The following is a 57,671-nucleotide window of genomic DNA, read 5'->3' as shown; positions in this document are numbered from 1 at the left end:
TGTCGGGAGTTCCACCCTCGTGAGTGATGTCGACGTGACGGCCGCGGGCGATGCCGGTTCCCCGGCCGGAGATCCGCTGGGACTGGCCGACTTGTTCACCGGCGGCGGCGAGCCGTGGCTGCCGCTGATCAGACCGGTGATCGAGGCGCAGCCGGGAGCCGCCGACTTCATCGGCCCGAAGCGCAGCCCGGAGGTCGTTCCGGTGCGCGAGCTGACGTTCCAGGCGTTGAAGCCGCACCCGCCGGAGAAGTGGAAGGTGGTCGTCTTCGGACAGAACCCCTATCCACGGGCGGAGAGCGCGACCGGCATCGCGATGTTCGACAACACCTTCAACGACTGGAAGGACAGCCAGTTCGGCAGGGTCGTCAGCATCCGCTGCCTCATCAAAGCTGCCGCGATGTGGAAGTACGGCATCGTCAAGAAGACACCGATCGCCGACGTCCGTGCCCTGCTGAAGAGGGAGGACACGGTTCAGCCACCCGAGTGGTTCCAGGCGATGCTCACCCAGGGTGTGCTGCTGCTGAACGCGTCCCTCACGGCGAGCGCGGACGGGGCAATGGCCACCGATCGGCATACGTCGTTCTGGCGCCCCGTGGTCGAGCAGATCGTCGAGGAGATCCTCCGGGCCAAGCAGGATGCGGTGGAGGAGGACGACCGGGGGGTGGTGTTCGCCTGGTGGGGCGCGCACGCCCGCAGCCTGAAGAGGGTCGTCCAGCGGCTGGAGAAGAAGTACCCGGGGGTGCGGGTGCGTCACCTGGACCACGCCAATCCGGCCGCGCAGGGGGATCTGTTCTGCGAGGGCGACCACTTCGCCCAGGTGAACGACGCCCTGGCGGTGGTGGGGGCCGAGCCGGTCGACTGGCTGCCGCAGAAGGGCTGGGACCAGGGAGCGAACGGGGCCGACGGGCCCAAGGGCGATGGTGTCGCACAGCGGATGGGGGCGTTCATCGCCTCCACGATGGAGTTGCACCAGCTGTATCTGGAGCGGCTCACCAGCGTCAAGGACGAGGGCCTCGTTCTGCCGCCCGTCACCGGGGTGTTCGACACGCCTCTGGTGGACTTCCAGAAGGCCGTCGAGCCGGTCTCGCGGGTGCTCGCCCACCTGGATCGGCATATCGATCTTTCACGCCGTTTCGGGGAGACGAAGGCAGCGGAGGCGGCGTCCGCGGGTGCGGTGTCCGGGGAGGCCGCGGGCGCCATGTCGGCCGACGCGATCTCGGCCCTCTACCTGTACACGTGCGAGTCGGGTTTCTACCGCGAGATCAACGCCGTGCTGCGCTCGTCGGACCGCGAGCGCGTGGTGCCGTACCTGTCATACCTGCGGTTGCTGTTCTCGGCGATGGAGGCGTTGCCTGCGCAGACGCGGCCGTTGTGGCGTGGTGTGGCGCTGGATCTGCGGTCCCAGTACCCGCTGGGACGGACGGTGACGTGGTGGGGCGTGTCGTCGTGCACGTCCGAGCCGGGGGTGGCCCGCGCGTTCCTCGGCACGCGTGGTCGGCGGACGTTGTTCGAGGTGACGCCTGCGCGGGCGGTGGGGATCCGGCAGTTCTCCGCGTTCACGGGTGAGGAGGAGTACATCCTCGCGCCGGGGACGCAGTTGAAGGTGACGGAGGTGAAGGCCGAACGTGGGGGACTGTGCACCGTGCGGCTGACCGAGCTGGAGGGGGCCGGCCTGGTGTCATGACGTGCCCGGGCCCGGGCCCGCGTGGCAACGCGGCCCGGGTTCCAGTGGGGCCTCCCAGCCGATGGCCGTCGCCCAACCATGACACTCCTTGTCCTTCCCTGCCTGCTGTTGCTCTGGTGCCGGCTCAAGTACGGCCTGCTGCCGCTGCGGTGGCAGAACTCCTACCTCGCCGGCCCCGATGCCCCGTTGCAACGCGCGTGCAGGGGTGCCGCCCGGGGCCGCTGGGAGCCCGCGGCCCAGCTCTTCGAGGACGCCGGCCAGGACTGGGAGCGCCGCTCCCTGTACGCACAGCGGTTGGGGGACGTCGTTGCCAGGGGGAGCGACCGTTGGCTGAAGGGTCCAAAGGTGCCATGCCCGCCGCTGCGCGACCCGAACGTGTCCGAGGACGGCGACGAGGGGGTGAGTGAGCCGCCCCAGGCTTATCGCCAGGCCCGGGTCGGCGGCGCGCTCATTGCTGCCGTCAGGAACGTGATCGCCCAGTGCCGGGCGTCGGCACGGCGTGCAGCTCGCCGAGGAAGACAGCCCTGCCGTCAGGCGGGTGTCCGTACCGGTGGTCGAGCACCCGGACGGCGGGTGCGGCCTGACCGCCGTTCTCGTCCGTACCCATCAAGGTGACGCGGTGCTGGAGTCACTCGCCGGCCTCGAAGGCGACGTGCTGTTCCTGCCCGCCTGGGCGGCCGGAGCGGAGCCGCTGGGCGCGGCGATCGGCCGCGAGCGAGTGCTGCTGGGCTTCCCGCCACTGGGCGGCACGATGGACGGCGACATAATCCGCTACCGCGCGACCAACTTCATGACCAGCCGGGTCCCGATGCCGATCGGCGAACCCGACGGCGGAACCACCCCGCGCCTGGAGCGGATCGTCCGGGAGTTCCGCACCGCCGGGATCAAGGCCAAGGCCGAGCCGCGGATGGATGCCTGGCTCAGGACACACGCCGCGTTCACGATGCCCCTCGGGCAGGCTGTGCACGCGGCGGGTGGCCCGGTGGCGCTGGCTGACGATCCCGAGGCGGTCCGCGGCATGCTCCACCTCATGCGGCAGAACCTGGCCGCCCTGCCGACCCCGCCGGTCCCGCGCGCGTTCGCCGCACTGCAGACCCTCCCGGAAGGGCTGCTCGTGGCCATGCTGCGGCGCTTCCTGTGCAGCACAACGGCTGCGCACAGCGGGCTCGGCGACGTCTCCCCCGACGGCGGCCGAACTGGGGCGGCTGGCAGAACAGATGCGTGCTCATGCGAAGTTCCGGTAGGCCATGGGCGGCAGTGGCTGCTCGGCCGCATCGCAGCCGAGTGCGCCGGCGCCCACTCCTGGGTCCAGACGCCGGCGCGGCGGCCTTGACCAGTGTGCCGGTGTCGGCCTCGGGCGCGCCCCGGGAGCTTCGTGACTACTTCAACCGTGGGCGGATGCGTTGCCGTCCCCGGAGCGCCCAGAGCGTGGGCACGGTCGAGGGGCCGTGCATCGCGGCCGGCGGCTCAGGAACCAGCTACGTTGGTCGGCGCGGTCCAGCCGGAAGCTCGGATCCACTCGGCCAGGTCCAGGGTGGCCGGCTCGATCGAGCACACCACCGCGGAGTCCGTGGGGTATTCGGCCGCCTTCGCGAACTCGCGGAACATCACCCTGTCGAGGTCGGTGGGGAGCACGCTCAACGGGAGGACCTCGTACCGTGCCGGGAGCCCGGCGTGCGCGCCGAACGCCGCGGCGATCTGGGGGCCCGTCAGCTCGTCGCCGACGAGCTCGACGGCTCCGCCGGGAGCCTGCGCGGTGTCGAGCAGGAGCGCGGCGGCGACCCGGCCGATGTCCCTGACCGAGATCATCTTCAGGGGGACGTCGTTTGGCAGCGGCAGCCTCAGCACGATCTCCCCCTGCTCCAGGCTCGGTGCCATCACGTTCGTGAAGTTCTCCATGAAGGCGGTCGCGCGGACCATCGAGGCCCTGAGGCCGGACTTCCTCAGGTGCTGCTCGATAGCGTGCTTCGAGTCGTGGTGCGGCACACCCGACTCCCGGTCCGCTCCGAACACCGAGTTGAACACGACGTGGGGGACGCCCGCCTCGGCCGCCGCGTCGACGAGTGCGGTACCGATGCGGATCTCCGCCTCGACCTCTTCGAGGCTGTTCGCCTCCGGGGTCATGAAGTAGAACCCCTCGACCGCCGCCAGTGCGGTGGCCAGCGACGCCGGGTCGTCGGCCCGGACGGTCGCCAGTTCGACGCCGCGGGCGGCCAGCGTCCGAGCCCGGTCGGACTGCGGGTCGCGGACCAAAGCCCGCACCCGCGCCTTGTGGTCCAGCAGCGCGTCGACCACCGCCCCACCCTGCTGCCCCGTCGCGCCGAAGACTGCGATCGTGCCGGTCTTCTGAGTGCTCATCGCTGCCACCCTCCACTAGTTCATGTCGTGAACTAAATTAGTTCACGACATGAACTTCGTCAAGGCATGGGTGTATCGCGAACCTCACGGCCTGATGGGTCAGTTCGAGGTGGGCGGAGAGAGGTCCGAGGTGTCCACGACGGCGGTGGCCAGGCGCGCGAAGTCGCGCTGGTCGTCGGCGTCGAGGTTCCTCGCGATCTCGGGCAGGCGCTTGGCGATCTCGGCGTAAACGGCCTCGGCGAGCACCTTCCCCGTGGGCGTCGCACTGAGCATGACGACCCGTCGGTCCTGCGCCGAGCTTGTCCGGCCGACCAGCTCGCGCCGTGCGGTGCGATCGACCAGCTGGCTCAATGCGTTCTTGGTCATACCCAACGACGCAGCGAGGTAGGCCATCTGTCGCGGCTCGTTCCTGACTGCGCAGAGCAGCGTGGCCTGCGAAGGGGTCAGGTCGAACTCGGCGCAGATCTGTGCGTACTTGCGTTGAATCACCACCGCGAGCCAGAAGAGCTTGTCGCCATGGTCCACGCCGACCTCCCTGGTCCGATGTCGAACGATCAGCCTACTCGTCGCGGCCGGCAGTCTGCCGCAACGGTCCGATGCCGACGTACCTCAGCCGGCAATCCCATCAGGTGTACTGGAGCTCCCGTGCCTCGGCGGGACCCCGTTGTCCCCTCCCGCCTGCACCAGGCCCGTCTGGTATGCGATGACGACGAGCTGTGCCCGGTCGCGGGCGTTGAGTTTCGTCATCGCGCGGTGGATGTGCGTCCGTACCGTGAGCGGGCTGACCACCAGCAGCTCGGCGATCTCCGCGTTGGACTTGCCTTCGGCCGCCCGCGCCATCACTTCCCGTTCCCTTCCGGTGAGGTCGGCCAGCCGTTCCGGGGGCGCCAGGTAGGTGCCGGGGGCCGGGGAGGTGAGGAAGCGGGTGATCAGGGTGCGGGTGGCGCCGGGGGAGAGCAGCGCCTCCCCGGAGGCCACCGTGCGAATGCCGACCAGCAGGGCGTCCGCGGTGACGTCCTTGCCGAGGAAGCCGCTGGCCCCGGCCCGCAGCGCCTGAGCGACGTAGTCCTCGGTCTCGAAGGTGGTCAGGATCAGTACCCGGGTGCTCGCCAGCTCTGGATCGGCGCAGATCCCCGCGGTGCCGGACAGGCCGTCCGTCCCGGGCATGCGGATGTCCATGAGCACCACGTCCGGGTGGTGGGTTCGGGCCAGCTCCAGCGCTTCCGCCCCGTTGGACGCCTCTCCGACGACCTCCATGTCCGGGCAGGAGTCGATCAGGATGCGGAATGTGGCCCGCAGCAGGGCCTGGTCGTCGGCGAGCAGCACCTTCACGGTCATGGGGACTCTCCTTCGACGACGGCGGCGGCGGACGCTTGCAGCGGCAGCGCGGTGGTGACCTCGAAACCGCCCTCGGGGCGGGGCCCCGCGCACAGGTCGCCGCCGATGGACTGGGCGCGCTCCCGCATGCCCCGCAACCCGAAACCGCCGGACGTCCCGTTGACGGCGGTGACGGTGTCCGGGCCGTCATTGCTGACGGTGATGAGCAGCCGGGAGTCGGCGTAGGTGAAGCCGACATGGGCGGCGCGTTCGGGGGCATGCTTGGCGACGTTGGTGAGGGCTTCCTGCACGATCCGGTACGCGGTCAGATCCACGCCCGGCGTCAGCGGGCGGCGCACGCCCTCCTGGTGGACGACGACCTCCAGGCCCGCCGAGCGGTAGGAATCGATCAGCTCGGGAAGGCGGGCGAGTCCCGGCGCCGGGTCCAGGCCCTCGCCCTCGGGCCGGTCGTCCTGGCGCAGCAGGCCCAGGGTGGCCTTGAGCTCGCGCAGCGCCGCGGAGGTGGTGCCGGTGAGGTCGTCGAGGATCTTCCGGCTCTGCTCGGGGCTGCTGCGCGAGAGGTGGGCGGCGGTGCCGGCCTGGGCGTTGGCGAGGGCCAGGTGGTGGGCCACAACGTCGTGCAACTCGCGGGCGATGCGCATGCGTTCCTCGGTGACCCGCAGCCGGGCCTCCTCCTCCCGGGTGCGTTCGGCGTGCTCGGCCCGCGCCTTGACCGCTTCCAGGTAGTCGCCGCGCAGCCGGGCCAGGCTGCCGCCGACGAGCGGCAGGGCCATCCAGAACACCGGGCCGACCACGGTCAGGACCGGGGAAAGGTCGCGCATGCCGTCGGAGAACAGGTTCACCGTCAGCAGAGCCACCGTGACGACGAGCGCGTACAGGCGAACGGTCCGGCGGTCGCACAGGACGGCCAGCCAGTACATCGCGGCGAGCAGCGGGGCCAGCAGCATCGGGGTGAGCAGGTACCCCCGCGCGATCGCGGCGATGGTGACCCCGGCGACCACGACCACGACCGTGCGGGTGTGGGTGCGGTACTTCAGCAGGACGAAGCAGGACAGGCCGAGCAGGATCTCCAGCGACTTCCCCGTGTCCGGGCGGTCGACGCCGGGGAGGCTGAGCTGGGTGCCGAAGAAGGCGCAGCCGATGAGGGCCAGCACCATCGTCACTTCCAGGAAGCGGGGGAAGCGCGAGAAGCGCGACGCGTACTGCTCCACGCGCTCGGTGTAGCGCTCCAGACTGCTGTTCATGGTGGGCTCTCTCGGGTGAGGGGCTGGCATCCATGGTGGACGATGCGAAGCCGCCCGGATCGCGGGGGCGACCTCGGGCGGCTTCCGCGCATCCGGTCATGCGCGGGCGAGGTCTTTCTCGGCCGGTTCCGCCTCGGGCTCGGCCGGGCGGGTCAGGGCCTCGCCCTCCACGTCGACCCGGGGCAGGATCCGGTCCAGCCACTTCGGCAGCCACCAGGCCCGCTCGCCGAGCAGGGCGAGGACGGCCGGGACGATCGCCATCCGGACCACGAAGGCGTCGAGCAGGACGGCCGAGGCGAGGCCGAAGCCGATCATCTTGATCATGGCGTCGCTGTCCCCGATGAACCCCGAGAACACCGCGATCATGATCAGCGCGGCGGCCACGACGACCCGGGCGCTGTGCTGGAACCCGGAGGTCACGGCCTGGGCCGGCCGCTCACCGTGGACGTATGCCTCGCGCATCCGCGAGACCAGGAAGACCTCGTAGTCCATCGCGAGGCCGAAGACGATGCCCACCAGGAAGATCGGCATCAGGCTCATGATGGGGCCGGTGGTCTCTACCCCCAGCAGATCGGCGCCGTGGCCCTGCTGGAAGACCACGACCACCGCGCCGAGCGAGGCGAGCACCGAGAGCAGGAAGCCGGCGGCCGCCTTCAGCGGGACCAGGATCGAGCGGAAGACCACCAGCAGCAGGATCACGGCGAGCCCGACCACCACGAGCAGGTACGGCACCAGCGCGGACTGCACCTTCTCGGAGACGTCGATGTTCATCGCGGTGGTCCCGGTGACCTCGAAGGTCGCCCCGGCCTCGGACTCGATGCCGGGCCGGTCGCCGCGGATCGTGTTGACCAGGTCCTTGGTCTCCTGGCCGGTCGGCGCGGTGGCGGGGACGACGGAGAAGACGGCCGTGTCGCCGGATTCGTTGAACTGGGCCGGGGACACCGACACCACGCCCTCGGTGCCGCCGATCCGCTCGGAGACGGTCCCGGCCGCGGCCTTCGGGTCATCGGCGTCCTTGGCGTCCACGACCACGGTCAACGGTCCGTTGAAGCCGGGCCCGAAACCCTCGGCGAGCGCGTCGTAGGCCCGCCGCTGGGTGGTCTCCGTGGACTTGGCCTCGTCGCCGGGCATACCGAGCTGAAGGTCGGTCATCGGCAGCGCCAGGGCGCCGAGGCCCGCGACGGCCGCGAGCAGCACGGGCAGCGGGCGGCGCAGTACGAAGCCCGCCCAGCGGGTGCCGCCGTTGACCTTGCGCGTCTCCCGCGGCGTACCGCCCGCTCGGCGGGCCTTGCGGTCCTTGCGGGCCAGGACGGCATTGGGCCAGAAGCCGAGGAAGGCCGGGACCAGGGTGAGCGCGATGAGGACGCCGACGACGACCGCGCCCGCCGCGCCCAGGCCCATCTCCGTCAGCATCGGGATGCCGACGACGGAGAGACCGGCGAGCGCGATGACGACGGTGAGCCCGGCGAAGACCACGGCGGAGCCCGCGGTGCCGGTGGCGAGGGCGACGGCCTCCTGGGCGGTCCGCCCCTTGGCGCGCTCCTCGCGGTAGCGGGAGACGATGAACAGGGCGTAGTCGATGCCGACGGCCAGGCCCAGCATGACGGCCACGGTGCTGGTGGTGTCGGCCAGGCCCAGCGGACCGGCCAGGGCCGTGATGGCGAACAGGCTGATGCCGACGCCGATGAGCGCGGTGAGCAGCGGGAGTCCGGCGGCGGCCAGTGAGCCGAAGGTGATCAGCAGGACGACGGCGGCGACGGAGATGCCGATTGCCTCGGCGGTGCCGCTGGGTCCGCCCATGTCCTCCATGGCGTCGCCGCCCGCCTCGACGGTGAGCCCGGAGTCACGGGCGTGCTCGAGCGACTCTGCCAGGTGGCTGCGGCTGGCGTCGGTGAGGCCGGCGGCGTCGACCTTGTAGGTCACGGTCGTGTACGCGGTGAGGCCGTCCTCGCTGACCGCGCCGGACTCGTACGGGTCGACGGTGCTCTCGACCTGGGTGCCGTCCCCGAGTTCGGCTATCGCGGCCTCGACGGCCTTCTTGTTCTCGGTGGCGGTGACCTTCTCGCCGTTCGGCGAGACGAAGACGACGCGGGCGGTGGCGCCGTCGGCGGCGGCGCCGGGGAACCGCTCCTCCATCAGGTCGAAGGCTTCCTGCGACTCGATCCCCGGCATGGCGAAGGGTTCCTCCTCCGCCTCCGGCGCGGTCATGCCGGCAAGTCCTACGGCGGCCAGTACGGCGGCCCAGACAAGGGCAACGGTCCAGCGTCGCCTGAAGGCCAAGCGGCCCATTCGATACAGAAAAGCAGCCACGGGGAGGTCTCCGCATCCGGGTCTCGAAGGTGCCTCCAGACTGCTGAAGAGGGGAGTGTCCTGTCGTCGTCCCGCTGCCGACACTGCGGGGTACTGAATACGCAGTACTACGCCCTCGGCGGGTCCCACCCGGGGACGAGAGCGGGTCGGCCTCAGGTCGCGGGGCCAACACGGACTCGTGTCCGGAGCCCTGGCCCCTTTCTACTCGTCGATCACTTTCCACGACCTTGGGTGCGCAGGGCGAGAAGGGCAATGTCGTCCTCGTTGGCTGCGGGGCGGGCACGGGCGAGTAGCTTGTCTGTGAAGGTGTCCAGGGACTGGTGTGAGAGGGCAGCGGCGTGGCGGCTCAGCCTGTCGAGTCCGTCGTCGAGTGATGCGCCGGGCTCTTCGATGAGGCCGTCGGTATACAGCAGTAGTGTGGCCCCCGGTGGCAGGAGCAGCGATACGTCCGGGCGTGGCTCCCGCAGTCCTGTCCCGAGGAGTATCCCGTGTGCGCCGAGGGATGCGACGTGCGTGAGCCTGGCCAGGACGAGGGTGGCCATGGCGGGCCCGGACATTTGCATGGTGGCTTGGTCCAGCCATTCGACGATCTTGCTGGGGGGTTTTCTGCTGGGAGAAGGCGTAGGCGCGCAGCATTTTCGCAGTTGGGCCATGTCGGCCGCTGCGTCAAGATCATGTCCGGCCACGTCTCCGATGACCAATGCGGTTGCGCCGTCGGGCAGGACGAACGCGTCGCACCAGTCGCCGCCGACCTGGGAAGCGTCCGGTGCCGGCATGCAGCGGGCTGTCATCTGTAGTTCGGGCACACGTGGCAGGTGCCGGAACCCTCGTCGGGATCTCGTTGACATGTCTCACGATGCCGCAGCAGGGGAGCATGGTCGATTACGCCAGCGGTAATGGCCGGGTGGAGGGCTTCCACGTGCGTCGTCAAGCCCGAGTTGGTCATGCGACGGGAAGGTGGTGCACATGGACTACGGCGACCACTTCCTCAGCTGTGAAGGCTTCAGGGGATGAAGAGGACGATCACCGGCGTGCCGCAGGGCCGCGTCCGACCCGTTCGCGTACCCGGCGCACCAGCTCATCCGCGGCCTGCGGCCACTGTGTGTACTGAAAGTCGAAGCCTGCCTGGTCCAATCTGCCTGGGACGACACGGCGGCTCTTCAGCAGCAGTTCGGTGTCGGTACGCAGAGCGAACGCGCCGACCTCGGCCATCCACTTGGTCGCGGGGAGACCCACCGGTACACCCCACGCGGAGCGCAGGGTGCGCATGAACGCGCGCTGTGGCAGGGGATGGGGAGCCGCCAGGTGCACCGGTCCCGCGATGTCTCCCCGGTCGATCAGAAACTCCACCGCGCGCACGAAGTCGTGTTCGTGGATCCACGACACGTACTGTGCGCCACCGGCGACCGGGCCGCCGAGACCCAGGCGGGCCAGTCCCAGCAGGACGGCGAAGACCCCGCCGGGGTCGGGGCTCATCACCATGGCCGAGCGCAGAGCGACCTTGCGCGTGGCCGGCGTCTCGGCCTGCCGCTGAGCCTGCTCCCAGGCTTTGGCGATCTCGACGCTGTACGCCCAGTAGTCCGGCACGCCCGGTTCGGTACCGCCGGTCACACCGGTGGCCTCGTCGTTGGGGGCGTCGAAGCGGTGCGCGTACACCGTCGCGGTGCTCATCTGCAGCCAGACGCGGGGCGGCCGGGCAGCACCCGCGATCGCGGCGCCCACGACCCGGGCGGAGTCGACCCGGGAGTCCATCATTTCCTGCAGATTGGCCGCCGTGTACCGGCAACTCACGGAGCGTCCGGCCAGATTGATGACGACATCGCTGCCGTCCACCGCAGCCGTCCACGGCCCCAGGGTCCGACCGTCCCACTGGACCTCGCCCTCGCGCTTGGGCTGTCTGGTCAGGATCACGACCTCGTGGCCGGCGCCGCCCAGTGCGCGCTTCAGGACAGCGCCGACCTGTCCGGTGCCGCCTGGAATCACAATCTTCATCGGCTCCCCTCCTTCGTCTCGGGTGAGCTTAGACCAAAGAGTTGAACACGTTCAAAACTGGTGGGTGGTCCACCCCCTCGGGCGGCCCCGCCGTGGGTCAGGGCACTGGACGTCAACTGGGGGCGTTGTCTGTCGGGTCCCGTGATGTCGAGGCAGGGCATGGCGGACGGCCTCTCGTTCGCCCCCCGAAACCCCCTCTACGTCGCCGCGCTCCACCACGGCATCGGGCTGGTCCCGGCGTTCGACCGAAACGGGCCCCTGGGCCGTGCCGGTTCAGCGCGAGGGCGTGAGGTAGCGCAGCAGCAGGGTGTCGTCCTCGGCGAGTGCAGTGGCAAGGCGCAGGCCGGTGGGCGGGGTGGGTGGCCCGGTGGCGATCCGGCCGGCCGGGCCCGCGGTCAGCAACGGGGAGACGGTCAGACGGAGTTCGTCGACCAGTCCGGCCGCGGTCAGTGCTCCGAACAGGTGGGGCCCGCCTTCGCAGTAGATGCGCCGCAGCCCCCGCCGGTTGAGTGCGGTGACCGCCGCGGCCAGGTCGACTGTGTCCTCGCCCGCGACGACGACGTCCGCCCCGGCCTCCTGCCAGGCCCGACGCGTGGGCTCGGGTACCGAAGCGCAGGTGAGGACGGTGGTCGGGACGCGCGCCCGGGTGATGACCGGGGCGTCGGGGGGCAGTGATCGGCCCGTGCTCACCACGGCCGTCGGCGGAACGTCGGCCAGGCCGTGGCGGCGCCGGCGGTCGAGAGTCCGCCGGTCGGGATGGACACCGCGGAAGCCCTCGACCATGGCCGTGGTGGCACCGATCAGCAGGACGTCGGCGAGGTCGCTGCCGAGCCGCAGCACCTTGCGGTCGGACGGGGTCGACAGGGGCCTGGCCAGGCCGCCGACTTCCACGGCCCCGTCGGCGCTGGCGACGAAGTTGACGGCGAGCCAGCGCTCACGGTCCGGGTAGGTGTAGAGGCGTTCCAGTTCGTCGTCGTCGATGGGCCGGGCGTGTTCGGCGGGCCAGATCAGGTGCATCAGGCGATCCAGGTACTCGTACGGGCGGGAGGACGGCTGCCGTTGATGCCCGCGGCCATCTCGACGACGTGCCGGGTGGGCCGGACCTGGTGGGCCCGGAAGACGGCGGCGCCGTCCCTGGCGGCGATGGCGGTCGCCGCGAGGGTGCCGGTCAGCCGGTCCTCCAGTTCCACGTCCAGCATCTCGCCCACGAACGACTTGTTGGACAGCGCCATCAGGACCGGCCACCCGGTCCGGGTGAACTCGCGGAGGTTGCGGAGCAGGAGGAGGTGGTCGGCGGTGTTCTTGCCGTAGCCGGTGGCGTCGATGAGGATGCCGCCGCGGGGCACGCCGGCGGCTTCGGCCCGCTCCGCCAGGTCGATGACGGAGGTGCGGACGGCTGCCACCACGTCGGGGTAGTCGGGCCGGAAGGGGCCGGCGCGGGGCGTGCGGCCGCCGGTGTGCGTGCACACGTAGCCGGCCCCGTGGTCGGCGGCCACCTCGATGAGCTTCGGGTCCGCGGCGGCCCAGGCGTCGTTGAGGATGTCCGCTCCGGCCCGGCAGGCCGCGTCGCCGACTTCGTGGCGCCAGGTGTCGATACTGATCAGCAGGTCGGGGTAGCGGTCGCGGGCCCATTCCACCAGCGGAACGACGCGGGCGACTTCTTCGGCGGCCGTAACCTCCGCTCCCGGACTGGCCGTGACGCCGCCGAGGTCGATGATGTCGGCGCCCTCGGCGACGGCCCGGGCGATGGCGGACCGGGCCGCCTCGGCGGCGAAGGTGGCACCCCGGTCGTAGAAGGAGTCCGGTGTGCGATTGACGATCGCCATCACCAGGGGCCGGTCGCCGACTACGCGGCGGCCGCGGAACTCCAGGTCGACTGCTGTGGTGGGCATGGTGTGTGCGGCTCCTGTCGTCGGCCGGTCGAGGGCGCTCATGGCCGGGGCGGTGCGTCGCCGGTGGCGAGCGCGTCGAGGTCCGCCTCGGTGAGCTGCTGGGCGGAGACCCGTGCGCGGGTGCCGACCAGGGCGGTGAGTGTGTCGCCGTGGTCCCAGGAGTTGACGTTGAGGGCGGCGGTGATCCGTCCGTCGCGCAGCCAGAAGGCGAGGAACTCGCGGGTGGCCGGGTCGCCGCGCAGGACCAGTTCGTCGCGGGCGGGGTCGGCGAGGCCGCGGTACTCGCAGCCGAGGTCGTACTGGTCGGAGAAGAAGTACGGGTCGACGTCGTAGGCGTCGTGGCCGCCGAGGAGGTTGCCCGCCACGTGGGCGCCCTGCTCCTTGGCGTTGGACCAGTGCTCGACGCGTACGCGCCCCTCGTGGCGCGGGTGGTCGTGGGCGGCGATGTCGCCGGCCGCGTAGACGTCGGGGGCGGAGGTGCGCAGCGCGGCGTCGGTGGCGACCGCGCCCGCCGCGAGGTCCAGACCGGCGGCTTCGGCGATTTCGGTGCGGGGCACGGCGCCGACGCCGACGACCACCACGTCGGCGGGCAGTTCGCTGCCGTCGTCCAGCAGGACCGTCCGGCCGTCGGGGCGGACCTCGGCGCCGGTCGCCCCGACGCCCAGGCGCAAAACGACGCCGTGGTCGGCGTGCAGGTCGCGGAAGACCGCTCCGAGCTGGTCGCCGAGGACGTGCCGCAGCGGCAGCGGCACGGGGTCGACCATGGTCACCCGGGCGCCGCGGGCGCGGGCCGCCGAAGCGACCTCGCAGCCGATCCATCCGGCGCCGACGATCACCACGCGGGCTCCGTCGGTCAGCTTCTCGCGCAGGGCCAGGGCGTCGTCGAGGGTGCGCAGCGTGTGCACCCCGGGAGCCTCGAAGCCGGGCGGGACACGGGGGCGGGACCCGGTCGCCAGCAGCAGCCGGTCGTATCCGTGGGCCGTGCCGTCGGCGTCGACGATCTCGTGGTCGGCCGGTTCGAGCGCGGTGACGGCGGTGTCACGGCGCAGGGTGATGCCGTGGTCGTCCCAGTAGCCCGCCCCGCGGACCCAGTCAGGTTCGTCCCGCCGGCCCAGCAGGACATCCTTGGACAGCGGCGGAAGTTCGTACGGGTCGTGGGACTGCTCTCCGAACACCGTGATGTCACCGTCGAACCCCTGCTCGCGCAGGGCGGCGGCGGCCGACGCGCCGGCCAGCCCGGCGCCCACGATCAGGATCCGCCGGGGCGGGTGCTGCGATGTGCTCATGACTGCCTCCCAATGGCCTGGTGCGTTGCTCCGCTACCGCTGGACGCCGGTGAGGGCGAGGAACTCCTGGCGGGACGCCGCGTCGTCGCGCAGCGTTCCGAGCAGGGTGGAGGTGACGGTTCTCGATCCGGTGGCCCGCACTCCGCGCAGGCTCATGCAGGTGTGCTCGGCTTCGACGACGACCCCGACGCCCCGGGGCTGCAACTGCTCGGCGAGGTGGTCGGCGACCTGCTTGGTCAGCCGTTCCTGCACCTGGGGCCGGCAGGCGTAGTGCTCCACCACCCGGGCCAGCTTCGACAGCCCGAGGATCCGCGCGCCGGGCAGGTAGCCGACGTGTGCCACCCCCACGAAGGGCAGCATGTGGTGCTGGCAGACCGACCGCAGGGGGATGTCGCGGGCCAGGACGAGCTCGTCGTAGCCCTCGTCGTTGGGGAACGTGGTCATCCGGAAGGGGCGCGCGCTGAGCAGTTCGGCGTAGCCGCGGGCCATCCGGCCGGGCGTGTCCCGAGTCCCCTCGCTGTCCACCACGACCCCGAGCGCCTGCAGGAACTCCCGGGCGGCCCGCTCGGCGGCCTCCAGGTCGGGGCCGGTGACCTCTTCGGGCCCGGTGACGTCCTCGATCACCTGCAGTGCGGCTGTGGCAGTCATCTCCACGGACCCTCCTGTGACATGTGCACGGCCCTCTGTGTATCGCCAACTTCTGTTGTTTTTACAGGCTGGCCACCGCGCCAGAGATTTGTCAAATCTCATTGGTGTTACATTGGGAATGTGGGTACGAACGAGGACCGTGACAGGGACGCCATCGGCGGACTGAGCAGCCTGGACGATCCGGTGCGGCGTCGGCTGTACGACTACGTGCGGACCTGCGACGAGGCTGTCAGCCGGGAGGACGCCGCGAAGGCGGCTGGGATCAGCCGCACGCTCGCGGCCTATCACCTGGACAAGCTGGCCGAGGCGGGCCTGCTGACCGTCGGCTACGCGCGGGCCGCCGGGCGCGGCGGCCCGGGAGCCGGCCGCCCGGCCAAGCGCTACACGCGGACGGACCAGGAGCTGTCGGTCAGCGTGCCGCCCCGCGACTACGGTCTGCTCGCCGGGGTGCTGGCCGAGGCCGTCGCCGCGGACGACTCCGGAGCGGTGCGGGAGGCCGTGGCCGCCGCCGCGCACGCGGCGGGCAGGTCGGCCGGTGGCGAGGACCTGACGGCGGCGCTGCGCGGCTGCGGCTACGAGCCCGCGACGACGGCCGGGGGCAGCATCGACCTGCGCAACTGCCCCTTCCACCGGCTCGCTCGCGAGCACACGGAACTGGTGTGCTGGCTGAACCTGCACCTGGTACGGGGCGTGCTCGAGGCCGGCGGACACCAGCCCGGCCGTGCGGTGCTCGCCCCCCGCCCCGGCCGCTGCTGCGTGATCGTCGACCCGCCCGAGCAGGAGCCCGAAGCCACGGCCGCCCGACGACCGCACCGGGGCGGCCCGTAGCCCTGGCGACGGGTGATCGCCCCCGGCAAGAGCGCCACTTTCACGGCGCCGTCCACGGCGGGCGGCTTCCCCTGCACCTGCACGATCCACCCGTTCATGAAGGGCACGCTCACCGTCGAGTGACCCCGGCCTGTGGCCGCCGGCCCCGAGAACGGAGACCTGCCGTGTCGTCACAGTCCAGCGCTCCGCCCCCCGCGCCGAGGCGGCGCCGGCCGCGTCGTACGGGGTGCCGTGCGAGTGCTCGCCGCGGCCGGTCTCGCCGTGGACGCGTATCTGCACGCGCACCTCGCCGACCGGTACGACGCCATCGCGTCGAGCGTCGTCGGCCAGGGCACCCTCTTCCGCCTCGAGGCGGCCCTCGCGGCCCTGGCCGCCCTGCTCGTCCTCGTCTGGCGCCGCCTCCCCGAGGACCTCTTCGCCGCGTTGGTGGCGGTCGGCGGACTCGCGCTGCTGCTCGTGTACTGCTATGTGGACGTCGGCGAACTGGGGCCGATCCCGGACATGTACGAGCCGGTCTGGTACGGCGAGAAGGAAGCCACCGCGGTCGCCCAGGCCGTCGCCGCGCTCGCCACGCTTTCTCTGCTGCTTGTCCGGCCCCGGGGCGGTCGCGGCCACTGAGGCGCGGCCGCAGTTCTCGGCGGCATGTGCGTGCTCAGGAGCGGTATGTGCGGCCTGGTACGTCGATTCCATCGCGTATACATCTGAAGTACTCGGCCTGCCCGTCGCCCCTTGAGTACTGGGCGGGCGCACTCCGCTCATGGACCGGTGGTGGTGTCGCGGGCCGCGAACGCGGCTGGCGTGAGACCGGTGCGGTCGCGGAAGAAGCGGCCGAAGTTCGCGGGATCGGAGAAACCGAGATGAGCGGCCACAGCCCGGGCCTCCCACCGGGCATGTCCCAGCAGGCGCCGGGCTTCGAGTAGCCGCCGCTCGTCGATGAGGTGACGCACCCCTTTGCCGGTCGCGTCCCGGGCGGCGCGGCTGAGGGTGCGAACCGAGCAGCCGAGCAGCTCGGCGTAGTCTGCGGCCCGGTGGAGTTCGCGGAAGTGCAGCTCCAGGGCGTCCGCGAAGCCGCCGTAGGTGTCACCACAGCCTGGGCCGGCCGTCGCCGTGCCCGTGGGCGTGATGCCGGGGGCGTTGGCCAGGCGCAGCAGCAGCGCTTCGAGCAGGCTGCGGCGCAGGGCGTGGTGGACATCGAGGGGGCGGCGCCCGAGCGCGCGGTGTTCGTCGAGAAGCTGAAGTGCCGTCTGCCGGAGCCAGACGGCGTCGTCGGGGTGCGGGCTCAGCACGGCGGAGGCATCGTGCGCGGTGAGCGGCGCCAGCAGGCGGGCGGTGCCAGGTGCCAGGACGCCCGGTTCGAACAGGATGAACGGGCCCCGGGCGGTGCCGGGCGGATGCCAGCACTGGGTGTGTCCGGGCCGCACCCACAGCCACTGGCCGGGGGCGACGGTCCGCGTGAGGTGGTCGACGTCGTGGAGCAGCTCACCCTCGGTGACCCCGATGAGGTAGTGGAAGGTCGCGCGGCCCGGACGGGGCGGGCTCCACGGCCAGTCGTCGTGCTGGGCGAAGAAGTCCTCCACGGTGTTCACCTCCAGCCCGAAGGGCGTGCCGACCGGGGGCTGGAAACCGTACAAGGGGACCTCGGCCGGTCCGGCGTGGCCATGGAGAGCCGGATGTCGTTTGTCGACCATCATGTGTCCGCAGCTTACCGTCCGTTTTCGGCGGTTTCCGGGCAAGGATGGACTGTGCCGCCGCACCTGCGGGAGCGCACACTCTGCGGTCTTCAGCGCCGAAGCCCGCCACCACTTCAAGGAGGACAACGCCCCATGACTCTGCACAAGACCGCCGCCGACTGCGCCCAGGAGCTCCCCGGCGCCGAGCTGGGGCACCCCTTCGGGGACGACTGGGAGGTCTTCAAGGTACGCGGCAAGGTGTTCATGCTCATGACCGACGTCCCCGGACGCCCAGTCGTGATCCTCAAGTCGGACCCCGGCGAGGCGCTCGCCCTGCGAGAACACAACAGCCACATCACCCCCGGCTACCACATGAACAAGAAGCACTGGATCACCCTGGAGGACGGGGACGGCGTGGACGAATCCCTCGTCCAAGAGCTCGTCACAGAGTCCTACCGGCTCGTCGTCGCCCACCTGCCCAGAGCCAGGCAGCCCGTCGACCCGCACACCTACGCCGGCGGCACGCGGGCATCCCGGTGAGCGCGGCCGGCGACCGGCTCCAGGACGCCGCGCGTACGGCAGCCCTCGCCCTGCCCGAGGTCAGCCACTCACGCCCCTTCACCCCCCAGCTCGACGTGTACAAGGTCGCGGGCAAGGTGTTCCTGATCGTCACCGACGACCCGGACGAGCAGATCATCACGGTCAAGTGCGAACCCGAACACGCCCATGCCTTCGTGCACGCCCACGCCGCGATCACACCGGGCCGCTACCTCGACAAACGCCACTGGATCACGCTCGGGCCGGGACCCGGTATCACCAAGCGCCTCATCACCGACGTGGTCGAGGACTCCTACGACCTGGTCGTCGAAGGATTGCCACGACGCGATCGCCCGAGTCCCCGATGAGCACCCCCAGCGCGCCCATCAGCGGCTGATCCGACACCTGCCAACGCCCCGTACAGAGCTTCACACGCTCGCCACCGACCGAGAGATCCATGGAACCGACCCTGCCGCTCTTCGACGAGGAGCCCGCCCGGCCGCTCGCCGACCGCCTGCGCCCCACCCGGCTGGACGAGGTCATCGGGCAGGACCACCTCCTGGCCCCGGACGGCCCGCTGGGCCGCATGGTCGCCCAGCAGCGCCTCAGCTCCGCCATCCTGTGGGGCCCGCCCGGCGTCGGGAAGACCACCATCGCCCGGCTCCTCGCCCACGCCGGCAACCTGGCCTTCGAACCGGTGTCGGCCACCTTCTCCGGCGTGGCCGACCTGCGCAAGGTCTTCGCGGCCGCGCAACGCCGGCGCGGCATCGGCCAGGGCACCCTGCTGTTCGTCGACGAGATCCACCGCTTCAACCGCGCCCAGCAGGACAGCTTCCTCCCCTACGTCGAGGACGGCACCATCACCCTGATCGGCGCCACCACGGAGAACCCGAGCTTCGAACTCAACGGCTCCCTCCTCTCCCGCGCCCAGGTCCTCGTCCTCAAGCGCCTCGACGAAGCCGCCCTGTCCACCCTCCTCGACCGCGCCGAACACCTCACCGGCCACCGCCTGCCCCTGGACGACGCCGCCCGACGCTCCCTGATCGCCATGGCCGACGGCGACGGCCGCTACCTCCTCAACATGGCCGAACAGCTCCAAGCCCTCCCCGACACCGGGACCGCCCTGGACCCCGCCGCGCTCGCCCACCACATCCAGCAGCGCGCCCCGCTGTACGACAAGGCGCAGGAGGGCCACTACAACCTGATCTCCGCGCTCCACAAGTCGATGCGCGGCTCCGACCCGGACGCGGCCCTGTACTGGCTCGCCCGCATGCTCGACGGCGGCGAGGACCCCCTGTTCGTCGCCCGCCGGCTGGTTCGGTTCGCGAACGAGGACATCGGCATCGCCGACCCGCACGCCGTTCAGCAGGCGCTCGCCGCCTGGGACGTGTACGAGCGGCTCGGCACCCCCGAAGGCGAGCTGGCGATCGCCCAGGCAGTCGTCTACCTCGCCACCGCCCCCAAGTCCATCGCCGTCCATCGCGGCTTCAACGCCGCCGACCGAGCCGCCCGGCGCACCGGCTCACTCCTGCCGCCCGCCCACATCCTCAACGCCCCGACCCGGCTGATGAAGGACCTCGGCTACGGCAAGGACTACCAGTACGACCCCGACACCACCGACGGCTTCTCCGGCGCCGACTACTTCCCCGACGGCATGGACCGCGAGACGTACTACGAGCCCACCCGCAACGGCTACGAAGCCCAGATCACCGAACGCCTACGCCACTGGGCCGCCCTGCGCGCTCGCAGACAACGCGAATGACCGAAGGCCAGTCGCCACCGTCTACCGCATCCTCGCCGAGGACGAAGCGGAGAGCTGAACAGCCATCAGAGCTCCGACCCCCGAGGACCGAGCAGATCACCGCACGGGCGGGGGCCCCGACACCACCCGCATCCCCAGCCCCCGTACCCGGTAGATGCACGTGTCGTCCCCCCACAGCGTCGCGTCCGCGACGGCATAGGGCCCGCGTGCGTCCGTACCGGTCTCCACGATGTCCATGTCCACCCGGATCAGCCGGTTGGCGGGGGTGATCTGGCCCCGGTACGTCCACACCGTCTCCCGGCCGGGCAGCACCGGTTCGAATCGGGGGTGGACGATCCCGTCCGCCGCGCCGCCCTCGATCAGGTGGTACTGGAGCAGCTGGCACATGGCCTCGACCCCCAATGAGCCGGGCTGCACCGGGTCTTGGAAGAAGTGGGCCCGGAAGAACCAGGCATCCGGGCGCACGTCCTTCTCCGACCGCAGCCGGCCGAGCCCCGCGCTTCCGCCCTCCGGCCAGGAGCCCGTGACCCGGTCCAGCATCAGCAGCATGCGGCCCGGCAGGTGCGGCTCCCCGGCGCAGTAGCGGGCGGGCCTGGCGGTCAGGTCGACCACTCGGTCGCAGGGCTCGTCGAGACGGGCGCGCTCCTCGGCCGGGACCGGCAGCCCTTGCTGGTCCTCGAACGCCGACCGGGGGAAGTAGCCGAAGACCGTGGTGAGTTCGGCGAGGGGCGCGTCGTCGGCCGTGCACACCACCCGGAACGACTCGATGATCATGTCCCCGCTGCGCGAGACACGGGTCAGTTCGGACCGGGTGCGGATCGTGCGCGTCCCGGCGGTGACCTCGCCGGTGACCGTCTTCACTCCGTCCAGATTGCGGAACAGCAGGTCCTGCTCGCTGGTCGTCGCGCTGCCGACGTACGAGGCCAGCCACCCGCAGGGCTGCAGCGCGACCTCCATGAGGACCGAGAGCGGCATGCACCGGGACGGGTTCTGCTCGAAGTACCACGCCCGTTCCGGTACGTCGTACTCGGCGACGACGACGCTGCCCTCCCGCATGCCGCCCTGGACGCCGTCCACCGAGACGATCCGGCTCATGAAGTGGTAAGGCGGCCCGGGGAGCCTGGCGACCCTGCGGGTGCCGTCGAAGCGCTCGTACATGGTGCCGAACGCCTCGCTGGGCCTGCCCCAGGCGCATGCCAGCAACGACGCGTAGTCGAAGCGGAACCCGTCGGCAGCGACGGCCACCGCCTTTTCCTCCCGGTGCCCGGACAGTCCGCCGAGCCGTGACGGCGGCACCGGCGCTCCGTCCTCCTGCACGGCGGGCGGGCCCGTGACCCGCCACTGCGACAACGGCCAGTCGGGCACCAGCCGGAGTGCCATGCCGCGCCCCAGGAACGCCTTTCTGCCGTCCACCGACCCGAGGACATCGGCGTGGAGCGTCGGCACCGGCCCGGCCGAGACGCCCCGGACGAACACCTCGTAGACGATCCTCCGGGACTCCGGGGTCGCCTGGCCCCGGCACTTGGCCCGGGACGGCTGGGTGTCGACCGGTTCGAAACGCCAGCCGTCCCGGTCGACGGTGTGGCCCGAGGCCGTCAGATAGAAGGCCATGGCCTGAAGACCACCCTGGAGCATCAGGGTGCCAGGCATACAGGGGTCGTTCTTGAAGTGGCCGGTGAAGAACCAGTCGTCCGGGGACACCGCCGTCTCGGCCCGCAGATACCCCCGGCCCCACGGCCCGCCGACCGGGTCGAACACGGTGACCTCGTCCAGCAGGCGCAGCCGCTCCCCGTCGAGCAGGGGCGTCCGCACATGGGCTGCCGTCGCCTCCCAGCCCTGCCCGAAGCACTCCGCGGGCGACCCCTGCGCCAGGGCCCGCACCCGGTCCGTGCCGAAGCTGGTCCGCTCGCAGCGTACGGCAGGAGGGTCGCACGGAAGGTCGTCGTCGGGAGCGTGCTCGGCCGGGTCCCAGCGCACCCCGCCGCCGGCGGCCAGTTCGGCGGGGGTGAAGAAGCCGGCTTGGCCCTCGCGGACGCTGAGCCGCAACTCACCGTCCACGTAGCAGTCGTAGTGGAAGAAGGCCAGCCGGACCCCGCCCGCCTCCGCGTGGCCGTCCACATGGATCTCGAAGCACAGGGTGTCGCCGGGGCGGGGCGGGCCGCCGTGGAACGTCACCTCGCAGCCGAGCAGGCGGTAGGCGCGCTCGCCCCGGTTGAGCAGGTCCGCCCCCAGCCAGCTGAGCAGCAGCAGATCGGCCTGTCCCGCCTCGATCAGCACGCCGGCCGGCATGCATCCCGTCGCGTCCAGGTACCAGCTGTCGGCCAGGACGTCGGTCTCCGTCCAGATCCGCCCGTCCGTGCGGACCGGCCCCGGCAGGACGAGCGCCGCGGGCACCGCGTCGATGGCGGTGACCCGGTCGGCGAAGAGCATGGGCGGTCCGGGCATCCGGGTCTGCACCGCGTACCGGTCCTGCTCGGCGAAGCGCGGACCGAACAGCGCGGAGATCTCCCCGGAGGCGAGGTACTCCAACTGGGCCCGGTCGAACACCGGCTTCGCCCCCGGGACAGGGACCGGAGCCCTGCCGGGGCGCGGGGCTGATACCGGGCCCCGCGGCCGCACCGGGACGGGCGGGGCGCACGGCGCTGGTACGGGGAGGGCGGCGGACGGCGGTGCGGAGGCAACGTCTCCCGCGGGCAGGGAAACCGCCGCGCGTCCGGCGTCCGTCCTGCCGCCCGCCGTCAGCGCCGTGACGGCCAGCGCGGACACGTCCAGGAACCGCCGGTGGGCCTCCGCGTGCGCGGCCATGATCTCCTCGTGCACCAGGGCGGCCCGCCGGCTCTGCCGGACGACCGTGCCTGCGACCTCCGGCGACCCCGACGCCGGGGACGCCGGGTCGGACAACCGGGCCACCGGCCCCACCGCGGCGGCGGATACGGCAGCAACCGGGGCGCCCGGCCGTTCCGCGGGAGCGGCCCGCTCCGCCGGCACCGGCGCCAGCTCGGGGGCCCGGGGCAGAACGGTCACGACGCGCTCCAGGGGCGGCAGGCAGGGCGTGGGGGGTACGGCAACGGTGACGGTGGGGCCGGGGGCTGGGAGATCGGTAGCGGCCTCGGCGAGCCGTGCGGTCAACGCGTCGGCCCGCACCGGCACCCCGGCCACCACGAGTTCGCCGACGGCCAGGCACAGATTCCGCAGCCCGGTGTCCTCCGGGGTGTCCAGCGCGACGGCCACATGCTCCCGGTCCCCGAGGACCCGCTTGATCCAGCCGGTGCACAGCTTCCGGGGCCCGTGCTCCACGAAGACGCGGACACCGTCCGCCCACGCCCGCTCGATCGTCGCCGCGAAGTCGATCGTGCCCAGTCCCTGAGCGGTGAGCGCTTCGGCGGCCCGCTCGGTCGTCGGACGGTACGCCCGGCCGGTGGCCGCGCTGTAGAACCGGACCCCCGGCACATCGACCGTGGGGCGACGGTGGGCCTCGCGCCACACCTCGCGGACCTCCGCCAACTCCGGGGCGTGGGCGGCCATGTCGTAGTCCAGTTCGATCGCCCGGTCCACGCCGAGCCGGGTGACCACGGCCGCGCATGCCTTGGACTCGCCGCCGACGACGCAGACCCCCGGCGCGTTCACCGCCATCAGATGGACCGCCCGCTCCCCGGCGAGCTCCGCGCGGACAGCCTCCAGCGGCGCGGCGACCAGATAGCTCGACCAGCGGTCGCCGTCGATGCCGCGCTGCCGCCAGTAGCGCCGCACCGCCCGCAGCTCACCCGTGAGCTCCGTGGTGAACAGCCCGCTCTCCCGCGTCGCCTCGTACAGCCCCGAGGCGTCCGGCCACGCGCCCAGCGCGACCAGTGCCGTCGACTCGCCCGAGGAGTAGCCGATCGCGGCGTCCGGCCGCAGGCCCAGCACCTCACGGCTGAACACGGTGTGGAAGACCGCCAGTTCGGCGACGGACCAGATCTGGTCGAGCACGCCGGGCCCCCTCCCGGAGCGCAGCCGCGTCCCGATCGCCCGGTGCCCCGCACGGACGCTCTCGCCCAGCGACGGGTACGCCAGCGTCAGCGCGTGGCCCATCCCGGGGTACGCGGCCGAGCCGTTGGTGTACACGAAGGCGGTCTCGCCGCCGATCGGCGCGTCCCGGTACAGGACATCCGCCGGGCGGGCCCCGCCCTGAGCCAGCCAGCGACGGGCCGCTTCGCGGCGCTCCGCCCAGGCGGTGCCGCCGTCCGCCACGAGAGCCAGCCGTGCCGGGCCCGCCGAGGACTCGGTCCCGGCCTCCAGTGCGGCCAGCACCTGAGCGCGGTCCGCCCCGGAGAAGACGCGCAGGCGCGGGGCGGGCCCCGGCAGCCACGGCCGGGGGTCCCCGGCGCGCAGCCGGACGCTCGTGGCCGGCCCCTCCGCCGGTACGGCGACGACCCGCGCGGTGTGGGCGACGGCCGCCGTGTCGGCGGGCGCGTCGGGGCGGGGGACCGCGCGGTGCTGGAGCGAGAGCGCCGCGACGGCGACGGACACCAGCCCGGAGGCCGCATGGGCGCGACCGAAGGCGGACGCCGGATCGAATCCCGCGTCCGGGCCGTCGCCGATGACCATGTCGGGTTCGTCGTCGGCTTCCTCGTCCAGTACGGCGACGACGGTGTCCCCGTCCCGGCGGGCGGCGTCCAGCAGCTTGAGGACCAGGACGACCGCCGCGTCACCGGGCTCCACGCCGGGAGCGGATTCCCGCACGGCGGCCCGGTGGACCGCTTCGCAGGACAGGTCGGTGGCGCCGACGAGCGCGGCGTCGGCCTCCCCCGACCGCAGGGCGCGGGCGGCAGCCTCCAGCGCCACCAGCCCGGACGCCTCCTCGGCGGACACCGTGAAACTCGGTCCCGCCAGGTCCAGTTGGGTGCTGATGCGGTTCGCCGCCAGGTTCGGCATGCTGCCCACCACCCCCTCCGCCGTCATGGGTTGGGCGAAGGCGTCCCGGGCGAGGTCCGCCCACGCCGCCGTGACGGGCACACCCGACTCCTCCAGCCAATGGGGAATCCGCCAGCGCGCGCCCGCCCGGGCCACCTCCGGGTCCACGCCGGTACCGATGACCACCATGGTCCGCTCCCGGGGCAGGCCCACCGTCCGGGCGGCCTCCCGGGCGGCCTCCAGCACCAGGAGTTGATGGCGTACGGTCCGCTCCAGGGCGAGCGGGGGGAAGCACAGGCCCGTCAGCTGCACGGCGATCTCCGCGACCGGGCCGCGCCGTCCACCGCCCAGCACCGCCCGGCGGAGGTCCTCGACCGACGTTCCCTCCCCGACCCGCGCCCCGATGGCGACGATCGCCACGGGTACCGCGCATGCCCCGGCCGTACGGTCGCCCGGCGCCCCGCTGTCGGCTGCCGCGGCCGGGGTTTCCGGCGCGTCGGGTCCCGGCACCGGGTCCTGCGGTGCCCGCTCCGCCGGTGCGGCCCGGCGCGCGGTGGACCGCGGTCCGTACACCGGCCGGGGCACGGAGGGCGGGGGAGCGTCGTCCGGGTCGTCGAGGAGCAGGTGGGCGTTGGTCCCGCCGAACCCGAACGCGCTGACCGCCGCCCTGCGGGGTCCTGCCCACTGCTCCGCCGTGTCCAGCACGCGCAACGGCGTGCCCGACAGGGCGTCCAGCGGCCGACGCGCGCCGAGTGTCGCCGGGCGCACCCCGGAGCGCATCGCACCCAGCACCTTCAGCAGCCCCACCACGCCCGCCGAGGCCAGCAGATGCCCGACGTTCGACTTCGCCGAACCGATCGGCACGTCGTCGGCGGCCCCGAAGACCCGGGCCATGCCCCGTGCCTCCACCGCGTCGCCGACCGGGGTTCCCGTCGCATGGCACTCGACGAGCGAAACCGACTCGGGAGCGACGCCCGCCACCTCGTATGCCAGGCTCATCGCCCGCACCTGGCCCTCCTCGGACGGGCTGATCAGACCGGACCCCCGCCCGTCGTTGGACAGCCCCACCCCGCGGATCACGCCGAACACGGGGAGCCCGGCCGCGCGGGCGTCGGAGAGCCGCGCCAGGGCGACGAACCCGGCGCCCTCACCGTGCACCAGTCCGTCGGCGTCCCGGTCGAAGGGGCGGCTGCGCCCCGTACGGCTCGTCGCGGACAGCCCGCAGAACCCCACGTGCAGGTAGAGAGGGTCGGGCCGGCTGACCGCACCGGCCACCATCAGGTCGGCCGTGCCGTCGTGCAGGCGGTCGCACGCCAGCTTGATCGCGTACAGCGAGGAGGCGCAGGCCGCGTCGAGGGACCACGCCCCGGCCCCGAGCCCGAGCGCGCGGGCCGCGAGCAGGGCCGGGAGACCGGAGGAGAAGCGGTTGCGGGCATCGGGGCGGGGGCGGCGACCACCCGTCAGCAGCGCGTCGCGGAGCTCCGGGCGCTGCGCCGACAGCCAGACGTGTTCGGCGAAGGCCGCGCCGGTGGAGGTGGGGTACGACAGGTTGCCCAGGATCAGCCCGCCGCGCCCCAGCGGCGCGGTGCGGCCCGCCTCCATGAGCGCCTGCCGCACCCCGTGGAGCACCCAGTGGAAGAGCGGGTCCAGCGTCGCGATCCGCTCCGGGGGGACGAGAAAGCCTTCCGGGTCGAAGACGGATTCGAACCCCTCGACGTACCCTCCGATATCGGTCCAGGTGCGGTCGAGGTGGTCGTCCACCGTGCCCATGACCCGGTGGCGCGGCAGCCGCCACCGGCCTTCCGGGGCCGCCGTCAGACTCGTACGCCCGGCGGCGACGTTCTCCCAGAACCCGTCCGGGTCCAGTGCGCCGGGCAGGACACAGCCCCGGCCGACGATGGCGATCGGTTCGAAACGCATGCGGGTCTCACTTCACGGCGGGTGCGGACAGGAGGGAAGGCGCCCGGTCAGGAGGGGCTGCTGACGAGTTCGACGCCGGTCAGCTCCAGCAGGACGGACCCGTCGGGGCCGATCAGCGCGGCGTCGCAGCGTGCCCCGGTGTCGTGGACCTTGCGTCCCCGCACCACACAGCGCACGGCGTCGTCCACCGGGCCCCGCCGGTACACCCTGCACTCCGCGACGGCCATCGGCAGGGTCGCCGACCCGAGCACCTTCTCGCCCCAGAGCAGCGCGAGTTGCAGCGCGCCGTCCACGGCGGCCGGATCCAGCGGACCGTGCCCGCCCGGCCAGCCCAGGGACCGCAGGCCCGCGACCGTCGCCTCCGCCCCGTGCTCCGACACACCGCGCACTTCGCGCAGGGCGTGGAACCGGGGGCCGTGGAAGAGGACGCCCCCGTGGTACGGCGCGGCCACGTCGAGCGGCTTCAGGTCCGCCGGGGCGTCCCAGGAGGACCGGTCGGGCGCACCGTCGCCCGTGTCCACGACGGCACGGAAATGCGCCGGGCCCTCCTCGCCCCGCAGCTCCGTCTCCAGCCCGGCCGGGGAGCCGGGCGCGCCCCGGCTGCCGAGCACGGTGAGCCGGTGGCCCACGCCTTCCAGCTCCGGCAGGTCGTACTTCCGGTACACCCGCAGATCACGCAGGACGAGCGGCCCCTCGGTCGGCAGCCAGGCCGCCGCGGCGCCCGCGAACCAGTTCAGGACCAGCGCCACGGGCAGCACCGGGACACCGGCGGGCGCGTGGTCGGCCAGCTGCGGCAGGGTGCCCGAGCTGACCAGCACCTGTGCGCGCAACCGCTCGTCCGCGGCAGCCGGCCCGTCGCCCGCCGTCAGCACCACACGGGCCTCGTCGGCCGCACCGTCCAGTTCGGCGGTGCAGGCCGCGGCCCCCTGGGCCGGGGGGATGAGCGGCACCCCGGCCCGGCCGAAGTGCGCGGCCAGGGCCGGGGTGACCATGCCGCCCTGCCAGGGGCCCCAGGCCACGCAGCGCACCAGGCAGTCGGGGCGGCGAGCCTGCTCCGCCGACGCGACCTGCTGGAGGACCTCGTTGGCCATGGCGTAGTCGCTCTGGCCCGCGTTGCCGAACACGGCGGCCACCGAGGAGAACAGCAGAATCGTGTCCAGGGGATCGTCCGCCGTCGCCGTCAGCAGCGCCCGCAGCCCGTCCACCTTCGTGGCCATGACCGGCTCGGCCTGCTCGTCGGTCTTGTCCGCGATCCGCTTGTCGGCGAGCACGCCCGCCCCGTGCACGATGCCGGTCACCGGCCCCCACGTCGCGCGCACCTCGCGCAGCGCCGCGGTGAGAGCGTCGGCATCCCGGACATCCACCCTGACGTACCGGGCGGGCGAACCGGCGGCCTCCAACCCGGCCAGCGTCGCCCGTACTTCGCGGGCGGCGAGAATCCCCCGGGCCTCCTCCGCGATCCGGGCGGGCGAGGACCCCTCCGTATCCCCGGCCCGCTCCGCGAGGAGTCGGGTGAGGGCCCGTTCGTCGGTGGCCGATGCCAGTCCGGCGGGCTCGGCGGCGGCCTCCGTCCGTCCGAGCAGGACGATCCGCGGCCGGTGGGTCCTGGCCAGGTCGAGCAGCGCGGCGGCGGTCACCCCGCGGGCACCGCCGGTGGCCACGATCACGGAGTTCTCGCCGATGCGCGGGGCGCCGCCGGGTGTGAGCGGGGCGGGCACCATCCGCAGCAGGGCGCGGGTGCCGTCCGCACGAAGGCCGACCTCCGTGTCGGCTCCGCCGTCGAGCAGTTCGCACACGATCGCGTCGGCGACCTCTTCGTCGTCCCGCCCGCCCCGCTCGCAGTCGAGGACCCTCACCTGGACGTCCGGCCACTCCTTCGCGGCGGTCCTCGCCAGTCCGGCCGTCCCGCCCAGCCACGCACGGCCGGGCGCGTGTCCGCCGAGCCCGAAGTCGCCGCCGGTGTCCTGGACGGTGACGAACAGGCCGCCGCCCTCGGGCTCCCGCCGTGCCAGCGCGCGCGCCGCGCGGAGCGCCGAGCGATGGACCTCCCGGGCCTCGTCCGGTGTGCCGTCCGCGGAGAGGCCGCCCAGGTGGATGACGCCGCGCGCCCCTTCTGGCACCTCCGTCACGGCGGTGGCGTCCACGCCGCGCTCCGCCAGCTTCCGGGCCACGAGGCCGACGACCGGGCACCCCGTCACGTCCTCGCCGCTCACCACGACCGGCCCGTCCAGCAGCCCCGCCGTGGCCAGCCCGGACGCCGGAGACTCCACCATGCGCGGCACCAGCCGGGTCAAGGGTGTCCACCCGTCCGCCCCCGCGTCATCGGCGGACCGCCCGGATCCGTCGCCGCGTACGGCCGGGACATCGACGGTCGTGGAGAGCGGGGCGGCCTCGCGAGTCTTTGCCGGGGAGGGCTCGAACGCGTCCGCGCGGGGCGCGGGCACCCCAGGGACGTCCGGCTCCGACGCCGACCCGGCGGGTGGGGCGCCGGAGGCGAGTGCCGCGGTGATCTCGCGCAGGGTACGGAGCTTGCCGAGCCGTCCGGCGTCCCCGACCGCCACGTCGCCCACCCGGCGGCGCACGGCCGACAGAATCTCGACACGCTTGATGGAGTCGACGCCCAGGTCCGCCTCCAGATCCATGTCCACGTGCAGCATGGCGGTCGGATAGCCGGTGAGGTCGGCCACCACCGACAGGAGCAACTCCTCCAGCTCGGAGGAAGACAGCTCGGAGGAAGACAGCTCCGAGGGAGCAGGCTCCGACACCGATCGGTCCGGCGCCGACGCGTCCCGTGCCGGTGCTTCGGTCGGTGCCGGCTCCGATACCGAGGGGCGCACCGCGTCGCTCGCCGGAGGAGCGCTCGCCTCCGGCACGGGATACGGCGTCGCGCCCCCGACCACCGCCACGGGAGCCGGCGCCGCCACCGGGGGCGCCACGGCGGCCGGTACGTCGAGCGGGCCGACGGAGCGCGGGAGCGGCAGCGGAGCGGGTGCTGTCATGTCCGGGACCGCGCCCGGGACCGGCGCACCGAGCAGCGCGGCCAGGCTCGTTTCGGTCATCCTCAGGAAGGCCATATGGCTGTCCGTCAGCAGACGTTGACAGGCGAGGTGGGTCTCGGCCGTCTGCCGGTGGATGCTCTCGACGGCCAGCTGCCGATCGTCGCCGATGACCGGGCGGGCGTCAGCCGGCGCCTCCGCCGGGTGCGACGGCCCGAACCGCTGCTGCGAAGACGCGGCAGCCGGCACGGATACCGGCGGCAGCGGCACGTCGCCGGGGGGCTGCGAGGGCAGAGCGACCGCCGGTGCGGGGACGGCGACAGCCGGTACGGCGTCGGCGCGCGGCCCGTATTCCGCAGCATGCGTCGGTTCGACGTGTGGGGTTCCGGAGGGCGGGAGCTGACCGTAGTTGGCTCCACTGATCTTCACGGTCATTCGGGGCTCGCGCTCCTTCGCTGGTGTTCCGGGCGATGCGTAGGGGGTCCAGAGGGGGACGAGGTCGAGGGGAACGCCCCGTACGGCGAGTTCACCGAGCGCGGCGTGGAAGGTGTCGGCGCCCGCCCCGGCCGGCCGGTCGAGGGGCACGGCCGCATGCTCACGGTCGCCGAGGATCTGCCCGACCAGGCCCGTGAGCGTGGCGCCCGCGCCGACCTCCACGAAGGTCCGCACCCCCGCGGCGTACATCGCCTCGATCTGGTCCTGGAAGAGGACCGGCGAGGCGAGATGACCGGCGACCCGGCGGCGCACTGCATCCGGGCACGAGGGGTAGGGCGCCGCGTCCGTGTTGCCGTAGACCTCGATCTGAGGTTCTGAGAACGTCACCGTGCGCAGATGGGCGGCGAGCGGCTCGACGGCAGGGGCGACCAGCGGGCTGTGGAAGGCGGTCGACGCGGACAGTCCGCGGGAGGCGATCCCCGCGGCCGAGAAGGCGCTCCTCGCCCTTTCGACCGCCGCCGCCGAACCTGAGAGCACCGTCTGACGGGGCGAGTTGTGGTTGGCCGGCCAGATGTCTTCGAAGCCACCGCCGGCCAGTACCTCCGCCACGCGTTCGCGGTCCGCCGCCACCGCCAGCATCGCGCCCGGGGTGGCCGCCGCCTCCCGCATCAGCTCGCCGCGGCGACGCGCCAGCCCGACCAGCGACTCCGCGTCCAGGGCGCCCGCGCAGTGCAGTGCCACCAGTTCGCCGAAACTGTGGCCGGCCACGCAGTCCGGCCGCAGCCCCAGTTCCCGCACCACCGCCAGCAGCGCGAGCGCGTGCACCGCCAGCGCCGGCTGAGCCCACTCGGTGGCGTTCAGCAGGGCCGCTCGGGCGGCGCGCTCCTCCTCGGTGAAGGCGGGCGGCGGGAACACGGCCCGGTGCAGCGGCCTTCCGTCGAAGCGGGTGGAGCCCAGCCGGTCCCACACGGCCTGCGCGGCCGGGGCCAGCATCGCGAGCCCGGCCCCCATCCCGACGTACTGGGAGCCCTGCCCGGGGAACAGGAAGCCGATGCGGCCGGGCGCGGGCTCGCCGTACGCGTACCGGATTCCGGAAGGGGCCGAGAACGACGCCTCGGGGCGCCGCCGGACGTGCACGAGCGCCTGCGCGTACTTCCTCCGCAGGTCATCGGTGTCGGTGGCAACGACGGCCAGCCGCACCCGGGCGGTGGGCGAGAACGCGGCGTGGCTCTCCCTCGCCAGCTCGGTCAGCGGCCGCCCGTCCTTGGGCAGTTGTTCCTCCAGGGCGGACGGCGAGGCGACGGCGAACAGGACCAGCTCGCTCGACGCCGTGCGGTGGCGCAGGGCAGGGCGGCCCGTGTTCTTCGGCGCCGGGCGCGCAGGGGTGTCCGCCTGCGTGCCCGACGAAGGGGTGGGCACGGTCGGCGGCGTGTATTCCTCCAGGGTGACGTGGAAGTTGCTGCCGCCGAAGCCGAAACTCGACACCGCCGCCCGGCGCGGATGACCGGCCGGCCGCACCCACGGCCGGGCCTGAGTGTTCACGTAGAACGGGCCGTCAGGGGCGGCGGCCGCCGGGTTCGGCCGTTCGACCTTGACTGTGGGCGGAAGCACCTTGTGCTGGAGGGCCATCACTGCCTTGAGCAGCCCCGCCGCACCCGCCGCGCACTTGGTGTGCCCGATCTGCGACTTCACCGAGCCGATCGCGCACCACTGGCCGTCAGGACGTCCCGAGGCGCCGAACACCGCGTTGAGCGCGGCCAGTTCCGCGGTGTCCCCGGCCTTCGTGCCGGTGCCGTGCGCCTCGACCAGCTCCACGGTCTCCGGCGGGTAGCCGGCCTCGTCGTACGCGCGTCGCAGGGCCCGTTCCTGGCCCTCGGGCAGCGGGGCGTAGATCGCTGTGCTCCGGCCGTCCGACGAGGTGCCGATGCCCCTGATCACGGCGTGGATCCGGTCGCCGTCGCGCTCTGCGTCGGACAAACGTTTCAGGGCGTACATCACGACCGCCTCACCGAGCATCGTGCCGTCCGCCGCCTCCGCGAACGGGCGGCAGTCGCCGCTGGGGGAGAGCGCGGGCGTCTTGGAGAAGCACAGGAACATGCCGATGTCGTTCCCGGTGTCCACACCGCCGCTGATGACCAGGTCCGCCCGGCGCAGGGACAATTCTCCGACCGCCGTCGACAGGGCGGCCAGCGAACTGGCACAGGCGGCGTCGGTGGTGTGGTTGACGCCGTGCAGATCGAACCGGTTGGCGATCCGTCCCGCCACGACGTTGCCCAGCAGCCCCGGGAAGGTCGACTCGCGCCACGGCTCGAAGCGGGCGGCGATGCGGTCGCACACAGCCTGCGCCTCGGCCTCGTCAAGCCCGCTCTCCCGCAGCCCCGCCAGCCACGTGGGGCGCTGGGAACGCCCGTACATGTGCGGCAGCAGTTCGAGGGCGGCCGCCCCGAGGACAACGCCGGTCCGGTCCCGGTCGATCCCGGACGTCCCGCCGGCGTCACTCAGCACCTGGTCGGCGACCATGAGGGCGAGCAGCTGGGAGGTGTCCGTGGCCGGCAGATTGGCGGGAGGCACCCCGTAGGCCATCGGGTCGAAGTCCACCTCGGGAAGGAAAGCGCCCCGGCGGGCGTACGTCTTGTCGGAGGCGGCCGGGTCCGGATCGTAGTGGTCCTCCACCCGCCAGCGGGAGGCGGGAACCTCGGTGATCAGGTCGCGGCCGCCGGTCACGACCCGCCAGTAGCCGGCCGCGTCCGTGGCGCCCGGAACCAGTGCCCCGACGCCGACCACGGCGATGGGGACCTGGCGGGGGGTGGAGCCGGACATGGTCTCTCCTCGGGGTCGGGCGGCGGCGGACGGTGCTGCGTCGGCGGGGCCGCTCATGCCAGCTCACGCGGCGTGTAGGTGAACGCCTCGGAAGGCAACGGAACGCCGTACGTGCGCAGTTGATGGGCGCGGGTGAGTGTCGCGGCCCCTTCCAGCAGGTTGAGGGCGATCTGCGTCACGGACCGGTGGGGCGGTTCTGCCAGGAAGGTGCCGGCCGCCCACCGGTTGAACGCGCCCATCGCCGGTCCGCACCAGATCTGGTAGTCGGCCCGCCGCGCGCTCTCCCCGGTGATCGCCCACCGGCTGGAACTGCCCAGGTACCAGCGGAACACCAGGGCCATGCGGTGCCGGGGGTCGGCCTCCGCACGGACGGTTTCCGCCGGATCGCGCTCCTCCCAGAAGGCACGCGTGCGCTGCCAGACCTCTTCGAACGGGGCGCCCAGCACGTCGCGTTCGATGGCGGTACGAAGCGCCTGCGGGATCTCCTCCAGCGAGCCGTGGTCACGGTAGGCCGTGTACAGGCGGCCGGCCCGCCGGGCGAACATCGTGCCCCGTGACAGCACTTGCAGCTTCACGCCCAGCTCGAACATGTCGGCCGACGGCGCCATGGCGACATCGGCGACGTCCGCGTCGCACAGCATCGCCTTGGCCTCGTCGGACAGACCGGCCTCGACCGCCGTCTGGTTCACCGAACCGGTGACGACGTAGGACGCGCCGAGAGCGAAGGCGGCGGCCACCGCGTCCGGGGTGCCGAGACCCCCGGCCGCGCCGAGGCGGACCGGCCGCCGGTACCCGAACCGCCGGCAGACCGTGTCGCGCAGGGCGGCGATCCGCGGCAGCAGGACCGACAACGGCCGGTTGTCGGTGTGCCCGCCGCTGTCCGCCTCGACGGTGATGTCCTCGGCCACCGGCACCAGAGCCGCCAGAGCCGCCTCCTCGCGGGTCAGGCTGCCCCGCGCGACAAGAAGGTCCAGCAGAGCGGTCGGGGCGGGGGAGAGGAACCTCTCGGCCACCTCGGGACGGGAGAGCTTCGCGAGCAGCCGCGTACGCCGGACGACGCCGCCGTCCGCACCCCGGCGCAGGCCCCGCGCCGAGCTCAGGACGACCGCAGGGGTCAGCTCCATGAACGCCGACACCGAGATCCGGGGGACACCGCACCGCAGCAGAAGCTCCGCGACCCGCCACTCCAGCTCCGGTTCGGCCGGTGAGTGGATGAGGTTGACTCCCCAGTTAGTGCGGGACCCCAGTTCGTGCGCCAGGGAGTGCACAGCCCGCTCCACCTCCGGGAGGGGCAGGCCGCCCGCACCGAAGAAGCCGATCATCTCCGCTCGCGCCATCGCCGCGACCATGCCGGTGGTCGCGATGCCGTTCGCCATCTCCCCCGCCACATAGGGGAAGCGGACGCCGTGCGCCTCGCAGAAAGTCCGGCCGCCGAGCCACTCGGGGTACAGCGGCGGCAGCGTGCCGAGCACCGGACCGTCGGGCGGCGCCCCGGTCGCGAGGCCCAGCTCCCGGCCGTCCGGCCCGCTGACGACGTGCACGGGTTCCCGGATCAGCCGGACACGGTCGGCGATCCCCTCGGGGGAGAAGACCGGCGGACGCACGGCAAGGGCGCGGGGAGCGGCGAGAACGGACACGGAACTCCAACGGGACGGGACACGGTTGCTGCTGGTCGGTCGTACGCCGTCTGCGACGTACGGGAAGCTCAGGCGCACGGTGCGGGCGCAGGCGCGGGCGGGATGTCCGGGGGCCGGGAGAGCGCCGCGCTCCTCGGGGCCAGTCCGGACCACAGCTGATCGAGACCGACCGGAGCGCAGACCGCCGCCGGACCGAGCAGGGTCCTCACCCGGGTGTCGTCGAACCGCCGCCGGTGGGTGAGGTAGGCCGTGATGCCCGGGTAGAAGTCGATCATGGTCTCCAGCGCCGAAGGGTCCTCCGGCTTGGCGTCGACCAGGTCGATCGAGAGGGGGACGAGCCGTTCCAGCAGGGCGACGAGGGTGGGCACGGGGACATCGCGGTCATGGACGACGTGGTACGTGTCGACCCCATGTGAGGACGGCAGTTCGGACAGGCGGACCATGACATCGGCCGCGTGCTCCACAGGCAGCAGGTTCAGCCGCCCGTGCGGGTGCCCCACCGCCCGTACCCGGGGCCGAGCCCCGGGGCCCGACGACCCGGCAGCGTCGCGGGAAGGACCGCCCGGAGCCCCGGTGGGAGGGCCCGGGGCGGTCGGTGGTGCGGCGACGGTCGTGCGTCGCGCGTCGCGCAGGAGGCGCTCGACGACCTGCAGGGGGTGCGAAGGCAGCTCCGGGTGCGGGGGCACGTCCGTGACGAGGATGCTGGGCCGCAGCACCAAGGCCGGTCGCCCGTGCTCGCGGGACCAGGCGTGAACCAGCAGCTCCGCCTCGTACTTGGACTGTTCGTAGGCGTTCTCGAAACCGGCGCCGTCGTCCAGTTCGTCCTCGTACGCCACCCCGGTGCGCCGCGCGCCGGCCACGAACGCGGTGCTCACATGGCGCACCACCGGTTCCGCGCGCCCGGCGGCCGCCAATTCCAGGACGTGGCGGGTGCCTTCGACATTGGTCCGTCGCAGCTCGGGAAGGTCCCCTTCCAGATGGATGCTTCCCGCGCTGTGCCAGATCGCGTCGAGGCTGTCGGCCAGCTCTCGGAACGCCCGTGCGGACAGGCCCAGCCGGGGCAGCGCCAGATCGGTCTCCACCACCCTCAGCCGCTTTGGCAGTCGTGCGAGGAACGCGTTCGGCGCACCCGTCAGTTCGAGGGAACGGGTGATGCGGTGCAGCGCGTCGCCCGAACCGGCGTGGGCCAGGACCGTCACCCACGCGTGCGTGTCGAGCAGGCGACGTAACAGGCGCAGTCCGAGGAATCCGGTGGCGCCGGTGAGTGCGACGTGCACGAGCGTGGCTCCCAGAGCGGTGAGAAGGGCGGTCCCCTGCCATGCGGGGCGTGCGGAGGCGGAGCACCGGCGGTGCGGCGGACCGGAAGCGGATAGGAGCGGCACGGCGTCGACCGTCCCGCGGCGCGAGTCGTCGGCGATCGCGCCGTGCACGGTCCGGATCGTCCAGCCGATCCGTGCTGGCGCTGCCCCCGGCTCTCCCGACGCCCGTCCCGGACGGCGCTCACCAGGGCCTTCGAACCCCGGTGATCTCCGGCGCCTTCCACACAATGGCAGACGGCGGACGGAACACACCCATCGATCCGCCCTGGCCACCCGAACGGAGGATGTCGCTCGCCCCTGGGTGGCGCCGGCGCACGCCGCTCGGTCCGGTCCCTCTTTCGGGGGAACTCGTCGCGGTACCCCAGGATGACACCCTCGCGGGCCCGCGACCGGGGACACGGCCGCGCTCGCCGGGCGCCGGGACCCCGCCGCGGCACGGGAAAACGAGGCCACGAGGTGCGGATAGCGGGTGGGCGGCGACCGTCGCGGAACCGTCCGGTACCCGCCCGCGGAGCCGGGACGGGCCGCCGCAACTGGCCGACGCTGTCCCGGTTGCCGGTCATCCTGGTGAGCCGCCGGTCCCGGCAGCGCGACCGGCTCGGACGGATGGGGCGCCCGGCCGCCGGAGTCCCCGCCCTTCGCGCGCCGCCGTACCTCTGTCACGCCACCGGTGGTCATCGCGACCGCCTCGGCCCGAACGGGAGCCCGCACCCGCATGCCCGATTCCGAGCAGTCCACCGTGTCCGCCCCGCCCACCGCGCCGGCGGCCCCCTCTGCGGGGTCCGACCGGCCGAAGCGTTCCGTCCCCCCGCCCCGTCATCCCACCCACGCGGTCGACCGCGCGTTCCTCGACCTGGAGCGCCGCCGCCCCGACGTCCGCTGGGACGCGGGCGGCGTCGCGTACCTCAGCGGCCCGCCCCCGAGCCTGGCCGATCTGCGTGCCTACGTGGCGTTCCGGCTCGGTGAACTGCCGCTGCTCACCAGCCGGGTGACGGGAGGCAGACGGCCCGGGTGGCAGCCGTCCGAGGACTTTCCCGTCGACCGGCACGTGTACGAGGTGGTGGCCGACGGACCCGCCGACTGGGACACCGCCCTGCACAGCGCGCTCAACGCCCCGTTCGCGCCCGGCGCCTACTGGGGGGTCTGGCTGATCCACGGCCACGAACCCGACGCGTACGCCCTCTGCTACCGCTTCCTCCACGCCTGCCAGGACGGCTCGGCCGCCGCCATGACGTTCCGCGCGATGCTGGGCGACGGGGAGCCATCAGCGCGTCCACTGCCGGGCGGGAGCGGCGTGGTCGGCGTGCCCCGGCGGTTCGGCACGGCCGCCGCGCTGGCAACGAGGTTCCTGGCGCGCACCTTCGCCGTACGCGGACACCGCCCGGACCCGGCCTTCGCCCCTACCGGTGAACGGCGGCTGTGGCGGGGACGCGTCCCCATGGACACCCTGCGGCTGATCGGCGCCGGACGCGGTGGCTCGGCCCACGACGCCCATCTCGCCGCGCTGGCCGGGGCGTTGTCGGTGTGGGCGGCCCGCTCCGGCGTGCCACTGCCCCGGGTGACGGCCGTGCTGCCCGTCGACGCCCGGCGGGCGGAGGAGGAGCAGACCTGGGGCAACCGCTGCTTCGCCCTTCCGGTCGACCTGCCGGTTGGCCCCACCCCGGAGCGCCCGGACGGCTCCCCGGACGAGGAGGCGCCGCTGCGACGGCTCGACCAGATCATGGCAGTGACCCGGAAGCTGCGGGGCCACACCTGGCGACAGGCCGTTCAGGACCTGGTCCGCCACATGCCGGACCGTCCCACCGCGTGGTACCTGCGCAGGATGCTGTCCCCCCGCGTCACCAACGTCATGGCCACCTCCATGCCGCTCGCCGAAAAGGGGAGCCTGGGGGAGACCCGGGTGACGGGGACGGCCCTGCTGCCACTCCTCGTGCCGGGACACCTCTGCGGAGTGGGGCTGTCGTTCTTCGGCGACTGGGCGGAGGTGTCCTTCCTCGCCGACCGCGCCCTGCCGCTGGGCGAGCTGCTGCCGGAGCTGTGGGAGCAGGCCGTGCGGGAGCTGGAGGAGAGCGTACGGCGGGGATGAGCGGGTGTACGGGCCAGGGCGCGGCCCCTGCCGCCCCGTGCCCGTACGTGGTCGGCCCCGCCCCCTGCCGGCACGGGAGAGCTGGTCACGCTGGGTCGGACACCGGAGCGGGCCAAGGCGCGCCGGGGCGGCGAGCGGTTGCCCGGCGCGCTCGGCGCCTGCCCGCCCACAGCTCCCGACGAAGGGCCCGCCGGTAGGCGCGGATGTCGATCTCGATCCCGTGCCGGTAGGTCGGCGCGTAGACCTTCTCGTGCCGTTCCCGCGCACGGGCGATCGACCGGGTCATCTCCGCGGGCGTCGGCAGCAGGACCTCCCCTTCGATCAGGTCGGCGATCCATGCGGCCTGCGGTTCGAGCAACGGGAAGGCCGCTCCCGCAGGTTGTGCGAGCCCCATGAAGAAGAGCCCGGGAAGCCGGGGCGGCACCGTGCGCAGATACAGCTCGGTGCGGCCGTCCGGCGCAGCGAAGACGGCGGGGTCCAGGAACGGGAAGGACAGCGAGTACCCGGTGGCGTACACCACCGCGTCCACGGTCTCGCGGCTGCCGTCCGTGAAGAACGCCGAGTCCCTGCCGAAAGAACGGATTCCGGGCTTCACCGTGACCGCGCCCCGGGCCAGCTGGACGAGGAGTTCGTCCGACGTGGAGGGGTGGGCGGCGAGCGGCCGCCGTACCGGTTCGGGGAGCCCGTAGAGCGCGGGGGCCCCACGGGCCAGCCGCAGCAGAAGTGCCATCGCCGGGTCCTTGAGGAAGCGGGGCAGAGCGGCCGCCCGGCTCACCGCCCAGTGGTCCGCGGGCCGCCCGAGCAGCATCTTCGGGAACACGTGCGGCACGGCGCGGGCGGAGAGATACGTCCGGGCCGCCGAACGCGAGATCTCCGCCGCGATCTCGCACCCGGAGTTGCCCGTCCCGACGACGAGCACCCGCCGCCCGGCGTACGGCTCGGGGGAGCGGTAGGCGTGCGCGTGCACGGCGGAGCCTTCGAACACCCCGGCCCCGGGCACGGCGGGGTCCGGAAGACGCGGGTCCCAGTGGTGCCCGTTGGCCACCACCACCTCGGTGTACCGATCGGTCTCCGCCTCCGCCGCTCCTCGGCTCCGGCGGGTGACCTCCCAGCCGCCGCCCTCCAGAGGACGTACGGAGGTGACCTCCGTACGCAGCCCGATGCGACCGTGCAGTCTGAAGGTCTCCGCGTAGCTCTCCAGGTAGGCGAGGACCTGGGTGTGGTGCGGAAAGACCGGGTAGTGCTCCGGCATCGGCAGTGAGGAAAAGGACATGCTCTCCTTGGAGATGTTCGCGTGCAGCGACGCGTACACCCCCGACATGCCGTTGTCGTTGCCGTAGCGCCAGAGCCCGCCGATGCCCGAGCCCGCCTCAAAGCAGTCGAACGGGATGCCGCGCGCGGCGAGGACTCTGCTCGCGGCCAGGCCGGACGGGCCGGCTCCGATCACGCACGTTCTCCGCATGGCTGACCGGCCTTTCACGTCAGATGGGTACGACCGCTCCGAGCCCGGTCACGGTAGCCGCCGCCCCGGCAGCCGAGGCGGTCCCGGGCAGGCTTCCCGCCGCACGCGTGACGGGCGGGCGCCAGGTTGACACCGCACGGGGGCCGCTCTGACGGCTGCCGTTTCCCCCGCCCGGCCGGCTCGTTGGGCACGCGCGGAACGGATCCGCGGTCCGCAGGCCAGGTATGACGGAGCGAAGCGATGGACGTCCACGATGTGCACCACTCCTACCGGCAGCACGCCGTGCTGCGGGGCGTCGACCTCCGGCTGAAGCCCGGCACCCTGGCCGGGATCGTCGGCGAGAACGGTGCGGGCAAGACGACCCTGCTGAAGATCCTCTCCGGTGAACTCCGTCCGGACCGGGGGGCCGTGCACCACAGCGGCAGGTTCGGCTACTGTCCGCAGACCGTGGTGCTGGACGACTCCTTCACCGTCCGCCAGCATCTCGACTTCTTCAAAAGCGCGTTCGGCCTCGCCGGGCTCGAACGGGCCGAGGAGGTGATGGAGACACTCGCCTTCACCGAGTACCTCGACCAGCGCGCGGGCCGGCTCAGCGGCGGCTCGCGACAGAAGCTCAACCTGACCCTGGCGCTCATGCACGACCCGGACGTACTCCTGCTGGATGAGCCTTACCAGGGCTTCGACTGGGAGACCTACCTGCGCTTCTGGGAACTGGCGGCCGGGCTGCGCGACGCCGGGCGTTCGGTCCTGGTCGTCTCGCACCTGGCGTACGACATCGACCGGCTGGACCGGCTCTGGCGACTGGAGGACGGGCGCCTGCACACCCAGGAACGGCCTACGGAGGTCGCGGCGTGAGAGGGCACCTGTCCCTGTTCGTCACGGCATCGCGCTACGCGCTGATCGGACACGCCCGCAACCGGTTCGCGATGCTGCTGGTGGTCGTGTACATCCCGGTGTGGATCGCCCTCGCCTATGTGACGATCCCTGATCGGCCCGCCCCCTTCCGGCTCCGGGCGACCGGCGAGGTGCTCTCCCCGCCCGGCAACCACCTCACCCAGATCACCGGCGCACTGAACGCGGTCACCCTCATCGCGGGGTTCATGATGTTCGCGGCCACGTTCACCGGGGGAGCCTTCGACCGCCGGCTGGCGATGGCGGGCTATCCCCGGTACCACCTCGTCCTCGCCAAGCTGTCCGCGCTCACGCTGGTCTGCGTCGCGATCTCCGTGTACGCCACCGCCGCCGCCGGTTTCGCCTGGACACCGCGACAGCCCCTGCTGCTCACCGCCGCGCTGTTCGGCGCCGCCCTCACCTACGGCGCGCTCGGCGTGATCTTCGGGTCGGTGCTCCGGCGCGAGGTCGAAGGGATGTTCGCCATCCTGATGATCAGCGTCCTGGACGTCGCTCTGCAGAACCCCCTCTCCAGCTCCGGGTCCGACAGTGCTGTCGTGCGCTTCCTCCCGACCTACGGAGCGGTTCAGGCCAGCATGTCCGCCGCCTTCTCCGACGCGCCGGGCGGCCGGGCGCTCCTGACCCAGTGCCTCTGGCTCACCGGCGCGTCGGCGGCGGGATTCCTGGTCTTCCGCCGACGTACCCGGAACGCGCTCGTGGGGTACACGAAGCCACCGCTTCCCGCGCAGCACGGCGCCGGAGCGACCGGGGACCCTGGTGTTCACCGGCCTTTGGCGGAGTCCGGCCCGGCGCCGGAAACGGTGGGGTCCGCCTGACCGCCTGACCGCCTGACCGCCTGACCGCCTGACCGCCCGGCTGCCCCGGGGCCGCCCGGGGGGGGGCTCCGTCCGTCGCACGGACGGCCGTCGACTCCGTGTGCGCCTCCTGTCCCGCCGATGCGCCCGTGACCTGGGTGGGCGGTGATCGTTCAGTAGCCGTCGGGCGCTGGATCGGTGCCCGGAACGACCCGTTCACCAGTGCAAGGAGCACCGCCCCATGTCTTCTCTCTCGCGTACCGCCCGGCACGCCGTCCTCACCGCGGCCCTGGTCTGCGTCTCCACGCCGGCCGTCCCCGCCACCGCACAGGCCGCTGCGCTGCCGCCCGCGTGTCAGGAAGCGCTGCTCGAAACACTCGACAAGTTCCCCGTCGTGGACTTCACGGTCCCGGACAAGGCCAAGAGCACCATGACGGGCGAGGTGCTGGGGCTGAGCGAGGCCGACCAGGCAGTGTTCACCGAGGCGGCGTGCGCCGCCTGGAACACCTGGGCGACCCAGAATGGCCAGGCGGTCGCGACCGACCTGGACAGCCGCTACCGGAACGCCGCCGGACCCGTGTGCAACAAGTTCGCCAGGTCCGCGCTGGCGACGATCAAGAAGCACGCCCCCAACGTCCCGGCCGAGACCCGGGAGATGGAGCGGGTGGCCAAGAAGGTCTGGCGCGACTCCATGGAGAGGCTGGCCGCGGACGCCACCAACGCCGACTGTCGTACGGCCTACGACGCGGTGAAAGCCGGCTGGTAGCCGGGCGGCGCATCCCGTTCGGCTCGGTGCAGGCCGCAAGGGGGTTCGCCCCGTTGGCCGTGTACTCTCAACTCGGCGTCGATCAGGTGCTGATGAGGCGTGGAGATCGGTGGGAGGTGACACCTTCCTGATCCGTACTCTGTGGCGGCAGCTTCGGGGAGGGCATGTCCTTGCAGCACAGCAGTGGGATTGCACGAGCAGCCGGGCGAGCAGCGATCGTTGTCGTTGCCGCTGTCCTGATGAGCAGTTGTTCGTCGGACGATCCAGCGCAGGCCAAGGAGCGACAACGGGACTACTGCACCAAGCTGGGGACCTGGCAGGACATGGCGCACGCCACGGCAACCGGCGAGCCCGACGCCGATGCCGGTGACGGACAGAGTGTCCAGCCGCCCGAATTCGACAACACCGAATTGGCAGCGCATGCGGTCATCGAGGCCTCGAAAAGGCTTGACCGGGCAAGCCTGGCACACGGTGGTTCCGACATCGTCGATGACACTGTCAACGCGGTCGGCGGCGACATCGGGGCTGAGGGGCGTGCGGTGTCCTACTGCGACAGCTCAGGCTTCGAGACCTTGGTCGGTTCGGCCGGCTAAGGCGTGTCTCTTCGATCATGCAGCTCGTTGTTCTGGTCATGATGAGTCGGGGGGATCTGACCGACGCCGAGTGGGCTGTGCTGGAACCGCTGCTGCCAGTGAGCAACAACCGGTGCGGCCGGTGGCGCGATCACCGACAGGTGATCAACGGGATCATTCACCGGTTGAGCACCGGAGTGCAGTGGCGAGAGCTGCCCGAACGCTTCGGGCCGTGGAAGACCGCTCACAAACGGCACTTGCTGTGGTCGGCTGACGGCACCTGGGAGAGGCTCCTCCAGCACGTCCAGTCTGTCGCCGATGCCGATGGCGGCATCGACTGGAACATCAACGTCGACTCCACCGTTGCGCGTGCTCACCAGCACGCCGCGGGGGCGCCCAAGGGCCCACCGCCCGCACCGCCGGGCTCCTCAAAAGGGGCTCTGCAAAGATCGGTTCGACGACTGCCGGCGGTGGTGAGCCTGCGCGACCTGCTGGAGGAGGCGGTGCAGCAGGCGAAGCCCTCGGCCGGTCCCGCGGCGGGCTGACCACCAAAATCCACATCGCTGCAGAGGGCCGCTGCCGCCCGCTGTCCCTGCTCATCACGCCGGGACAGCGGGCGGACTGCACCCAGTTCGAGCCGGTCATGGACAAGATCCGAGTTCCCCGCATGGGGCTCGGGCGTCCTCGCCGCACGCCGGACAGCGTCGGAGCCGACAGGGCGTACAGCAACCGTATGATCCGCGCCTACCTCCGCAAGCGCGGGATCCGGCATGTGATCCCGGAGAAGAAGGACCACAAGGCCGCCCGCCTACGCTGGGGTTCACGAGGAGGACGGCCCCTGGGCTTCGACAAGGAGCGGTACAAAGATCGCAACACGGTGGAGCGGGCCATCGGAAAGCTGAAGCAGTTCAGAGCCGTGGCCACCCGGTATGACAAGCGCGGATACGTCTACCTCAGCACCGTCACCGCCGCAGCACTCCTCATCTGGCTCCGCTCGTGATCGGCTGGAGCTTTTGGGGCCGACAATGGGCTATTCGAAACCGGGCGCACAGCAGTGTTCGCCCGCCGTTCTGTGTCAGGAGGACCTATGCAACGAGGCGAAGTCTGGTGGGCGGATTTCGGCGAGCGGCGCCTGGTCGTGCTGCTCTCGGGGGAAGTAGATTCCGAGGTCCGGGCGATGCAGGTCGTCGATCCTGCGGGCACCGAGCTCAGCGGCGTTGCCGCTGAGCTGGCAGTAGGCGCCTCCGAAGGACTATCTCTTGAAGGTGTCCTGCGAGTCGCACTCCCGCGTCCAGGCCTCATCCCCTGCACTTGGCTGGTCAGCCTCACCCGGGAAGACCTGATCGAGCGGGCGGGAGCCCTGTCGACCGCGAAGCTCGGTGAGCTCCAAGATCTCCTCCACCTCGGTGGACTTGAGTAGCCACCCGTGGGTCGCGATCACCCGCTACCACCGCGCGGCCACGTCCAGCCCGGCGGCACCGTGACAGCCTCCGCACTCCTCAACTGGCTCCGATCGTGATCGAAGAGACAGGCCCTAGTGCTGTGAGTGCATGAGGTTCGGGGTTCGCCGGAGCTTCAGGCCGCAGTGGCGAGAGGGCGTCCGCCCCAGCGCAGGTAGGCGTGTAGGACCCGGGTCTGCAGGCTGTGGTTGCGGTAGTGGGAGTTGGCGGTCGTGGACTGCCGCAGAGGCGTTCACCGCACCCTTGTTGCGGCGGTCGACACCCCACAGCCGGTCGTCTCCGGCGGAGCGGCAGCCGTGGAAGTACCGCACCCCGTGTGTGCGGTGGTAAGTCACGGGATGGCGCTCGGGGCGACCGGCGGGAGCCCAGCGCCGGCAGGCACCGTAATGCCTCGCGGCCGCCCCAAAACACACGGCCGTGCACTTTCCGCAGGCAGGCGGCGAGTTCGCGGATGGACCAGCGGGCGCAGGGCTGGCCGAGCCTGGTCGGGCGGGTGGTGGCGGCCTGGACCAGCTCGGCGATCACCGGGACCCCGTTTCCGCCGGCCGAGGCCGGCAGCATCGCGCGCCGGTGTCGCACCCGGACGAGCGTGTCTGACCTTACGGGCGCCTGGTCCGGCAGCCCCGTCACGGACTTCTCCCCCCGCCCGACCGGCGCGGGTCGTCCTCGGAACGGCTACGCCCCAGTGACGGAGATGACCGGCATGAGGTCCGGAGTCACTACGGCCTTTCCGGCCCTGGTCATGCCTCCTTGGTCATGCCTCCTTGGCGGTGAGCCGGCCGATCGCCCGGATGACCTGGCGCCGGGTGGCCAGGCGTCGGGCGAGGAAGGCCATCACCCGGTTCATGCGGCCTGCGATGACGCTGGGCGGCGGGTTCCTTCGGTCCAGGGCGGCCAGCGCGGTGCGGACGACATCGACGGGTGAGGCGAGCCTGGTCCCTCCGGCGGCCTGTGGGGTGCCCACGACGTCGAAGAACTCGGTCCGGGTCGCTCCGGGGGACAGGGCCAGCACCCGCAGACCGGTGCCGCGTGACTCCTCCCACAGCGCCTCGGTGAGGCTCAGTACGAACGCCTTGGTCGCCCCGTAGAGCGCCATGCGCGGGTTGGGCTGGTAGGCGGCCATGCTCGCCACGTTGACCAGTACTCCGCGGCCCGCGGTACGCAGGTGGCCGATGAAGGCGCGGCTGATGTCGGCGACCGCGGTCACGTCCACCGCGATCTCCCGGCGCAGCCGGTCCGGGTCCGCCTGGTGGAAGGGGCCGAAGGTGGCGAACCCGGCGTTGTTGATCAGGCTCGTAATGTGCAGGCCGAGCTGGGCCACCTGCGCGGCCAGCGCCTGCCCGGGGTGTTCCGTGGCCAGGTCCATCTCCAGCACGTGCACCTGGATCCGATGCTGGTCGCGCAGTTCGGTGGCCAGCTTCTCCAAGCGGTCCCTGCGGCGGGCCACCAGCACCAGGTCGGAGCCGCGGGCGGCGAGCTGGCGGGCGAACTCGGCGCCGAGGCCCGCGCTGGCCCCGGTGATGAGGGTGGTGTGTCCGTGGTAGTCGACGGCTGGCATGGTCGTCCTTCTTTCAGTCGCTGCCTTCCTGGCAGTTAATGCCACGTAGGCGGTTGCTGTCTAGAGGGGTACTCTGATGTCCATGACGACCTTGTGGGAGCGTTCGCGGCAGGTTGCCGTCCAGGCGATCCTGGGTACGGCGGTACGCCTGTTCGCCGAGCAGGGCTACGAGCGGACGACGGTCGCGCAGATCGCGCGGGAGGCGGGGATCTCGCAGCGCTCCCTGTTCCGCTACTTCGGCACGAAGGAGGACCTGGTCTGCGGCGACCAGGAGGCGCTGGGCGAGCTGCTGAAACGGACCGTCGAGCAGCAGCCGGCCGAGATGTCCGCCTGGGACGCCCTGCGCGCCGGCTTCGAGGTCATTCTGACCGCCAACCACCCCCCTGAGCGTGCGCTGGAACTGTCCCGCCTCATCTTCGACACGCCCTCGCTGCACGCCCGCTACATTGAGAAGCGACTGCGCTGGCAGGCCGAACTCGTCCCCGTCATCCGGGCGCGGCTGAGCACCGGCCCCGGCCGCCCGGCTCCCGACACGCAGGCCAGAGCGATCGTCGCGACGGTCTTCGCCTGTATCGACACGGCAACCGAACTCTGGGCCGGACATGACGGACGGATCGACCTGGCAGACCTCTACGACCAGTGCCTCGCGACGGTGCGGGACCAGGGCTGAGTCACGTATCCCCACACACCTTCGGGCAGAACCCGACGTCACCGCGCGCGGCCGGCCGCACCGGTCTGAAGCAGGCGGTAAGGGTCAAGTGGTGGGCCATGCGCTCTCCGCCCGCGTTGGTCGGGTGCCTGCTGGCCCTGGGCGCGGTGATCGGCCTGGGCTTCTCACTCGCCGGCGAATTCGAGGACAGCGGTTCCATTCCCGGATCGCCCGCCCAGACCGCGCTGACGAAGATGGACCGTCACTTCCCGTCACCCGACACCCAGTCCGCGCAGATCGTCTTCCAGGCTCCCGCGGGGCAGAAGGTGACCGATCCGGGACTCGGTGAGGCGCTGGCGTCCAGCCTGGCGGCCGTCGGCGACGTGAACGGTGTGACTGAGGTCGGCAAGGAAGACCTCTGGGTGATGTGTGGGCTGGGCGATGGCACCGCTTCTTGCACCGGCGGCTGGGCTTGGCGGCTAGGTCAAGGCAAAACCGAGCTGAGCTGGATTACCCTGCCTACGCGTCCGCCGCCAAAAAAATCCCTGACTCCCCGCCCACCCCGACCAGCCAGTGATCAGCTGCCGCCTGACTGGCCTGTCTCTGGGATCCCTGCTCGTGGGAGCCCTCCCGCAGGTGGCGATCGTCTCCGCGCTGGGGCGGCAGGGTCCCGTAAAACGTCCACCTGAAGCGTGAATTCCGTCTGGCGCACCATGAGAATGCAGATGAGCTTCTCTACTGGCCGAACTGCCGGAGCGTTTCGGCGTGGAGTTCAGCCGTAGCTGCCGCAACTTGTTCATGACTGCTGGCCATGGTTCTGCTCCCTGTGGCAGTGACGCGGCCCTTTTCGCCGGGGCACTTGGCGGTGCTGGTCGCAGCGCCGCATCGGACCGGTGACGGGTGCCAGGGCTCGGGGAGGCGGCACCCTCCGCAGTCGTCGTTCGCGAGCGGTTCGGCTGGGCGAGGCGATGCGGACTCGACAGGCACCCGGGGGTGCCTGGCCTCGTGTCAGGCGCGGCGGGCGGCCCACACCGTGCGCTCGGTGCGTACGGAGAGGTCCTCGCGGAGCAGCAGGCTGTTCGGGCTGCTGGTGTCCAGGAGCTCGTCGAGTGCGGTGAGGTCCTCGGGGCTGAGAGCGGGGGCGGCGACGCTGCGGATGCGCTGCAAGATGCCGTAGGCGTAGCGGCCGACCGCTTCGCTGCGTGCCCCTGCGACACTGACAGTGAGGGTGCGATCGTCCTCGACGGTGAAGCCGGCGACGGCCAGCATCGGGCCCCAGTCGGCGCCGCGGTGCGGAACGCGCTCGGCGTGGAAGCTGTTGGTCGCGGCATGGGCGCGCTCTTCGAGGCCGGGCCGGTTCTCCGGGGCGTGGGCGGGCAGGAAGCGGGGGACGCCCGCGAGCTCGACGACGGCGAACAGGCCGCCGGGGGCGAGCAGTTCGCGGACGTTGCGCAGGGCGCGTTCGGGGTTCGCCATGTGGTGCATCGAGGCCGAGGCCCACACCAGGTCCGGCTGGCCGAGGTCGGGCCAGTCGTCGTGGTCGAGGTCGGCCTGCACGGTCCGTACGCGCTCCTGGATGCCGCGGGCGCATGCCTTCCCGCGCAGGAGCTTCAGGTGCTCGGCAGACGTGTCGACGGCGGTGATGTGCGCATCGGGGAAGCGTTCGAGGAGGGCGAAGGTGCCCGCGCCGGTGCCGCAGCCCAGGTCCACGATGTGGCGCGGCTGATCTTTCAGCGGCAGCCAGGCGGTGATTGACGCGATGTGCTCGGCCAGTACCTCGGCATCCAGGTCGAGGATCTCCGCCTGACCGCCGTCGCTGCGCGCCTGGTGTGCGCCATGGCTGTGGCCGGGGTGGTGGCCACCGTGGCCGTGGTGGGGGGAGTGCTGAGGAGTGTGGGTCATGACTTCACCGTAGGCAGGCCATGCGTCTGTCGCACGCCTCATTGCGCATAAAGCAAAGAGGTGCTTCGGTGCGCTGCCCGGCACGCAAGATCGCCCGCCTTACCTTGGGCCACTGACCCGACCGCGGCCCGCTAGGGACAGGGACCCTGGGTGCCTGTGCAGTCGGCTTCGGAGTCATCGGTGTCGGCGTCTTTCTGGTGACAGCGGCGGGCGTCGCGGTCGAAGATGCCCAGGATCTCGCAGGGGCCACCCTCAGCACCGATGGCGTGCGGCATCATCGTGGGGAATTCGGCGGCCTGGTAGGTCTCGATGCGAAAGCGCCGGTGGCCGAGCATGAGGACAGCCGTGCCGGACAGCACGACGAGCCATTCGCGGCCGGGGTGGGCGCGCATGCGGGCCGGGTTGGCGGGCGGCGGGTCGGTCATCCGCTGGCGCATCACGGTCATGCCGGGGTCGCCCTTTATGGGCCAGCGCATCATGCCGTGGGTGCCGTCGATCGTCGGGCTGATGACGACGTCGTCGGCGGCGTTCTCCACGAGCTGGTCCAAGGTGGTGTCCAGGGCACGGGCGAGGGTGACGAGCTGGTCCAGGGCGAGACGGCGCTGACCGTTCTCGATGCGGCTCAGTGAGGACTGGCTGAGGTTGGCCCGGGTGGCCAGTTCCTCCAGGGACCAGCCCTGTGCGACGCGCAGTGCGCGGATCCGTTTGCGTACGAGGCTGTCCAGCTGCCCATCTTCTTGCGTCATGGGCAACATCGTATGCCCTTGATGCAATGTGGGCTTACCGTCGAACACAGAGGGTCCAGCACGGGGCCAGGTACGACGAGGACGAGAGGGCGCGACATGTCTGCGCAGACTTCCCGCGGCGACAGCGACGCACTGCCCGCCGACACCGTGGACGTGGTGGTGATCGGCGGCGGCGCCGCGGGCCTGAACGGCGCGCTGATGCTGGCCCGCTCACGGCGCTCGGTCATCGTGATCGACAGCGGCACCCCGCGCAACGCCCCCGCCACAGCCATGCACGGCTTCATCGTCCTGGACGGCACCCCACCGCCCGAGATCCTCCAGCGCGGACGCGAGCAGGTACGCCAGTACGGCGGCCGGATCGTCTACGGGGAGGTGACCGGGGCCGAAGCCGCCGCCCCCTCGGCCGACGGTGACTTGCGGTTCACCGTCACCCTGGCCGACGGCCGCACCCTGACGGCGCGCCGCGTGCTGGTGGCCAGCGGCCTGCGCGATGTGCTGCCCGAGATACCCGGACTGGCCGGACACTGGGGCCACAGCGTGGTGCACTGCCCCTACTGCCACGGCTGGGAAGTGCGCGACGAGCCCATCGGCATCCTCGCCACCGGCCCTCTGTCCGTTCACCACGCCTGGCTTTTCCGCCAGCTCACGGACGATCTGATCTACTTCACGCGCGGCACCGACCTGGACTCCGATACCCGCGCTCGCTTCGCCGCCCGGGGCATCCGCGTCGTCGAAACCGACGTGAGGGAAGTAGTCAACGACACCGACGGCACCCTCGGGGGCGTCCGCCTGACCGACGGCACCCTCGTCGAACGGCGGGTCCTGACCGTCGCCACAAGGATGGAGGCCCGCACTGAGGGCCTGGACGGGCTGAAGCTGCCCATGGAGGACCTGCCCGACAACATGGGCCGCCGCTTCGCTTCCGCCATGGCCGGCACCACCGAGATCCCGGGCGTGTGGGTGGCGGGCAACGCCACCGACCTGGCCGCCCAGGTCGGCGCCGCCGCCGCGGCCGGAGCGCTGGCCGGCTCCCACATCAACGCGATGCTGGCCACGTCAGACACCGACGCCGCCCTCGCCGCGGCACAGAAGACCACTGGCTGACCTGTAGCTCCGCTGCTGAACCATCGCGCGGCCGCCGTCCAGTGGTCCGCGCGGTGAGCAAGTCCCCACCAACCACACCCAACTGGCGCCCGGTCTTGTCCCGGCGCTGATTCAGCATGCCTTTATGGAAGGAAACCATGAGTACCCATCAGCCTCCACAGACGCCGGAATCGTCCGGCGCAGTGGGTGTTCCGGATGCGCGTCAGCTGCGCGCGATCCTGATCACCGTCTCGATCGCTTTGATGGCTGTCATCGCCTCGGTGTCGGGGCTGAGCGTCGCCCAGACCCACCTGGCCGTCGAGTTCGGCGCCTCGCAGAGCGCCGTCCTGTGGATGATCAACAGCTACACCCTTGCCCTGGCCGCGCTGCTGCTGCCGCTCGGCGCCATCGGTGATCGCCTGGGACGCAAGCCCATGCTGATCGCGGGGTTGGTCATCTTCGGCGCCGCCAGCGTCCTCGCGGGACTCGCCCCGACGGCCGGGGTGATGATCGCGGCCCGGGTGGCCGCCGGCGTCAGCGCCGCGATGATCATGCCGATCACCCTGGCCGTCATCACCTCCACCTTCCCCGAGGAGGAACGCGGCAAGGCGATCGGTGTGTGGACCGGTGTCGCCGGAGGAGGCGGCATAGTGGGCATGTTCCTCTCCGCCTTGCTGGTCGACGTCGCCGACTGGCGCTGGCTGTTCGTACTGCCCGTGGTCCTGGGGGCCGTGGCGCTGGCGATGACACTGAAGTCGGTGCCCACCTCCCGCGAACGCTCCGCCCATTCCTTCGACACCATCGGCGCGCTGCTTTCCATTATCGCCGTGACCGGTCTCATCTTCGTCCTGCAGGAAGGCCCCGAGCGCGGCTGGACCGCCCCCATCACGCTGGTCAGCCTGGCCGTCGGCGTCGCCGCCGCCGTCGCCTTCGTGGCCTGGGAGCTGCGCCGCCGCGACGCTTCGCTGTTGGACGTGCGCCTGTTCCGTGAGCGCGGACTGGCCGGCGGCTCGATCACCTTGCTGGTCGTCTTCGGCGTCCAGGCCGGTATCGCCGTGGTCCTCTTCCCGTTCTTCCAGGCCGTGCTCGGCATGTCGGGGCTGCTGTCCACCGTGGCGCTGATGCCGATGGCCGTCATGATGATGACGGGCTCGGGCCTGGCCCCCAAGGTGGCCGCCAGGATCGGCGCCCGCTCCACCATGACGGTAGGCGTCGCCCTGTCCGCGCTCGGCCTGGCGCTGATGGCGATGTTCGTCTCCGTCGACGGCGGCTACCTGTCCATCCTGGCCGGCATGATCGTCATGGGCATCGGCATGGGCCTGTCGATGACACCCTCCACCGAGGCCATCACCAGCTCCCTGCCCCGAGCCAAACAGGGCGTCGCCTCCGCACTCAACGACGTCACCCGCGAGTTCGGCACCGCCCTCGGCATCGCGACACTCGGCGCGCTCCTGGCCAGCGGCTACCGCAGCGCCATCGACGGCAAGCTCGACGGCATCCCCAACGAGGCCGCGGACACCGCACGCGGGGGCATCGCCAACGCCATCGAGGCCGCGCCCACCACCGGACGCCACGCCCAGGATCTGATCCATGCCGCGCAGCAGTCCTTCGTCGATGGCTGGCAGCAGTCCATGTGGGTCGGCGCCGCCGTCATGGCCGCCCTGCTCGTCTACGTCGCCCTGCGCGGCCCGAAGAACATCGCACCCCGTCAACCCGACGCCGAGCCGGCTCCCGAAACCGAGGTCACGGACAACGTCGCCGCTCGCTGACCTCGCACAGAACCCGTGCGGGCGGAGCACGACTCCGCCCGCACGGCAGCTCGCCGTCGGGTGCACCGCGACCTCGCGGCGCACCCGACGGCCGTACGCGTCTGCGCGTAACCCGATTCCCCCGATCACGGTCAGGAGCAGTGCCCATGAGATCGTGGCGAACAGATCACCATCTTCCGCCGGCCGGCGCCCTGCCCGAGGCTGAACTCGACGACCCCATTCACCACGCGCAGCCTCGACATGGACGCATTGCGCTTTGCTGGCTCCTATGGGTCCAAACACATGCAGCGCATATCGCGGCGACTCGCGCCTTCTGTTACCCATCCCGGCTCAGATCGAGGACCGGACTGCAGAAGCCACCCGCCGATACCACGAAGAGGAACAGCAGGCAGCTGACCAGAAGATGGCGACAGCACTCTCCTCATCAAGGCATAAGTCTGTCCAACCTGCTGCGCTGTGCCAGCAGTTCCCTGCGACAGGCAAGGCCGGTTCCGAAGCAAGTTCCACGATGAACGCACCGATGCTGTGATGAGGCAGTCCCTGACAGGCTCTGCCTACGCGCCGGCGGACTCCCTGCCTGCGTGACGTCGGGAGCCTGCGAGGGGTCGGCAGCACCAGTGCTGTCGACGGGCGCCGGATTCCGTTCAGAGGACGTCGGCGACCCGTCTCGGCTACCGGACGCGGTACACCGCACGATCCTGTCCAGCGCCGCCATCGAACTGCGCTCCCGGCAAGTCAAGCCGTACCTGCAGCGCGTCGCCGACGTCCTGGTCGGCGCCGGTCTGGCCGAACATTCTTACCGGCACCCCTACTGCCGGGAGTGTAGTGATCGGCTCCCGAGACGTTGGCGTTCACGCCCCTTTGAGGGTCCGGACGTTGACGAAGTCGATCGCGCACCGCGACCGGTCCAGTCCGCTGCGGGCGCCGAGTTCGTCCAGGACCAAGGCGGTGGAGCTTGGCCCATACCCGGGCCTCGGTCCATTCGTCACAGGTGCGTCGCCCGGCGTAGCAGACGGTCGATGTTCTCGCGGCTGCGTGTGTCGGTGGGGGTCTGGACGACGAGGCGGACGCCGGGGTGGTCGGTCAGTTCCATGCTGGTCGCACGCAGGCTCACTTCGCCGATCCCCGTGATGTCGTAGCGCTTGTCGCACAGGTGCGGTGGAGCAACGTCGTGCGTGGCCCAGAGCCGAGAGAACAGCGGGCTGGCGGTGCACAGACGGGCGACGAAGTCCTGCCATCGCGGGTCGCCCGCATTCTGGCTGTAGCGATAGCGGAACCCTGCCACGGCCTCGGGCGCCTGCTCGTCGCGGTTGACGACGCGGAGTTGCCCCTCCGGGGCCGCGAAGAGCTGCCAGAGGGTGTTGCGCTTGCCGGGCGGAGCACTGACCAGCGCGGGGTGCAGGGCCGCGTATGCGCGGTTCCAGCGCAGCACGTCGGTGCGAGCGTCGACCAGCATGGCGGGCAACGGGTTCAGGGCTCCCAGGACGCTGTCGAGGTGGCCGGGGAGCTCGATCGGCGGATCACTGACGGCCGGAGGCTGGGGGACCTCGGCCAGACGGTAGAGGTGGTCACGCTCGGCGGCGCTCAGAAACAGCGTGCGGGCCACCGCGTCGAGCACCTGGGAGCTGACGTTGATCGGCCGCCCCTGCTCCAGCCACGTGTACCAGGTGATGCCGACACCGGCCAGCTGGGCGACCTCCTCGCGGCGCAGTCCGGGGGTGCGCCGACGGACTGTCGCGGGTATGCCGACGTCCTCGGGTGAGACCCGCGCGCGTCGTGAGCGCAGGAAATCCCGTAGTTCGGTCCGGTTCATGGTTGTCGGCACAGGTCCACTGTGCCAGAGCCGGGAGACGTCGGCCTGGTGCTGCCAGTACCAGTATCAGCAGTCTTCTGGCACCGGTGTCTGCACAAGGCGCAGGCTCGTACCGCCTGTGTTCCTCAGGACTTTTCCGGGACGTCTTGCACGACGTTCCCCAAGGACGGCTACCCAGATGAACGGACGACGAGTTCCATGAGCAACGCATTTCACAACAAGGTCGCGGTCGTGACGGGTGGAAGTGCCGGTATCGGGCACGTCACCGCGCGGAAGATCGCCGAAGGGGGCGGCACTGTCTACATCACGGGACGGAACCAGGACGCCGTGACGGCGGCGGCCGCGGACATACCGGGTGATGTCATCGGGGTGCGGGCCGACTCGCGCGCGGCCGACGAGCTCGACCGGCTCTTCGCGCAGGTGGAGCGGCGCAGCGGCCAGCTGGACGTGCTGGTCGTCAACGCGGCGGCGATTGCGACCGCACCGCTGGGAACCATCACCGAGGACGTCATCAGGACGGTCTTCGACGTCAACATCACCGGCACGATCATGACCGTCCAGAAGGCGCTGCCGCTGCTGGCGGACGGTGGTGTCATCGTCCTCACCGGTTCGATGGCCGCTCACAAGGCGTCGCGTGGGCGGAGTCTCTACGCGGCCTCCAAGGCCGGGGTCCGCGCTCTCGCCCGTACCTGGGCCCTTGAGCTGACCCCACGCGGGATCCGGGTGAACGTGGTGAGCCCGGGCCCGACGGATACGCCCGGTATCGCGCAGCTGGCCGCCACCGCCGAGGAACGCGAGGCGCTCATCGCCACGATGGGCACCGGGACCCCGATGACCCGGGCCGGTACCGCAGAAGAGGTCGCTGCCGTGATTTCCTTCGTCGCCTCGGACGCGGCCTCCCACGTCAACGGCGCCGACTACCAGGTCGACGGCGGTTACGGCCAGGTCTGACACCCTCACGGGGCCGGCACGGACTACCTGGACACGGCCGAATGTCGGCGTCAGTGTGCTGACGCGGTTCTCGTACTCGCGGCAGGTCTTGCGCTGGGCCGGGACTGCCGGGACGCCCTGAGCGCCGTCGAGCGGCTGGCAGCGGTTGAGGAGCTGGCGGTCGGCGCCCCACCGCTGTGCGGGCGGGTTCCATTCCTGGTCGAGGCCCTGCGGAGGTCCTTGACCAACAGATTTCGGATCTGACTGCTGACCTGGCCGGACCCGGCCTGCACCACGGTCAGGCGCGCCTGCGCCACGTGCACGCGGTGGAGCGCGTCGCGTAGCGCGGCGAGGGCTTGGCGGTCCTCGGCCCCAGGGGCCGTACAGCGCCCTTCGCACGCGACGTGGAGTTCGCCGTGGGCCTTCCCACCGGATAACGGCTGCCTCTCACCAGGCCACAGGACGATGACCTGGGCCGGTTCGCTCGTCCACTGCTCGTTGACCCCTTCACGCACGCCGACAGCGCCGTGAGTGAGGACCTGCTGGCAGGGTCCGGCCCGCAGCCGCGCGTCCCTGGCCAGGTACGGGTCGTCTCGGTACAGGGCGTGGATGCTGCGCACCTGGTGCTGACCGACGTCGACCTGTCCGACTGTCTGTTCTCCGGGGCCTTCCATCTCGACCAGATCCGCCTGGAGGGCCGTATCAGTTTCGCCGGCGCGCCCACCGGCTGGCACCGCCGCGGCATCCGGCCACTCCGCTTCACCCGCCGACGTGTCCTTGCCGAGGAGCACCACTAGCGCGCCCATATCGCCGGCCAGTCTGTCTCCACAGCAGGTGCGGTACCGGATCCCCAACTGTGGCGTCCCGGGCCGCACCACCCCGACCCCGCCCGTACTCCCGATCCGGAAGACGTCGCCGCTCTGTACCGGCAGATGCGCAAAGCGTTCGAGGACGGCAAGAACGAGCCCGGTGCCGCCGACTTCTACTACGGCGAATGCGAGATGCGCCGCCACGACCTGACCGGCACGACGAAGGGCGAACGCGTCTTGTTGCGGGGGTACTGGTTGCTGTCCGGCTACGGCCTGCGTGCCTCCTGTGCCTTCACCTGGCTGCTCACCGCCATGGGCAGTGACCGTGCTGCTCCTCATGGGCGTCGGCTTGCCCACCCATAGTCCCGTCCACGCCACCACCGGAACCCTGGACGGCAGCAAGATCAGCCTCAACACGACCCCCCTCGATCCCGCCCTGCATGGCGGGTGGTCCAAGCGCATCACCTGGGAACGCGCGGAGAAAGCCACCCGCGTCGCCATCAACTCGGTCGTTTTCCGCTCCAGTGGGCAGAACCTCACCACCCTCGGCACGTACATCGAGAGGCTTTCCCGCCTCCTCGAACCCACCCTCGTCGCCCTCGGAGTCCTCGCCATCCGCGCACGCATCAGACAATGACCCAAGCACTACTCGCGGCGCCAATGCTCCCCCAAGGGCAAAGCACTGCGCTACCGCGTCCGCTGGCGAGGGACGGTTGCCTATCTCCCCCCGTTCTCGCGATCAGGCGGTCATCTCCACCGTGCCGCCTCACGGCCGGGAACAGTGCATGGCCGGAACACTGCCTCTTCGCCAGTAGGTCCGCACCACCGCCGACGCCATCGTCGGCGCCGTCACCGGATCCGCGGCCGCGCCCCGCACGCTGCTGCTCGGCCGCTAAGACGACACAGGCAGGCTGCGCTACACCGGCCGCACCGTCCCGCTCGACCACACCTCGGCGACCAGCCTCGGGACCGCGCTGGCGCCAGCTGGCGGCGGGCATCCGTTGACGTACACCTTGCTGCCGGAGAACGAAGTTGAGGTGTCGTGTAGGCCGTAGTCAGGGCTGGTCGACCTCGATGCGCAGGATGCGGTCGGGCCGTCCTCGCCCGCAGATCCCGCGCCGCAGCACCTGGCCGTTCGCACGAGACCAGCACACTCCCGGCCTGCGAGACCACCGCCCGTCCGCGACCCTCGATGCGGACACGCGGTGACAACCCGATACGCTTCTTCACCTGAAGAGTGCTTCCTTCCGTCCAGCTAACAGGCCCTTACTGATCATTTCAGGACCGCCTCACCGAACCCGCCCCGGCCATCCCCTAGTTCGCCGGGGGAGCGTCCCTAAGATCCCAGGCCCTACACGCATCCAGTGCGATGCCGCAGCTCAGAATTCCCGGGCATCGCACCCTAGTGCGTGAGGACCTGGGAGCGGCGCCGTGGCTTTAACGGTCTGACTTGGCCCCGGTTTTCCGGCGTGAAGTGGCCCCATCGAGAGATCGTTTTAGCGTGAGTTCCGGTTTGAAGCGGCCCCGGCTTCCGCTTTGGACTGGCTCCACCTGTTGTCGTGATCGACGAGGTGAGGCGGGGCGGATGGCAGGCCGAGCCAGGTCTGGTCCGGTGACAGGTCGGCGATCATAGTGATCGCCTCCTGGCGGACGCCCATGTCTGGGTCGCTCACAAGTTCGTGCAGTTGCCGGATCAGCCTGCCTTCTTCCTCACCGGCTGCTCTCGCTCGCGCGTAGTGATCGTGGACGGTGCCGGCGAGCCAGTCCATGGTGACTTCGGAGGCGGCCCTGGCCAGCGCCAGGAGGACCTGTCGAAGGGCGGATGTGTCACCGCGTTCGAGCAGTGCCTGCGCTGTCTCCCTGGTGACGGCAGTGTCGTCGGGGTCCAGGAGAAGACGGAGCAAGACATCTGTTCCCTGGTCGGTCCGTGGTGCGGCCGCGAGCTGTCGTCCGGCTGCAGCACGGACCGACCAGGCAGGCGAGTTCGCCTGTTCGAACAAAGCGCTCAGCTGTTGATCGTCGGAGAGCGGCGGCATGGCTCCAGCTTGCCAGTGCCTTCCCGAGCCTGCGGTGGCGGGCCTCTATCCGTTCTTCCGTTGCGCGGCCCTGGTGCGGGCGAGTCGGTAGGACTCGGTGTCGGTCTCGATGATGGTGCCGTTGAAAGTGAGGCGGTCGACGATGGCCGCGCAGAGGCGAGGGTCGGTGAATGTCTTGGTCCAGCCGCTGAACGACTCGTTCGAGGCGATGGTGACGCTGTTCTTCTCCTCGCGTTCGGTCAGGACCTGGAAGAGCATCTCCGCGCCGCGGCGATCGAGTTCGAGATAGCCGAGCTCGTCGACGCAGAGAAGGTCAGCGCGTCCGTAGCGGGCGATCGTCTTGGTCAGCTGCTACTCGTCGGCGGCCTCGACGAGCTCGTTGACGAGTTTCGCGGCCACCGCGTAACGGACCCGGTAGCCGGCCATGGCAGCAGCGGCGCCCAGACCGATCAGCAAGTGCGACTTGCCGGTGCCGGAGTCGCCGATCAGGCAGAGCGGCTGGCCCTTGCGGACCCATTCGCAGGTCGCGAGGTTGTTGACCACCGCGGGCTCGGCGTTCGGGTTGGCGGTGTAGTCGAAGTCGGACAGCCACTTCTGACGGGGAACCCGGCGCCCTGATCCGCCGCTCCGAGCGGCGCCGGTCACGTTCCTCGCACTCGGCCATCAGCAGCTCGGCAAGGAAACCCCGGTAGGACATGCGCTCCCGTTCTGCCCGGGTGACCAGGTCGGGGAACTGGGACCGCATGGTCGGCAGC

43 protein-coding genes and 2 pseudogenes are annotated in these 57,671 nt (G+C 71.5%); 21 read left to right on the top strand and 24 right to left on the bottom strand.

The window, feature by feature from the left end; genetic code table 11:
* The first annotated feature begins 19 nt into the window (after window positions 1-19).
* Both K7854_RS23300 and K7854_RS23295 read left to right on the top strand, forming a co-directional pair.
* On the top strand, window positions 20-1,684 hold the full coding sequence (locus K7854_RS23300; protein WP_226028497.1) for an ADP-ribosyltransferase domain-containing protein: 1,665 nt from the start codon (window positions 20-22) through the stop codon (window positions 1,682-1,684).
* A 499-nt stretch (window positions 1,685-2,183) separates the two neighbouring features.
* Window positions 2,184-3,017, top strand: a complete 834-nt coding sequence (locus tag K7854_RS23295) for a ketopantoate reductase family protein (protein ID WP_226028496.1) — start codon at window positions 2,184-2,186, stop codon at window positions 3,015-3,017.
* Between the two features lie 134 nt (window positions 3,018-3,151).
* Here the strand turns inward: K7854_RS23295 and K7854_RS23290 are convergent, their stop codons facing one another.
* The 11 genes from K7854_RS23290 to folE all read right to left on the bottom strand — a co-directional run bounded on the left by K7854_RS23290 (window position 3,152) and on the right by folE (window position 14,752).
* Window positions 3,152-4,042: an NmrA/HSCARG family protein gene (locus K7854_RS23290; RefSeq protein WP_226028495.1), complete on the bottom strand. Its 891-nt coding sequence runs from the start codon at window positions 4,040-4,042 to the stop codon at window positions 3,152-3,154.
* Window positions 4,043-4,141: 99 nt separating this feature from the next.
* On the bottom strand, window positions 4,142-4,567 hold the full coding sequence (locus tag K7854_RS23285) for a MarR family winged helix-turn-helix transcriptional regulator (protein ID WP_159323470.1): 426 nt from the start codon (window positions 4,565-4,567) through the stop codon (window positions 4,142-4,144).
* A gap of 84 nt (window positions 4,568-4,651) precedes the next feature.
* A complete protein-coding gene (locus K7854_RS23280; protein ID WP_226028494.1) occupies window positions 4,652-5,380 on the bottom strand; it encodes a response regulator transcription factor in 729 nt (242 codons plus the stop codon).
* Window positions 5,377-6,624 (bottom strand): sensor histidine kinase, encoded by a 1,248-nt coding sequence (locus K7854_RS23275; RefSeq protein WP_226028493.1) that lies wholly within the window; start codon window positions 6,622-6,624, stop codon window positions 5,377-5,379. Before K7854_RS23275 ends, K7854_RS23280 begins: the two co-directional genes overlap by 4 nt.
* A 96-nt stretch (window positions 6,625-6,720) precedes the next feature.
* The gene (locus tag K7854_RS23270; RefSeq protein WP_226028492.1) at window positions 6,721-8,934 is read right to left on the bottom strand and encodes an MMPL family transporter; all 2,214 of its coding nucleotides are present in this window, start codon (window positions 8,932-8,934) and stop codon (window positions 6,721-6,723) included.
* Between the two features lie 212 nt (window positions 8,935-9,146).
* Window positions 9,147-9,710 carry a PP2C family protein-serine/threonine phosphatase gene (locus tag K7854_RS23265; RefSeq protein ID WP_372481062.1) on the bottom strand — a complete coding sequence of 188 codons (564 nt, stop codon included), beginning with the start codon at window positions 9,708-9,710 and terminating at the stop codon, window positions 9,147-9,149.
* Window positions 9,711-9,957: 247 nt separating this feature from the next.
* Window positions 9,958-10,926: a TIGR01777 family oxidoreductase gene (locus tag K7854_RS23260; RefSeq protein WP_226028491.1), complete on the bottom strand. Its 969-nt coding sequence runs from the start codon at window positions 10,924-10,926 to the stop codon at window positions 9,958-9,960.
* Window positions 10,927-11,199: 273 nt separating this feature from the next.
* Window positions 11,200-11,943, bottom strand: a complete 744-nt coding sequence (locus K7854_RS23255; protein ID WP_226028490.1) for a pyrimidine reductase family protein — start codon at window positions 11,941-11,943, stop codon at window positions 11,200-11,202.
* The gene (folP, locus tag K7854_RS23250; RefSeq protein WP_226028489.1) at window positions 11,943-12,818 is read right to left on the bottom strand and encodes a dihydropteroate synthase; all 876 of its coding nucleotides are present in this window, start codon (window positions 12,816-12,818) and stop codon (window positions 11,943-11,945) included. The genes K7854_RS23255 and folP overlap by 1 nt, the downstream gene beginning before the upstream one ends.
* Before the next feature lie 38 nt (window positions 12,819-12,856).
* Window positions 12,857-14,104, bottom strand: a complete 1,248-nt coding sequence (locus tag K7854_RS23245; protein WP_226028488.1) for an NAD(P)/FAD-dependent oxidoreductase — start codon at window positions 14,102-14,104, stop codon at window positions 12,857-12,859.
* A 33-nt stretch (window positions 14,105-14,137) separates the two neighbouring features.
* Window positions 14,138-14,752: a GTP cyclohydrolase I FolE gene (gene folE / locus K7854_RS23240; protein WP_226028487.1), complete on the bottom strand. Its 615-nt coding sequence runs from the start codon at window positions 14,750-14,752 to the stop codon at window positions 14,138-14,140.
* A gap of 120 nt (window positions 14,753-14,872) precedes the next feature.
* Between folE and K7854_RS23235 the strand changes: the two genes are divergently transcribed.
* Window positions 14,873-15,580, top strand: coding sequence for a helix-turn-helix transcriptional regulator (locus K7854_RS23235; RefSeq protein WP_226028486.1), 708 nt, complete (start codon window positions 14,873-14,875; stop codon window positions 15,578-15,580).
* Between the two features lie 231 nt (window positions 15,581-15,811).
* Complete coding sequence (locus K7854_RS23230) at window positions 15,812-16,198, top strand: hypothetical protein (RefSeq protein WP_226028485.1); 387 nt, start codon at window positions 15,812-15,814, stop codon at window positions 16,196-16,198.
* 137 nt (window positions 16,199-16,335) lie between these two features.
* Here the strand turns inward: K7854_RS23230 and K7854_RS23225 are convergent, their stop codons facing one another.
* Complete coding sequence (locus tag K7854_RS23225) at window positions 16,336-17,271, bottom strand: helix-turn-helix domain-containing protein (RefSeq protein WP_226028484.1); 936 nt, start codon at window positions 17,269-17,271, stop codon at window positions 16,336-16,338.
* Window positions 17,272-17,403: 132 nt separating this feature from the next.
* On the opposite strand from K7854_RS23225, the gene K7854_RS23220 reads away from it, so the two are divergent.
* From K7854_RS23220 to K7854_RS23210, 3 genes are all read left to right on the top strand, one after another.
* Window positions 17,404-17,790, top strand: coding sequence for an MmcQ/YjbR family DNA-binding protein (locus K7854_RS23220; RefSeq protein WP_226028483.1), 387 nt, complete (start codon window positions 17,404-17,406; stop codon window positions 17,788-17,790).
* The gene (locus K7854_RS23215; protein WP_226028482.1) at window positions 17,787-18,155 is read left to right on the top strand and encodes an MmcQ/YjbR family DNA-binding protein; all 369 of its coding nucleotides are present in this window, start codon (window positions 17,787-17,789) and stop codon (window positions 18,153-18,155) included. The genes K7854_RS23220 and K7854_RS23215 overlap by 4 nt, the downstream gene beginning before the upstream one ends.
* Before the next feature lie 89 nt (window positions 18,156-18,244).
* On the top strand, window positions 18,245-19,549 hold the full coding sequence (locus tag K7854_RS23210; RefSeq protein WP_226028481.1) for a replication-associated recombination protein A: 1,305 nt from the start codon (window positions 18,245-18,247) through the stop codon (window positions 19,547-19,549).
* A 96-nt stretch (window positions 19,550-19,645) separates the two neighbouring features.
* Here the strand turns inward: K7854_RS23210 and K7854_RS23205 are convergent, their stop codons facing one another.
* The 4 genes from K7854_RS23205 to K7854_RS23190 all read right to left on the bottom strand — a co-directional run bounded on the left by K7854_RS23205 (window position 19,646) and on the right by K7854_RS23190 (window position 35,527).
* Complete coding sequence (locus K7854_RS23205) at window positions 19,646-26,362, bottom strand: type I polyketide synthase (protein ID WP_226028480.1); 6,717 nt, start codon at window positions 26,360-26,362, stop codon at window positions 19,646-19,648.
* A gap of 47 nt (window positions 26,363-26,409) precedes the next feature.
* Window positions 26,410-32,613 carry a type I polyketide synthase gene (locus K7854_RS23200; RefSeq protein WP_226028479.1) on the bottom strand — a complete coding sequence of 2,068 codons (6,204 nt, stop codon included), beginning with the start codon at window positions 32,611-32,613 and terminating at the stop codon, window positions 26,410-26,412.
* Between the two features lie 53 nt (window positions 32,614-32,666).
* Complete coding sequence (locus K7854_RS23195; RefSeq protein WP_226028478.1) at window positions 32,667-34,250, bottom strand: PfaD family polyunsaturated fatty acid/polyketide biosynthesis protein; 1,584 nt, start codon at window positions 34,248-34,250, stop codon at window positions 32,667-32,669.
* 68 nt (window positions 34,251-34,318) lie between these two features.
* Entirely contained in the window at window positions 34,319-35,527 is a 1,209-nt protein-coding gene (locus K7854_RS23190; RefSeq protein WP_226028477.1) for an SDR family oxidoreductase, read from the bottom strand.
* 781 nt (window positions 35,528-36,308) lie between these two features.
* Here K7854_RS23190 and K7854_RS23185 point away from each other — a divergent pair.
* The gene (locus K7854_RS23185) at window positions 36,309-37,655 is read left to right on the top strand and encodes a hypothetical protein (RefSeq protein WP_226028520.1); all 1,347 of its coding nucleotides are present in this window, start codon (window positions 36,309-36,311) and stop codon (window positions 37,653-37,655) included.
* A gap of 85 nt (window positions 37,656-37,740) precedes the next feature.
* On the opposite strand, the gene K7854_RS23180 is transcribed toward K7854_RS23185, so the two are convergent.
* Entirely contained in the window at window positions 37,741-39,102 is a 1,362-nt protein-coding gene (locus tag K7854_RS23180; protein WP_308112555.1) for a flavin-containing monooxygenase, read from the bottom strand.
* Window positions 39,103-39,357: 255 nt separating this feature from the next.
* Here K7854_RS23180 and K7854_RS23175 point away from each other — a divergent pair, with 255 nt between their 5' ends.
* The 6 genes from K7854_RS23175 (at window position 39,358) to K7854_RS23150 (ending at window position 43,581) form a co-directional block, all read left to right on the top strand.
* Complete coding sequence (locus K7854_RS23175) at window positions 39,358-39,972, top strand: ABC transporter ATP-binding protein (RefSeq protein ID WP_226028475.1); 615 nt, start codon at window positions 39,358-39,360, stop codon at window positions 39,970-39,972.
* Entirely contained in the window at window positions 39,969-40,844 is an 876-nt protein-coding gene (locus tag K7854_RS23170; protein WP_226028474.1) for an ABC transporter permease, read from the top strand. Before K7854_RS23175 ends, K7854_RS23170 begins: the two co-directional genes overlap by 4 nt.
* Before the next feature lie 220 nt (window positions 40,845-41,064).
* Entirely contained in the window at window positions 41,065-41,589 is a 525-nt protein-coding gene (locus tag K7854_RS23165; protein WP_226028473.1) for a hypothetical protein, read from the top strand.
* A gap of 164 nt (window positions 41,590-41,753) precedes the next feature.
* Complete coding sequence (locus K7854_RS23160; RefSeq protein WP_226028472.1) at window positions 41,754-42,182, top strand: hypothetical protein; 429 nt, start codon at window positions 41,754-41,756, stop codon at window positions 42,180-42,182.
* 41 nt (window positions 42,183-42,223) lie between these two features.
* Window positions 42,224-43,161, top strand: a protein-coding gene (locus tag K7854_RS23155) for an IS5 family transposase (RefSeq protein WP_226028519.1) whose coding sequence is annotated in 2 segments (ribosomal slippage) — window positions 42,224-42,623 and window positions 42,623-43,161 — 939 coding nt in all. Because the reading frame shifts where the segments join, the coding sequence is not laid out codon by codon here.
* Between the two features lie 87 nt (window positions 43,162-43,248).
* On the top strand, window positions 43,249-43,581 hold the full coding sequence (locus tag K7854_RS23150) for a type II toxin-antitoxin system PemK/MazF family toxin (protein ID WP_121710788.1): 333 nt from the start codon (window positions 43,249-43,251) through the stop codon (window positions 43,579-43,581).
* 794 nt (window positions 43,582-44,375) lie between these two features.
* On the opposite strand, the gene K7854_RS23140 is transcribed toward K7854_RS23150, so the two are convergent.
* The gene (locus K7854_RS23140; RefSeq protein ID WP_226028471.1) at window positions 44,376-45,179 is read right to left on the bottom strand and encodes an SDR family NAD(P)-dependent oxidoreductase; all 804 of its coding nucleotides are present in this window, start codon (window positions 45,177-45,179) and stop codon (window positions 44,376-44,378) included.
* Between the two features lie 82 nt (window positions 45,180-45,261).
* Between K7854_RS23140 and K7854_RS23135 the strand changes: the two genes are divergently transcribed.
* Entirely contained in the window at window positions 45,262-45,849 is a 588-nt protein-coding gene (locus K7854_RS23135) for a TetR/AcrR family transcriptional regulator (RefSeq protein WP_226028470.1), read from the top strand.
* A gap of 987 nt (window positions 45,850-46,836) precedes the next feature.
* Here K7854_RS23135 and K7854_RS23130 read toward each other — a convergent pair.
* Together K7854_RS23130 and K7854_RS23125 are read right to left on the bottom strand one after the other, a co-directional pair.
* Window positions 46,837-47,730: a class I SAM-dependent methyltransferase gene (locus K7854_RS23130; protein ID WP_226028469.1), complete on the bottom strand. Its 894-nt coding sequence runs from the start codon at window positions 47,728-47,730 to the stop codon at window positions 46,837-46,839.
* A gap of 131 nt (window positions 47,731-47,861) precedes the next feature.
* Window positions 47,862-48,476, bottom strand: coding sequence for a helix-turn-helix domain-containing protein (locus K7854_RS23125; protein WP_226028468.1), 615 nt, complete (start codon window positions 48,474-48,476; stop codon window positions 47,862-47,864).
* Window positions 48,477-48,572: 96 nt separating this feature from the next.
* Here K7854_RS23125 and K7854_RS23120 point away from each other — a divergent pair, with 96 nt between their 5' ends.
* Both K7854_RS23120 and K7854_RS23115 read left to right on the top strand, forming a co-directional pair.
* Window positions 48,573-49,580 carry an NAD(P)/FAD-dependent oxidoreductase gene (locus K7854_RS23120; protein ID WP_226028467.1) on the top strand — a complete coding sequence of 336 codons (1,008 nt, stop codon included), beginning with the start codon at window positions 48,573-48,575 and terminating at the stop codon, window positions 49,578-49,580.
* A gap of 137 nt (window positions 49,581-49,717) precedes the next feature.
* Window positions 49,718-51,328 (top strand): MFS transporter, encoded by a 1,611-nt coding sequence (locus K7854_RS23115; RefSeq protein ID WP_226028466.1) that lies wholly within the window; start codon window positions 49,718-49,720, stop codon window positions 51,326-51,328.
* Window positions 51,329-52,185: 857 nt separating this feature from the next.
* Here K7854_RS23115 and K7854_RS23110 read toward each other — a convergent pair.
* Both K7854_RS23110 and K7854_RS23105 read right to left on the bottom strand, forming a co-directional pair.
* Window positions 52,186-52,324, bottom strand: a pseudogene (locus tag K7854_RS23110) (IS5/IS1182 family transposase); the annotation flags it as partial.
* The gene (locus K7854_RS23105; protein ID WP_226028465.1) at window positions 52,314-53,153 is read right to left on the bottom strand and encodes a helix-turn-helix transcriptional regulator; all 840 of its coding nucleotides are present in this window, start codon (window positions 53,151-53,153) and stop codon (window positions 52,314-52,316) included. The pseudogene K7854_RS23110 and the gene K7854_RS23105, both read right to left, overlap by 11 nt.
* 186 nt (window positions 53,154-53,339) lie before the next feature.
* Here K7854_RS23105 and K7854_RS23100 point away from each other — a divergent pair, with 186 nt between their 5' ends.
* The 4 genes from K7854_RS23100 (at window position 53,340) to K7854_RS23085 (ending at window position 55,517) form a co-directional block, all read left to right on the top strand.
* Entirely contained in the window at window positions 53,340-54,092 is a 753-nt protein-coding gene (locus K7854_RS23100; protein ID WP_226028464.1) for an SDR family NAD(P)-dependent oxidoreductase, read from the top strand.
* A 584-nt stretch (window positions 54,093-54,676) separates the two neighbouring features.
* Window positions 54,677-54,868: a hypothetical protein gene (locus K7854_RS23095; protein ID WP_226028463.1), complete on the top strand. Its 192-nt coding sequence runs from the start codon at window positions 54,677-54,679 to the stop codon at window positions 54,866-54,868.
* 135 nt (window positions 54,869-55,003) lie between these two features.
* Window positions 55,004-55,243: a hypothetical protein gene (locus K7854_RS23090; RefSeq protein WP_226028462.1), complete on the top strand. Its 240-nt coding sequence runs from the start codon at window positions 55,004-55,006 to the stop codon at window positions 55,241-55,243.
* Window positions 55,230-55,517: a hypothetical protein gene (locus K7854_RS23085; RefSeq protein WP_226028461.1), complete on the top strand. Its 288-nt coding sequence runs from the start codon at window positions 55,230-55,232 to the stop codon at window positions 55,515-55,517. The genes K7854_RS23090 and K7854_RS23085 overlap by 14 nt, the downstream gene beginning before the upstream one ends.
* Window positions 55,518-56,376: 859 nt before the next feature.
* Here K7854_RS23085 and K7854_RS23080 read toward each other — a convergent pair.
* Both K7854_RS23080 and istB read right to left on the bottom strand, forming a co-directional pair.
* Window positions 56,377-56,916 carry a hypothetical protein gene (locus K7854_RS23080; protein ID WP_226028460.1) on the bottom strand — a complete coding sequence of 180 codons (540 nt, stop codon included), beginning with the start codon at window positions 56,914-56,916 and terminating at the stop codon, window positions 56,377-56,379.
* A 45-nt stretch (window positions 56,917-56,961) separates the two neighbouring features.
* Window positions 56,962-57,671, bottom strand: a pseudogene (istB, locus tag K7854_RS23075) (IS21-like element helper ATPase IstB); the annotation flags it as partial.

The organism is Streptomyces hyderabadensis (genome assembly GCF_020404845.1).
In the GTDB taxonomy this organism is placed as follows: Bacteria; Actinomycetota; Actinomycetes; order Streptomycetales; family Streptomycetaceae; genus Streptomyces; species Streptomyces hyderabadensis.
This window is presented reverse-complemented; position numbering and strand designations above follow the sequence as displayed.

Coding starts and splice junctions, on each gene's coding strand:
- K7854_RS23290 (WP_226028495.1), bottom strand. CDS start 4,042: ATGAGCACTCAGAAGACCGGCACGATCGCAGTCTTCGGCGCGACGGGG.
- K7854_RS23280 (WP_226028494.1), bottom strand. CDS start 5,380: ATGACCGTGAAGGTGCTGCTCGCCGACGACCAGGCCCTGCTGCGGGCC.
- K7854_RS23275 (WP_226028493.1), bottom strand. CDS start 6,624: ATGAACAGCAGTCTGGAGCGCTACACCGAGCGCGTGGAGCAGTACGCG.
- K7854_RS23265 (WP_372481062.1), bottom strand. CDS start 9,710: ATGCCGGCACCGGACGCTTCCCAGGTCGGCGGCGACTGGTGCGACGCG.
- K7854_RS23260 (WP_226028491.1), bottom strand. CDS start 10,926: ATGAAGATTGTGATTCCAGGCGGCACCGGACAGGTCGGCGCTGTCCTG.
- K7854_RS23255 (WP_226028490.1), bottom strand. CDS start 11,943: ATGCACCTGATCTGGCCCGCCGAACACGCCCGGCCCATCGACGACGAC.
- folP (WP_226028489.1), bottom strand. CDS start 12,818: ATGCCCACCACAGCAGTCGACCTGGAGTTCCGCGGCCGCCGCGTAGTC.
- K7854_RS23245 (WP_226028488.1), bottom strand. CDS start 14,104: ATGAGCACATCGCAGCACCCGCCCCGGCGGATCCTGATCGTGGGCGCC.
- folE (WP_226028487.1), bottom strand. CDS start 14,752: ATGACTGCCACAGCCGCACTGCAGGTGATCGAGGACGTCACCGGGCCC.
- K7854_RS23225 (WP_226028484.1), bottom strand. CDS start 17,271: ATGATGGTCGACAAACGACATCCGGCTCTCCATGGCCACGCCGGACCG.
- K7854_RS23220 (WP_226028483.1), top strand. CDS start 17,404: ATGACTCTGCACAAGACCGCCGCCGACTGCGCCCAGGAGCTCCCCGGC.
- K7854_RS23210 (WP_226028481.1), top strand. CDS start 18,245: ATGGAACCGACCCTGCCGCTCTTCGACGAGGAGCCCGCCCGGCCGCTC.
- K7854_RS23205 (WP_226028480.1), bottom strand. CDS start 26,362: ATGCGTTTCGAACCGATCGCCATCGTCGGCCGGGGCTGTGTCCTGCCC.
- K7854_RS23200 (WP_226028479.1), bottom strand. CDS start 32,613: ATGTCCGGCTCCACCCCCCGCCAGGTCCCCATCGCCGTGGTCGGCGTC.
- K7854_RS23175 (WP_226028475.1), top strand. CDS start 39,358: ATGGACGTCCACGATGTGCACCACTCCTACCGGCAGCACGCCGTGCTG.
- K7854_RS23165 (WP_226028473.1), top strand. CDS start 41,065: ATGTCTTCTCTCTCGCGTACCGCCCGGCACGCCGTCCTCACCGCGGCC.
- K7854_RS23160 (WP_226028472.1), top strand. CDS start 41,754: ATGTCCTTGCAGCACAGCAGTGGGATTGCACGAGCAGCCGGGCGAGCA.
- K7854_RS23150 (WP_121710788.1), top strand. CDS start 43,249: ATGCAACGAGGCGAAGTCTGGTGGGCGGATTTCGGCGAGCGGCGCCTG.
- K7854_RS23140 (WP_226028471.1), bottom strand. CDS start 45,179: ATGCCAGCCGTCGACTACCACGGACACACCACCCTCATCACCGGGGCC.
- K7854_RS23135 (WP_226028470.1), top strand. CDS start 45,262: ATGACGACCTTGTGGGAGCGTTCGCGGCAGGTTGCCGTCCAGGCGATC.
- K7854_RS23130 (WP_226028469.1), bottom strand. CDS start 47,730: ATGACCCACACTCCTCAGCACTCCCCCCACCACGGCCACGGTGGCCAC.
- K7854_RS23125 (WP_226028468.1), bottom strand. CDS start 48,476: ATGACGCAAGAAGATGGGCAGCTGGACAGCCTCGTACGCAAACGGATC.
- K7854_RS23120 (WP_226028467.1), top strand. CDS start 48,573: ATGTCTGCGCAGACTTCCCGCGGCGACAGCGACGCACTGCCCGCCGAC.
- K7854_RS23115 (WP_226028466.1), top strand. CDS start 49,718: ATGAGTACCCATCAGCCTCCACAGACGCCGGAATCGTCCGGCGCAGTG.
- K7854_RS23100 (WP_226028464.1), top strand. CDS start 53,340: ATGAGCAACGCATTTCACAACAAGGTCGCGGTCGTGACGGGTGGAAGT.
- K7854_RS23090 (WP_226028462.1), top strand. CDS start 55,004: ATGCGCAAAGCGTTCGAGGACGGCAAGAACGAGCCCGGTGCCGCCGAC.
- K7854_RS23080 (WP_226028460.1), bottom strand. CDS start 56,916: ATGCCGCCGCTCTCCGACGATCAACAGCTGAGCGCTTTGTTCGAACAG.